Source organism: Motilibacter peucedani (assembly GCF_003634695.1).
GTDB classification, from domain to species: domain Bacteria; phylum Actinomycetota; class Actinomycetes; order Motilibacterales; family Motilibacteraceae; genus Motilibacter; species Motilibacter peucedani.
On the sequence record NZ_RBWV01000009.1, the window covers coordinates 679,172 to 735,354 of the forward strand.

Genomic DNA, 56,183 nt, shown 5'->3' on the forward strand with positions numbered 1-56,183 from the left:
CAGCCTCGGCAGCGTCGAAGCGGTCGCGGTCTCGGGGGCCACCGGCGCCGGCCTCGACGAGCTGCGGGCGGCGCTGGCCCGCACGGTCGCCCGTCTGCCGTCGCCCGACACGACCGCACCCGTACGCCTGTGGCTCGACCGCGCCTTCACCGTCCGCGGCGCCGGCACTGTCGTCACCGGCACCCTGGCCGCCGGGCGCGTCGCCGTGGGCGACGAGCTGGAGCTCGGGGGCCGCACCTACGCCGTGCGCGGGCTCCAGAGCCTGGGCGAGACCCGGACCTCGGTCGAGGCGGTGGCTCGCGTGGCCCTCAACCTGCGCGGGCTCGAGCACGACGACGCGCGGCGCGGCATGGCAGTGCTCACGCCTGGCGCCTGGCGGCTCGCGACCGAGCTGGACGTGCGGCTCACCGTCCCCGCCGCCGAGCTGCCCGGCGAGCTGATGCTCCACGCCGGCACGGCGGCGGTCCCCGTGCACGTGCGGCCGCTCGGGAACGACGTGGCGCGGCTGCGGCTGGCGCACCCGCTGCCCCTGCGCGCCGGTGACCGCGCGCTGCTGCGCGACCCGGGTGAGCACCGCGTCGCTGCCGGCGTCTCCGTCCTGGACGCCGAGCCGCCCGTGCTGCGCCGGCGCGGTGCCGCGGCCTCGCGCGCGACCGCACTGTCGCAGGGGACTCCCCACTTCGTCGCTGAAGTGGCACGCCGTGGTTGGTTGAAGCGGTCCGACGCCGAGGCGCTCGGGATCGTGCCGGTCGAGGACGCGTCGGTGCTCGAGCTCGGTGAGTGGTACGTCATGGGCTCCGCGCTCGCGGCGTGGCGCGACCAGCTCGTCGCCCGGGTCCGCGAGCACCAGCGCAGCCGGCCGCTGGAGCCGGGACTGCCCGAGGGGGAGGCCGCTCGCGGCCTGCCCGACCGCGCCCTCCTCCCGGTGGTCGTGGGAGCGGCCGGACTGGAGCGCGCGGCGGGCCGCGTGCGTACCCCTGGCTACCAGCCGTCGCTGGGGCCCGCCGAGGACGCGGTGCGCCGCCTCGAGGAGCGTCTGCGCGCCCACCCCTTCGACGCGCCGGAGGTGCCGGAGCTCGCCGCGCTGCGGCTCGGGCAGCGCGAGCTGGCGGCCGCCGAGACCGCGGGCCGGCTGCTGCGCGTCGGCGGCGACGTCGTCCTGCTGCCGGACGGCCCGGCGCGCGCGATGCGGGTGCTGGCCGGGCTCGAGCAGCCGTTCACGACCAGCACGGCGCGCCAGGCGCTCGGGGTGTCTCGGCGGGTGGCGGTGCCGCTGCTCGAGTGGCTCGACGCCCGCGGCTGGACGCGCCGCGGCGAGGGCGGCGTGCGGCAGGTCGCCCGCTGAGTGACGGGCCCGCTCACCGGGAACGACCAGCGCGTGAGCCTTCCGCAGGAGCAGCGCCTGGACGACACCATCCGTACGCTGCTCGACGCCCGCGCGCCGGGCGCCACGATCTGCCCGTCTGAGGTCGCCCGTGCGGTCGGCGGCGAGCAGTGGCGCGGGCTGATGGACGCTGCCCGGGCCGCGGTCGGCCGACTGGTCGCGAGCGGCGAGGTCGACGTCACCCAGCACGGCGAGGTGGTCGACCTGGCGTCGGCCAGGGGTCCGGTCCGCATCCGGCGCCGCTGACCGGGCCCGGGCTGCACGGGTAGCGTTCGCGCGGTGCAGGGCTTCCGCCGCGACCGGCTGACGTGGGTCGCCTACGTGCTGCTCGCCTGGTTCGCCTACCTGCAGGCAGCCCCCGGCCTGGTGATCGCCCACCTGCGCGACGAGCTCCACCTCAGCTACTCGACCGGCGGGCTGCACGTCGCGGCGTTCGCCACGGGCACCATCCTCGCCGGCGTCGTGGGTGTGCGGCTCGAGACGGCGGTCGGCCGCGGCCGGCTGCTCTGGTCGGCCACCCTGCTGATGTCCGTCGGCGTCGTAGGACTGACCGCGGGACGCGTCGCCACGGTGACCGTGGGTTCGGTGCTGGTGATGGGCGTCGGCGGGGGCCTGCTGCTGGTCGCGATCCAGGCCGCGCTGTCCGACCATCACGGCGAGCTCCGCACCGTGGCGCTCACCGAGGCGAACGTGGCTGCGAGCGTCGCCTACGTCGTGCTGATCGGCGCGCTGTCCCTGACCGCCGCGCTGCACGCCGGCTGGCGGCTGGCCCTGCTCGTGCCGCTCGCGGTTCCGGCGGTGGCGTGGTGGGGCAACCGGGAGCTCGCGATCGTGGCGCCGCCGCCGTCGCGGCTGGCGGCGGGCTCGCTGCCGCGGGTGTTCTGGCTGGCGGCGACCATGATGTTCTGCACCACCGCGGTCGAGTGGTGCATCGCGGCTTGGGGCGCCAGCTTCGTCGAGGACGCGACCGACGTCAGCGCGGACACGTCCGTCGCGCTGATGGCCGGCTACTTCGGTGGCGTCGTCGTCGGTCGCACCCTCGGCAGCGGCCTGGCGCGGCGCTACGACCCGGCCCGCCTGCTGGCTCTCGCCATGGGCCTGACCGCGCTCGGCTTCGCGGTCCTCTGGCCGGCGGGCTCCCCGGTGCAGGCGCTGCTCGGGCTCACCCTGCTCGGCGTGGGGCTCGGCAACCTGTTCCCCATGGGGCTCTCGGTGACGGTCGCCCTCGCACCCGACCGGTCGGCGCTGGCGAGCAGCCGGGCCGTGACCACGACGGCGGCAGCAGTGCTGCTCGCGCCGCTCACCGTGGGCACGCTGGCCGACGCCACCTCGCTCGAGGCGGCGTTCGGCGTCGTGCCCGTGATGCTGGCGCTGTCGGCGGTGCTGCTCGCCACGCTGGCGAGGGTGCAGGCTCGGCTCAGCTCTGCGCCGGCGCCTTGACCGCAGTGGCGGGGTCGCCGTCGAGTGCGTCGGCGAGCACCGGCACGAAGGTGTCGAGGAAGGCGGGGATGCTGAGGACGCTGGCAAAGCCGGCCTCGGCTCCCACGACGAGGTCCGACATGGGTATGTCGCGACCCTCCTTGCTGACGCGGAGCCCCTTGAACACCTTGCTCGATTGCAGCTTCGAGATGGCGGACGCATCGGTCGAGAGCAGCACGAGTGCGTCGGTGTCGAGGAGGTCGAGCCGCTCGGTGCTCACCTCGGCGTAGAACTTGTCGCCGGCCAGGGTGAGCAGCTGCTGCGGCACCGTCGTCCCGAGCGCCTTGAGGATGCGGCCGCGCGAGTCCTGGTCGGTGTAGGCGTAGACCAGCCCGTTGCCGAGCGCGCCGAAGACGGCTGTGGCGCCGTCGAACTCCGGGTGCGCAGCCTTCGCCGCGGCGAACTGCGCCTCCACGCCGTCCACCAGCGCCTGGGCCTCGTCCTGCTTGAACAGCGCCTTGCCGATGATGAGCTGTGCCTCCTGCCAGGGCGTGCCGTAGTCGACGTACTGCTTCGGCTGGGCCAGCGTCGGCGCGATCTTCGACAGGGTCGCGTAGTCCTTCGCCGTCATGCCGGACGAGAGCCCGACGATGAGGTCGGGCTTGAGAGCCGCGACCGCCTCGGGATCGATCTCGGCCGCCGACAGCACCGTGGGCTTCGCGCCACCGAGCTTGTCGTGCGCCCACGGCCAGGTCGCATCGGGCTGGTCGCCGTACCAGTCGCGGATGCCGACCGGCACGACGCCGAGCGCCAGCACCGGGTCCTGGTCGGTGAAGCCCACGCTGACGACCCGCTTCGGCGGCGCCGGGATGGTGGTGGTGCCGTACTTGTGCTCGATGGTGACCGGTCCCGCGGCGGCCGCCGGAGTCGCGGCTGCCGGTGCGGCGGAGGGGGAGCTGTCGCCGCACGCGGTCAGCGCGGCCAGCGAGGCGATGACCGCGGCGACGGTCAGCAGGCGCCGTGCGGTTGCGCGGCGGGATCGGGGTGAACGGGCCATGGGAGCGCCTTCCAGGGTGCACGAGGGAGGACCACCGGCGGTCCGCCGGTGGTCGAGGGGAATGGGACAGGGGTCAGTCGGAGTCGGGTCGTCTCCGCGGGCAGCCGGAGCAGTCGGCGCCGCCGGGGGTCTTGTAGGCGAAGCAGCACACCGAGCGCGGACGCTCCGCGTGCGACTCCCCGGCGAGCGCGTCGCCCAGTGCGTCCGCCGCGAAGCAGCTCACGGCCCGTGCGCCTCGACGACCTCGCCGGGCCCAGACCGCAGCGAACCACCGGGTGTGCGCGGCCAGCTCGTCGTCGAGCCGCGAGCGCAGTGCTGCGGCGCCGGCGACGACCTCGGCATCAGGGTGACGGGCGTAGGGATCGTCGGGCAAGCACGCGAAACACCCTGACAGCAGGCACAACCCGGTCGGCCATCCACCAGGTGCCCACTGGACCGCGAGGTCCGCAGGACCGAGACGTGGTACGCGGTGGATCGTCGCGAACATCGCGCCGGCCGCCATGGCGACGCCGCGGAGGTACCAGCCGAGCACGTACGACGGTGCAACCGTCGCGTCGACAGCTGCACCGAAGTACGCGTCGAGCCGCTCCTGCGCACCGCGGACGAGCGCGTCCAGCCGCGCGCCGTCGAGCTCGGCGAGCAGCGTCCAGCCGTCTCCGACGGGTTCCCCACAGTGGAGGAAGGCCTGCTGCGCCTGCGGAAGTCGGAACAGGCAGGAGGCCAGGGGAGGGGCGTCGAGCGCGAGCGAGGCTGTCACGGCGCCACCACGCCGGCGGCGGCCCGAGAGGGGAGCGGGACCACGAGTGGCGTTCCTGCCACCGGGTCGGTCATCACGTGCACCGGCAAGCCGAAGACCTCGCGCACCAGGTCTTCGGTGACCACCTCGGACGGTGCGCCGGCCGCCACGATGCGACCGTCCTTCATCGCCACGAGGTGGTCGGCGTAGCGACAGGCCTGGTTGAGGTCGTGCAGCACCATGACGACCGTGCGCCCGTCGCGCCGGTTGAGCGAGCTGACGAGCTCGAGCACGTCGACCTGGTGGGCCATGTCGAGGTAGGTCGTGGGCTCGTCGAGCAGCAGCAGCCGCGTCTCCTGCGCGAGGGTCATCGCGATCCAGGCGCGCTGGCGCTGCCCGCCCGACAGGGCGTCGAGATCCCGGTCGGCCAGCAGCGTGAGGTCGCACAGGGCGAGCGCCTCGTCGACCGCTTCCTCGTCCTGGCGCGACCACTGCTGCCACCAGCGCTGGTGCGGGCTCCGGCCCCGGGCGACGAGGTCGCGCACGGTCATGCCGTCGGACGCGGTCGGCGACTGCGGCAGCAGGCCGAGCACCTGGGCGACCCGGCGCGTCGGGACGGTGGTGATGTCCCGGCCGTCGAGCAGCACCGCGCCGGAGCTCGGGGCCAGCAGCCGGGCGAGAGCACGGAGCAGGGTGGACTTGCCGCAGGCGTTGGCGCCGACGACGACCGTGACGCGCCCTCCAGGGAGGACCAGGTGGAGGTCGTCGACGACCACGCGGTGGTCGTAGGCGAGGGTCAGGCCGCGCGCCTCGAGGGAGGGTGCGCCTGTCGAGCCGTAGGAGTCCACGTCAGAGCCCCTGCACCTGGCGCGAACGGCGCAGCAGCCACACGAGCACCGGCGCTCCCGCGACGGCGGTCACGACGCCCACCGGCGGGTCGCCGACCGGCCCGCGGTGGGCGACGAGGTCACTGAGGGCGACGAGCGCCGCTCCGGTGGCGGCGGACAGGACCAAGGGGACTCCAGGAGTGCGGCCCAGGCGGCGCGCCACGTGCGGTGCGACCAGGGCGACGAAGGCGACAGGGCCGGCGGCGGCGGTGGCGAGGGCCGCCAGGCAGACCGAGACGAGCGTGGCCAGCAACTGGACCGTCGTGGTCCGCTCCCCGAGAGCACGGGCGGTGTCGGGGTCGAGCTCGAGCAGGCGGACGTGGCGGGCGAGCGCCCACGTGACGGGGAGCAGCAGCACGAGGCCCAGCGCGACCGGCCGCACGTCGGCCCAGCTGCGTCCGTTGAGGCTGCCGGTGAGCCAGGCCGTGGCCTGCACGGCGTCGTTGACGCCGGCCCGCACCAGCAGCCACGACGTGACCGCCGACAGCAGGGACGCGAACCCGATGCCGACCAGCACGAGCCGCGCCCCGCCGAGACCTCCGGGGCCGCCCGTCGCGCTGACGACCAGGACGAGCGCTGCGGCACCGAGCCCGCCGGCGAGCGCGGCGCCCGACACGGGGAGCCAGCCGGGTGAGCCGAGCACGATGCTGGCGACCGCCGCGGCGGCGGCGCCGGCGGTGACGCCGAGGACGTCGGGACTCGCGAGCGGGTTGCGCGACACCGCCTGCGAGAGGGCGCCCGAGACACCCAGGGCCGCGCCGACGCAGAGCCCGGCGACCGTGCGGGGGAGCCGGATCTCGTTGACGACGAAGGAGGCGCCCGGGTCGCCGCGGTGCAGCACCGCGTCGGCGACCGTGCCCACGCCGATCGGGTAGTCGCCCGTCGTCAGCGCGAGTCCGCCTGCGGCCAGTGCCACCAGCGTCAGCAGGCCACCGGCGACCAGTGCGCCCGTGTCCAGGCGGACGGAGACCCGCGGATGGGGCCGCGCGACCAGTGCCTTCACAGCGAGGCCAGTCGCGGCCGGCGCACGAGCGCGACGAAGAAGGGCGCGCCCACGAGCGCGGTGACGATGGAGACCTGCACCTCGCCGGGCCGCGCGACGACGCGCCCGAGCACGTCGGCGACCACGAGCAGACCTGCACCTACCACTGCCGACAGCGGCAGCAGGGCACCGGAGTGGAGCCCGGCCAGCCGCCGCGCCACGTGCGGCGCGACCAGCCCGACGAAGACGATCGGGCCGGCGGCCGCGGTCGCCGCACCCGCCAGCAGCGTCGCGGCCAGGAGCGTGACTGCGCGGGTACGGCGTACGTGCACTCCCAGCGAGCGCGCCACGTCCTCACCGAGCGCCAGGCGCGAGAGTCCGCGCTGGACACCGGCGGCCAGCGCCGCGCCGAGCAGGACGAAGGGCAGCACCGTCAGGGTCACCGACCCGTCGCGGCCGGCCACCGAGCCGGTCTGCCACAGGCGCAGCGAGTCGACCGACTGCGAGCTGCGCAGCACCAGCGCGGTGGTCAGCCCCGTGCAGGCCGCCGCCACCGCAGCGCCGGTCAGCGCGAGCGTCACCGGCCCACCGCCGCTCCGCCCGCGCGAGCCGAGCACGTGGACGGCGGTGGTCGCCACGCCCGCACCCAGCAGGGCGAGCCACACGTAGGCGTCGAGGGAGGTCAGACCCGCCGTCACTCCCAGTGCCACAGCGAGCGCTGCGCCGGCGTTGACGCCGAGGAAGCCCGGGTCGGCGAGCGGGTTGCGCGTGAGCGACTGCAGCAGCCCCCCGGCGACGCCGAGGGCGCCGCCGACGAGGAGGGCGAGCAGCGTACGCGGCACCCGCAGCCCGCGGACGACGGCCGAGGCCTCGCTGCCGTCCGGATGGAGCAGCACCCGCGCCACCTCGCCCGGACTGATCGAGCGGGTGCCGACCGCCAGGCTCGCGGCCGTCGCGGCCGCGAGCACCACCACCAGCAGCAGGACCACGGCGCCGGTGCCGAGGGCGCGCACGGACGGCGTGCTCTCGGCGGGCAGCGCGCGGGTGGTGACGGACGGCGGCACGGGTCTCCTCGAGGTGGCGGAGCAAGGTAAGGCTTACCTAACCACACCGACCGGACGTGGAGCCAGTACCCGTCCGTGGCGGGTCAGGGCTGCCAGGCCACCAGGTGCTCGGTCTCCCGCGCGGCCTTGCGCACGCCACCACGCTCGTCGAGCCAGCCGCCGACCACACCGACCACCGGCAGCTTGCCGAGGGCGCGGAAGGCGAAGGCCCCCCGCGGGCGCTCGTCGAACATCCCCTGGACGGCGAGGAAGGTCGACCCGAGCCGCCAGAGCGTGCGGCCGGCGCGCTTGGCGAGCGCGGGCTGGGGAGCCGGGTCGGGCGTCGGCGCGTCGAGCTGCTCGAGCGGGTCGTCGGCACCGGGCTCGGCGGCGGCCCACTCGGTGACCGCCGCGGCGGACTCGCCCCGTTCGAGGGCCCGGGCGAACAGCACCCGGGCCAGCAGCGGCACCCAGTCGTCGGGGTCGGTGACGCCGTGCTCCTTGGCGACCGCGCAGACGGCGAGCCCTTCGGCCGACGCGCCGAGGGCCGCCTGCAGCGGCAGCCGGTCGGCGGCGGCGCCGGCCACCCGCGGCGTCGCCGCCACCAGTCCGGCGACGGCGGCGATCCGGGAGACCCACCAGTCCGAGCGCTTGGTCGGCGGCAGGTCGGCCCAGCCCGGCGAGGCGGGCGAGGTCCGGCCCAGCACGGCGGTGGCGGCCGCCCCGCGCGCCCGGTCGAGCAGCGAGGGGTCCTCGTCCTGCACGCCCCAGCCGAGCCAGCGCTCCGGGTCGTCGAGCACGTGGGCGGTGAGCCCGGCGTAGGTCGAGAGCACCCGGCGCAGCCGGTCGTCGCTCACCTGGGGCATGCGGTCTCCTCGCTGGGCGGGCTGTGTGGACACGGGGCTGGCGCAGGGTCGGGTGCTGTCTACCCGTTTCGCCGGTCCCGGCGCGGGTGCGGCCCTTAGGGTGACGCCTCGTGGAGGACCCGCACCCCGTCGCGCCGGCGCTCGAGCTGGCGGGGGTGCGCAAGACGCACGACCCCGACGGCACGCCCGTGGTCGCCCTGCGCGGGGTCGACCTGCGCGTCGAGCGCGGCGAGTTCGTCGCCCTCATGGGCCCGTCGGGCTGCGGCAAGTCGACGCTCCTGCAGGTCGCCGCCGGCCTCGAGCCCGCCGACGACGGGTCGGTGCGCCTGGCCGGCGAGGAGCTCGTCGGCCTCTCCGAGTCGGCCGGCGCACGGGTGCGCCGGCGGCACGTCGGCTTCGTCTTCCAGTTCTTCAACCTGCTCGAGGGCATGAGCGCGCTCGAGAACGTCGCGCTGGCCGCGCTCGCGGCAGGTGCCGGCCGACGGGCGGCCGACGCGAGGGCCCGCGAGCTCATCGACCTGCTGGGCCTGCTCGACAAGGCCCGCCGCCCGCCCGCGGCTCTCTCGGGCGGCCAGCGCCAGCGGCTGGCCATCGCCCGGGCCCTGGCCAACCGCCCGACGCTGCTGCTCGCCGACGAGCCGACCGGCGCGCTCGACTCCGCGGGCGCCCAGGAGATCCTCGAGCTGTTCGGCCGCCTGCACGAGCTCGGCCAGACGATCCTGCTCGTCACCCACAGCGCCGAGGTCGCCGCCGGCGCCGACCGGCTGGTGCTCATGCGCGACGGGCTCGTCGACGCACCCGTGCGCGAGGCGGCACCGTGACCGCCACGCGGCCGCGTACGTCCCTGGCGCTCGCGGGCGGTGCGCTGGTCGTCGCGACGGCGGCGGCCCTTGCCGCGGTCGACGCAGTCGCCCACGACGGGCGCACGGCGGTCGTCGTCGTCCTGCTCGTCGCGTCGGCGGTGCCGCTGGCCGGCGCCGCGCTGCCCGGGCGCGCGGTGCACCGGTGGTTCCGCCACCTCTACCCCGCGGCGCTGGCGGGGACGGCGACCGCCGTGGCCGTGCTCGCCGGCACCGCCGTGCTCGTGCTCGCCCACGGCCGCCTGCCGCGGGCCGCCGAGCGGCCGCTGGTCTGGAGCGCTGCCGCCGGCCTGCTCGCCGCCGCCCTGGTGGGCGCGGTGGTCGCGACGTACGCGTCGCAGCTGCTCCGCCGCGCCCGCTCGGGCATGCGCCGCACGCCCGACGACGTGCTGCGGGCGCTGGCCGAGGGCGGCGAGGGCACCTCTGGCGACGACCTCCTGCAGCAGCTCGTGGACTCGGTGCGCCGGGCCTTCGAGCTCGACTTCGCCGAGGTGTGGATCGGTGACGGGCGCGTGCTGCAGCGGGCGGCCGCCTCGCCGGCGAGCCTGCCGGGGCCGACGACCCTGACCGACGCCGAGATCGCGGTGCTCTCGCGGGCCGACGTCGCGGGCGAGGGGTGGCTGCGGCTGTGGCTGCCCCGGCTGCTCGAGGGCCGCGAGTCGGCGCAGCTGCGCCTCAGCCCCGCCCGGCACGAGGGCGAGGTGCTCGGCCTGCTGACGGCGGGGCGCTCGGCCGGGTCGCCCGCCTTCGACGAGGGCGACGACCGGTCGTTCGGCGACCTCGGCCGCCGGCTCGGCATCCTGTTGAGCAACCGCGCGCTGGGCAGCCTGCTGCGGGCCACGCTCGAGGACCTGCGCAGCGCCAACGCCGACCTGCGCCGCTCCCGCGCCCGCCTGGCCTCGGCAGGTGATGCCGAGCGCCGCCGCATCGAGCGCAACCTGCACGACGGGGCGCAGCAGCACCTCGTCGCCCTCGCCGTGACGCTCGGGCTGGCCCGCGACCTGGTGACCGAGGACCCCGCCGGGGCGGTCGACCTGCTCGAGGAGGCCGTCACCGAGGTCAAGGCCACGGTGCAGCAGGTGCGCGACCTCGCGCACGGCATCTACCCGCCGCTGCTGGTCGAGGCGGGGCTCGGCCAGGCGCTCTCGGCAGCGGCCGGGCGGGCCGCGCAGCCGGTGGTCGTCTCGGCGCGGGGCGTCGGGCGCCACCCCGGCCCGGTCGAGGAGGCGGTCTACTTCTGCTGCCTCGAGGCGCTGCAGAACGCCGCCAAGCACGCGCCGGGCTCGCGCGTGACGCTCACGCTGTTCGAGGACGCCGACCGGCTCGGCTTCGAGGTCGCCGACGAGGGGCCGGGCTTCGAGCCGGCCTCCGTCGTGCCCGGCCACGGCTTCGCCAACGTCGCCGACCGGCTGGGCGCGATCGGCGGGCGCGTCACCTGGACCTCGGCGCCCGGTGCCGGCACGACCGTGCGCGGCGAGGTGCCGCTGCCCGTGCCGCAGGAAGCCTGACGCCGTGACCGGCCTGCCCTCCCCGGGACTGGCCTGGGGTGCCGTGCTCGCCGTCGCCCGCCGCGAGCTGCGCCTGCGCTGGGTGGCCCTGGTGGCGATCGGCGTGCTCGCCGGGCTCGCCGGAGCGGCCGCCGCCGGCGGGGTGGCGGTCGCCCGGCGGACGACCTCGGCGCACTCGCGGCTGATCGCCGCCTCGGGCCAGGAGGACGCGCGGATCCTGTCGTTCGGCGGGCAGTCGACCGCACAGGTGGCAGCGCTCCCCAGCGTCGCCGCGTCGTGGTCGAGCAGCGCGGTGGTCGCCAAGCTGCTCAGCGGCAACCTGGCCTACGTCGGCATCGTCAGCGGCCCGCCGCGCCCGCCCGGGCTGATCACCCCGGTGGTGCTCGAGGGCCGCATGCCCCACGACGACGACCCGGGCGAGGTGGCGGTCGACCGCGCCTACCTGCGCGCCTTCGGCTTCCACGTCGGCGACACCCTGCGGCTGAAGGCGCTGACGCGTCAGGAGGTCTTCGACTTCGACAAGGGCTTCGGCGAGCCCGACGGGCCGGCACTCTCGCTGCGCGTGGTCGGCTCGCTGCTGCTGCCCTCGTCGGGCAACGGCATCGGGCCGGCCTGGGCGTCGTCGGCGTTCAACGCCCGCTACGCCGACCTCTCGCCGGGCGGCACGCAGTTCCTCCGCCTGCGCCCCGGCGCCGCCGTGTCCGAGCTCGAACGCGAGCTCGCCCAGGTCAGCTCCGACGCGCCCGCGGACGCAGCGGAGTTCGGCCCGCTGCGCGTGGTGACGCCCGAGAGCACCGACGACCCCAGCGTCGCGGCCGCCCAGCGTGCGGCGGCGGTCGGGCTCGGTACGTTCGCGGCCGTGGCGCTGCTCGCCGGCCTGCTCGCGACCTGGCAGGGGCTCGCGCGGCACTGGGCCGCCGGCGGCGAGGACCAGCGCGTCGAGGCGGCGCTCGGTCTGACCGCGGGCGAGCGTGCCCTGGCCCGTACGCTGCCCGCCCTCGCCGGCGCCGCCGCCGCAGGTGCCCTCACCGTCGGCGGCACCCTGGCCGCCGGCCTGCTCGAGCCGGTCGGCCGGCTCGCCGACGTCGAGCCGGCTCCCGGTTGGCGTCCCGACCTCGCCGTCGCGCTGGTCGGCGGCTGCGTCGCGGTGCTCGTGGTCGCCGCGCTGGCCGGCGCGAGCGCCTGGCGGGCGGGGTCGGCGCCGCAGTCGTCGGCGGCCGGCACGTCGACCGTGCGGGGTGGCGTCCTCGCGCTCGTGCGCCCGGCCTGGGCGCTGGCCGGCGGCGCCTTCGCCACCCGGCGGGCGGCGGGTCGCACACGCGTACCCGTCCGGCTCACGTTCGTCTCCGCGGGCCTGGCCGTCGCCGGCATCGTCGCCAGCGCCACCTTCGCCGCGAGCCTGCACCGGCTCGACTCCACGCCGGCGCGCTACGGCGTGTTCGCCGACTTCTACTACGCCGACGCGCAGCCCACCGACCTCGTGCGCCTGGCCGCCGACCGGCACGTCGGGACGCTGGTGCTCGAGCGGGCCACGACGGTCTCGGTCGAGGGCCGGTTCGCCACCGCCTACAGCGACGAGGTGAGGAAGGGCGACCTGCACGTCACCACGCTGGAGGGGCGCGAGCCGCGTACGCGTCGGGAGGTCGCGCTCGGACCCCGCCTCGCGGGCGACCTCGGCGCCCGGGTCGGCAGCACCGTCCGGCTCACGCCTCCGGGCGGGCGGCCGCTGGAGTTCCGGGTCGTCGGGCTGGTGCTCTACCCCGACCAGCAGGCGGCGCCGCTCGGAGAGAACCTGCTGCTCACGACACCCGGGCTCACCGACGCGCAGACCTCCCCGCCGACTCTCGGCGCCTACGTGGAGGCGGCGCGCCCGGCCGACCTGCCGGCGCTGTGGGCCGACTACGGGCGGACCCTGGAGCTGACTTCCGCCGGCCAGCCCGAGCAGGTCAGCAACGTGACGGGTCTGGCCGGGGTGCCGACCGCGCTGGTCGTCTTCCTCGCTGCGCTCGGCGCCGGCGCGCTCACCCACGCGCTCGTGCTGCTGACCCGCCGCCGGGCCCGCGACCTGGCGGTGCTCCGGGCCCTCGGGCTCGCCCCGCGCGAGGTGGCGCTGACGGTGGTCGCGGCCGCGCTGGTCATCGCCACGGCCGCACTGGTGGTGGGCGTGCCGCTGGGCCTGCTCGTCGGCCGGGTCCTCTGGTCGCAGACGGCCGGCACCGTCGGCGTGGCGACCGACACGGCCTGGCCAGGAGTGGCGCTGCTCGTGCTGGTGCCGGCGGCGGTCACCGGCAGCGTGCTGGTCGCGCTGCTCACCGCCCGCCGGGTCACCTCGCAGCGGGCGTCGGTCGCCCTGCGCGAGGAGTGAGGCGTCACTCCGTCGCGGCGCGCAGCTCGGCGAACAGCTCGGCCAGGGCCGGCAGCGTGAAGTGGGCGTTGAGCCCGCTGGGGTTCGGCAGCACCCAGACGGCCGTCGGCCCGATGCCCTCGGGCTGCAGGCCGAGGGCGGCGCGCGGCCGTGCGAACGCGGTGCGGTAGGCGCCGACGCCGAGGACGGCGAGCGTACGCGGTGCCAGGTCCGCCACCCGTGCGCGCAGCGCCTCGCCGCCGGCCGCCAGCTCCTCGCGCGTCAGTTCCGCCGCCGTGGCCGACGCGCGCGGCACGACGTTGGTGATGCCGAGCCCGAGAGGCAGCAGGAGGTGCTGCTCGGCAGGGGAGAACAGCCTCGGTGTGAAGCCCGAGAGGTGCAGTGCGGGCCAGAACCTGTTGCCCGGCCGGCCGAAGTGCGTCTGCGACCACGCGGTCCACAGGCCGGGGTTGATGCCGCAGAAGAGCACGCGCAGCCCTGGTGCCGCCACGTCGGGCAGCGTCGCGCCCTCGAAGGCCAGCAGCTCTGCCCGCGACGGGCTCACGCGACCGGCCGGTGGGCGCTCCAGAGCTCGTTGAGCAGGGGCGCGGCGAGCTCCTCCTTCGACACGTAGGCAGCGGCTCCGCTCGTCGACACCTCCGCCGGCAGGTCGGCGCGGGCGTAGGTCGAGCAGAGGAAAACCACGGCCGAGGGCACCAGCTCGCGCAGCCGCGCGGTCGCCGCCACCCCGCCCATGCCCGGCATGTGGATGTCCATCAGCACCAGGTCGGGTGCCAGCTCGACGGCGAGCTCGACCGCCTGCTCGCCCGACTCGGCCTCGCCCGCGAGCACGAACCCGCTGGCACGGCGCAGCATCCCGGCGGCTGCGAGCCGGAAGGGCCGCTGGTCGTCGACCACCAGGACGCGGACCTCGGAGCCGGTCATGACGCCCGGCCGCTGCCCTCGAGGTAGACCAGCACGGCGCTGACCCGGCGGTTGAGGTCCTTCTCCTCGGTCAGTCCGAGCTTGCTGAAGATCGAGTTGGTGTGCTTCTCGATGGCCCGCTCGGTGAGGAACAGGTCGCCGGCGATCGCGGCGTTGCTCTTGCCCTGCGCCATGTGCCCGAGCACCTCGCGCTCGCGGGCCGTCAGCGCGTGCAGCGGCGACCTCGCGGGTGCGCTGCTCGCAGCGACCAGGCGCTCCACGACGGTGGGGTCGATGACCGATCCGCCCGCGGCGACCGTACGCACCGCGTCCGCCAGCTCGCTCACGCCCGCGACGCGCTCCTTCAGGAGGTACGCGCGTCCGGCCGAGCCGCCCTCGAGCAGCCGCAGCGCGTAGGCCGCCTCCGCGTGGGCGCTGAGCAGCACCACGCCGACCCGCGGGCGCTCGGCGCGCAGCCGCTGCGCGGCCCGGATGCCCTCGTCGGTGCCGGTCGGGGGCATGCGGATGTCGGAGATGACGACGTCGGGGTCGTGCTCGGCCACGAGCGCGAACAGCGAGTCGATGTCGGTGGCCGTGCCGACCAGGTCGAGGTCGTCGGCCGCGGCGACCAAGCGGGTCAGTCCCTGGCGCAGCAGGGCGTTGTCTTCCGCGAGGACGACGCGGATCGGCGAGGAGCTCACCCGCACACCGTAGGGGAGCCGGCGCCCCACGGCAGTGGTGCTAGCGCCACTTCAGCTCGGCCAGTCAGCACCGTGGGCAGGCGGCTCCCGGTCCAGCACCGTTGAGAGCGTCCGCACCGGCCACCCCGGCCGGTGCCGAGCAGGAGGAGCACCACCGATGTCCAGCAGCACCTACGCCGAGTCCCTCGCCAGCGGCAGCACCAGCCGGCTCGTCCCCACCCCGGCCGCGTCTCCCGAGGAGCGGCCCCTCGACCGTCCCCGCCGCGCGCTGTGGGCGTGGTCCGGCATCGCGGCCGGCGTCGCCGGCGCCGCGGCGACCTTCCTCGGCCCGCAGACCTCCAGCGAGGACGTGACCTCCGGCGGCGCCGAGGCCGTGTGGCGCTCGCTGCACGACCAGACGACCGTACGCATCGGTGCCTCCGTCGGCTTCCTGGCCACCGCACTGCTCCTCGTCTTCGCGGTCGGCTTCAGCCGGTGGCTCGAGGAGCACCTGCCCTCGCGCAGCCTGGTCCCCGCCGCCGTGCGCATGGGGCTGACCGGCTCGGTCGGCGCGCTCGTCGTGTCCTACGGCTTCAAGGCGATGCTCGCCGGCGGCATGCCCGGCGGCATCGACCACGCGATGTACACCCACAGCGACGTGTCGGCCCTGCTCATCATCACCGGGCAGATCCAGTGGCTCGGGTGGATGGGTGTGGCCTTCGCGCTCGCCGCGACTGCCGCTGCGGTCCTCCGTGGCCGCGTCCTGCCGCTCTGGATCGGCATCCTCGCTGCCCTGAACTCCCTGGCCGTCGCGGTGATGACGCTCGCGTTCGCGCTGCCCTACTCGGCCGGCGTCCTCTCGCCCATCGTGCTCGCCCTGCTCGGCGTCACGCTCGTCGCCTCCCGCAAGGCGCAGCGATGACCCCGGCCATGGTGGTCAGGTTCGCAGAGGTGCGAGCTTCTCGAGAGCTAGAGCGAGCGTGTCGTCGCGCTTGCAGAATGCCCATCGCACGAGATGACGACCCCGCTCGGAGTCCGCGTAGAACACTGCCGACGGGATGGCTACCACGCCGTACCTCCTCGGCAGCGCACGACAGAACTCGACCCCGTCGTCGAACCCCAGCGGACGAATGTCGGTCGTGACGAAGTACGTCCCGGCCGGTGTGAAGACCTCGAGGCCGAGGTCGCGCAGGCCGGCGCACAGCAGGTCGCGCTTGCCCTGGAGGCTGTCGCGCAGCGCGTCGAGCGGCGGCTGCCCCAGGCGCAGGCCGGCTGCGACGGCCGGCTGGAAGGGCGCACCCGAGGTGTAGGTGAGGAACTGCTTCGCGGTGCGCACGGCGGTCACCAGCTCGGCCGGCCCGGTGACCCACCCGACCTTCCAGCCGGTGACGGAGAAGGTCTTGCCGGCCGACGACACCGACACCGTCCGCTCGCGCATCCCCTCGAGCGTCGCGGGCGGCACGTGGGCCCGGCCGTCGTAGACCATGTGCTCGTAGACCTCGTCGCTCACGACGAGCAGGTCGTGCTCCACCGCGACGGCGGCCACGGCCGCGACCTCCTCCGGCGAGAGCACCGCGCCCGTCGGGTTGTGCGGGCTGTTGAGGAGGATCAACCGCGTACGCGGCGTCACGGCCGCACGGAGCGCGTCGACGTCGAGGGCGTAGGACGGCGGGCGCAGCGTCACCGGAACCAGCACCCCGCCGGCCATCGCGACGCTCGCGCCGTAGCTGTCGTAGAACGGCTCCAGCGCCACCACCTCGTCGCCGGGCTCGACCAGGGCGAGCATCGCCGCGGCGATGGCCTCGGTGGCACCGGTCGTGACGAGCACCTCGGTGTCGGGGTCCCAGCTCAACCCGTAGCAGCGCAGCTGGTGCTCGGCGACCGCATGGCGCAGCTCCGCGGTGCCGGGCCCGGGCGGGTACTGGTTGACCCCGCTGCGGATCGCCTCCACCGCGGCCTCGAGCACCTCGACCGGACCGTCGGTGTCGGGGAAGCCCTGGCCCAGGTTGACCGAGCCGGTCTCGACCGCGAGCGCGGTCATCTCGGCGAAGATCGTCGTTCCGAGCCCGTGCAGCCGGCGCGCGAGAGGTGCCACGGCCGCCACTCTCGCACGGCGAGCCACGGGTGGCAGAGTCGCGGTCATGCCCACAGCCCTGGTCACCGGAGCCTCGTCCGGCATCGGCGCCGCCTTCGTCGAACGCCTCGCGGCGCGCGGCTTCGACCTCGTGCTCGTCGCTCGGGACGCGGCGCGGCTGGAGATCCGCGCTGCGGAGGTGCGCGACGCGTACGCGGTGGCCGCCGAGGTCCTGCCCGCCGACCTCTCCGACCGTGAGCAGCTGCGGCTCGTGGAGGTGCGGCTCTCCGACCCCGAGCGGCCGGTGGACCTGCTCGTCAACAACGCCGGCTTCTCGCTCGGCGCCGACTTCGGCGAGAGCGACGTGCGCGACGAGGAGCGGCTGCTCGACGTGCTCGTGCGCGCGGTGGTGGTGCTGTCGAAGGCGGCGCTGCCCGGCATGGTCGAGCGGGGCGGGGGAGCGGTCATCAACGTCTCGAGCATCGCCGGACTCCTGCCCAACGGCACCTACTCCGCAGCCAAGGCCTACGTCACCTCCTTCACCGAGGGGCTCGCCACCTCGCTCGCCGGCACCGGAGTGCGCGTGCAGGCGCTGTGCCCCGGGCTCACGCACACGGAGTTCCACTCGCGTGCGGGGCTCGACCTGCGGCGCGCGCCCTCGTTCGTGTGGACCACTGCCGAGCAGGTCGTCGACACCAGCCTGCGCGACCTCGACCGGGGCCGGCTGGTCAGCCTGCCGGGCTGGACCACCGCGGTCTTCGCCCGCGTCGCGCCGCTGCTCCCGCGGGCCGTGCTGCGCCAGGTCCGCCGCTCCTGACGACGTCGTGGTCCCCCATCGCCCTATAGCGGCGACCAGGGACCACGACGTCGTGGAGCCCAGTCGCCCTATAGCGGCGACCAGGGACCACGACGTCGTGGGGGGCTACTGCTGCGTACGCGGCGGCCGGAGCATCCCGCGCAGCGGCAGCTCGGTGGTGAGCCAGGCCAGCGCTCCGACGCCGATCGCCACGGCCGGCAGCAGCCACACCGGGCCGGCGGCCCACGGACGGCCGAGGAACGCGATGCCCAGCAGGGCCAGCGGCACGGTGCTCAGCAGCAGCCCGGCGACCAGCGCCCCGAGACCGGCCAGGCCGGCCTCGGCGCGGAGGACGCTGCGTACCTGTGCGGGTGTCGCACCCAGCCGGCGCAGCAGCGCGACCTCCTCGCGCCGCTGGCCGGTCGCGGCGACCATGCGGTTGGCGATGCTCAGGAGCAGGTAGGCCAGCAGCACGACCACGGTCGCCAGGTTGAGCTTGCTCGACGCCGAGGACTCGTCGCGTGTGTCGGCACCACCGGCCGGCCCAGCCGGGGTGACCGTCGCACCGGGCACGCCCGCGACCGCCTGGGCCAGGGCGCCCCGGGTCGCGGGCGACCCGTCCGTCCGCAGCAGCACCCGGTCGGTGAGCGGCGAGGTGCGGTGGCCGCGTACGAGGTCGGCCGACACCGCGACCGGCCCGAAGCCGAGCCCGCGGTCGTAGAGGGCGACCACCCGGGCCGAGACCGGGGTGCCGTCGCCGAGGACGAGGGGCACCTGGTCGCCCACCCCGACGTCCTGGGCGTGGGCGGCGTGCACGTCGAGCGCCGCGGTGTCGCCGCGCAGGTCGTCGAGGCTGCCCTCGGTGACGCCCAGGTCGAGCACCGACGAGGGGTGCTGGCCGAGCACGAGCGCGCTGGCCGCACCGACCGTCGGGTCGCCGAGCTCGTCATAGGTGCGCGCCACGGTCGTCGAGCTCACCGGCACGGCCGCCCGCACCCCGGGCACGGCGGTCAACTCGCGCACCGAGTCGCCGGACAGCCCGCCGACCGACGGTGCCGTGACGACGGCGTCGGCGAGGGTGCCCCGGTCGAGGTCGCGGGAGGCCGCGCTCGACAGGGTGGTCTGCGCCAGCACGTAGGTCAGCACGAACACGACGGCCATGGCCAGGCTGGTCAGGCCGGAGGTCGCGCGCCGCGGGTTGCCGGCCGTGCCGGTCACCGCCAGCCACCAGCTGGCCCGGGTGCTGCTGGGCAGCCGACGCGCCATGGCCCGGGCCACGCGCTGGACGGCCAGCGGCCCGGCGAGCGGCAGCCCGATGACGGCGAGGATGCCGGCGACCGACGTCGCCGCCGCGCCGTCCTCGGTCGGCACGAACACCGGAAGTGCGGCCAGCGCAGTCGCGCTGACGATGAGCACCGCACCGATGACGGCCCGGGTACGCGACAGCTGGCGAGGCTCGGCGCGCGAGGCCGCGACGGCTTCCACGGCGGGCAGGCGCGAATGCTTCCAGCCGGCCGCCACGCCGGCGAGGTGCACGGTCAGCGCCATCAGCGCCGCGGCCCCCAACGCCGGGAGCGGGCTCCACGAGAACGGCAGCGACGAGTCGACCATGCCGATGTCGACGAGAAGGTCGCGCATCCGGCCGGCCAGCAGGTAGCCCAGCGCGACGCCCGGCACGAGCGCCAGCGACGACACGACCAGGGCCTGCCGCGAGACCAGCCCGCGGACCTGGCGCGGTGTCGCTCCGACGGCGCGCAGGAGCGAGAGCTCCGGCCGCATGGCGCTGACGACGACGGCGAGGGCTGCCGCGACGACGAAGCCGACCACCATCAGCACCACGCCCGCCATCGACCCGGCGAGCACCACGAGCAGGGAGCGGCTTCCCACCGCCGCGGGGGCGACGGCGTCACCCCGCGCGTCGCCGGTCAGCACCCGCAGGCCCGAACCGTGCAGCGCCTGCCGCACGTCGTCGCCGTGCTCGAGCCGCAGCCCGACCAGGTCGACCGTCCCGCCGCGCGGGCCGGAGTCGCGGCCGGCGAGGCCGGCCGCCGTCGTGTCGGAGAACCAGACGCCCGGCTCGGCGGTGCGCACCACCGCGGTGACGCGGTAGTCGGCTGCCGCACCCGCGACCACGATGCGTACGCGGCTGCCCGTCCGCGCCCCGGCCGCGGCCGCCGTGGCGGAGTCGAGGGCGACGTCGTCGTCGCTGACCGGCGCGGAGCCGCTCACCTCGCGCGAGGGAAGCAGCAGCGTCGAGGACCAGCCGTGCCCGGCGGTGACCGGGTCGCCGGCGGCGACGGGCTTCCCACCCGCGCCGAGCACGGCAGCCGGGAGGCTGACGTCGCCGACGGCCGCGGCCACACCGGGCACTGCCGCGAGGCGGGAGACGACGTCGGCCGGGACGGTGCGCCGCTCGGGCAGTGGCAGGGGGAGGTCCTCAGGCACCGGGATGTCCTGGCGCGCAGCGACGACTGCGTCGGCACCGGCGAGCCGGCCGGCGTCGAGGTGCGAGCGCAGGCCGGACTCGGCGATGACACCGGTCGCCGTGACGAGGGCCAGGCCGCCGAGCACGGCGACCACGACGGCCAGCAGCGCGGTGACGCGCCGGCGGCTGAGGTCGAGAGCGAGGTGCCACACGGCTAGGCCACCTGCCCTTCGACGATGCGGCCGTCGCGCATGACGACGACGTGCTGCGCCCGGGCCGCGGCCGAGGCGTCGTGGGTCACCATGACGACGGTCTGGTGCAGGTCCTCGACGAGGTTCCGCAGCAGGCGCAGCACGTCCTGCGCGCTGTGCGAGTCGAGGGCCCCGGTCGGCTCGTCCGCGAAGACGACGGCCGGCCGGGTGATGAGCGCACGGGCCACGGCGGCACGCTGCTGCTGGCCGCCGGAGAGCTCGGTCGGGCGGTGGCCGGTGCGGTCGCGCAGGCCCACGCGGTCGATGAGCTCGTCGAGCCAGGACTGGTCTGCGGTGCGCCCGGCCAGCCGCAGCGGCAGCGTGATGTTGTCGAGCAGCGAGAGCGACGGCAGCAGCTGGTAGGACTGGAAGACGAACCCGACCCGCTCGCGCCGCAGCACCGCGCGGGCGGTCTCGTCGAGGCGCTCGACCGGGCGGCCGTCGACCTCGACGGTGCCGCTGGTCGGCACGTCGAGCCCGGCGGCGATGTTCATGAGCGTGCTCTTGCCGGAGCCGGAGGGACCCATGACGGCGAGGAACGTGCCGCGTTCGACGGTGAGCGAGACCGCGTCGAGGGCGCGGACACCGCCGGGGTGGAGCTTGCTCACCTCGGTGAGCACGACCGCGGGCCGCTGCTCGGGCGGGACGCTGGTGGTGGCGGGGGTGGGCTGTCGGAGACGCATCGAAGACCTCTGGAGTGTCGGCTTCCTGGCTCCTTCGACGCTAGGCAGGTCGTTGCGCGCGCACCATGACGCCACCCGGCAGACCCGGGGTAGGGCAGTCCCCCGGGTGGGGGGTGCGGGCAGCGGGTAGGTGGCTCGTCGCAACGGGAGCGGGCACGAGGAGGATCGGGTGGAGATGCAGCACGAGCAGGGCCTCACCAGGACGGCTGTGTCGGCGACCCTGCACTGCCTGACCGGCTGTGCCGCCGGTGAAGTGCTCGGCATGGTGCTGGCGACGTGGTGGGGCTGGGGCAACGTCGCGGCCATCGTGCTGTCAGTGGTGCTGGCCTTCGTGTTCGGCTACTCCCTGAGCATCCGGCCGGTGCTCGCGTCGGGGCTGCCCTTCGGTAGGGCGCTGCGCGTCGCGCTCGCAGCCGACACCGTGTCCATCCTCAGCATGGAGGTCGTCGACAACCTGGTGATCGTCGTCGTGCCCGATGCGCTCGACGCCGGACTGGACGAGGCGCTGTTCTGGTGGTCGCTGGTGGTCTCACTCGCGATCGCGTTCGTCGTCACCGTGCCGGTGAACCGGGCGCTCATCGGGCGGGGCAAGGGGCACGCCGTGATGCACGCCTACCACCACTAGCTCAGCGAGGCAGGACGAGCAGGGCGTCGCCGACCGGCCGCTCACCGGTCGCGTCGGACGGGCTGTTGACCACCTGGCCATCCACCACGGCAGTCGTCGACCCGCCGCCGTCGAGGTTCATCGCCTCGCGCAGGCCCAGCGCCTGGGCCACCTGGGCTGTCTCGTGCAGGCTGAGCCCGAGCGACGACGTGCTGCGGCCGTCGGCGGTGACGAGCACGGTGCGCCCCTGGGCGTCGGTGCCGGCGAACGTGCGCGGGTTGCGCTTGGCCGAGAAGCCATAGAACCAGCTGGGGTCACCCGGGTGGTCGAAGCCGTCGGCGGTGGCGGTGACGTCGAGGGCACCACTGCGTACCAACATCGGTCCACCGTTGACCACTGAGGTGCCGGCGCTGTGGCGGACGACGTCACCGTCCTCGTCGAGGAGCTTCGTGGTGATGCGCAGGCGGTGGCCGACGCGCACGGCCGACCGCAGGGCGGCCACGTCGGAGCCGGTGGCCTGCACCGAGTAGCCGCCGGCCGGCAGCGACCCGCCGCGCGGCGAGCGCAGCGCCACCACCCGCTGGTGCGCGTCGAGCACCGCCTCGAGCCCCGGGCCCGCCGGCGTGGTGGCCGCGTAGCCGGAGGTGAAGGCGACGACCTCGTCGGCGTCGGTGCACGTGGTGTCGTGAAGGGGAGTGGCGGTCGGGACGCCGGCTGGGCTGAGGTCGTCAGGTGTGCCGCCGCAGTTGCGGATGAGGCCGGGTACGCGGTCGATGCCGTCGAGCGCGAGGGTCTGCTCGCCCCTCGCCGTGCCCGACCAGTGCAGCCGCTCGATGCGCGTGCCGCGCGCGTCGTCGCGCAGCACCAGCGCCGGGCGGCCGGTGATGGGCTCGCTCAGCACCTGGCCGTCGTAGACGCCGGCCCCCGCAGGGTCGCCCGGGGCGCCGGAGGCCGGGTCGAGCACGAAGTAGCCGGCGTTGGTCGCCACCGTCGCGCCGGCCGCCCGTGCCAGCGCGCTGGTCGTCTCACGGTCGTGGACGTCGGGCCCGACGGTCGCCTCGAGCCGCCCGGAGAACGTGCGCGGGTCGATCGTGACCACCTGCAGGTGCCAGGGGCCCTCGTCGGGCTGGTCACCGTCCCAGCCGGTGTAGACCGAGCTGGCGCTGGCGCCTGCAGCGAGCACCTGCGGGCGCACGAGCTCGGCGGCCTCCTTCGTGGGGAAGCTGCCGACGCGTACGCGCCAGCCGATCGTCCCGCCCGTGAAGTCGGCGAGCGCGGGGGTCGTCACGCGCTCGGCACGTGCCGGGAGCCCCGCCGCCTGCAGGCGGTCGGCGAGGGCCTGCGCCTCCGGCTGGGGGGCGAGCGCCGTCGCGGGCGCGTCGGGGTCGGTGCTGTCTGAGGGCACGGCGACCTCGAGGGTCCACGAGTCGGTGGCGCCGGGGCGCCCGCGCGTGATTGTCGTGACCGTCACGCCGGCCTGGACCGTGCGCGTGGTGCGGGTCTCCGGCAGCCCGGCGGCTCCGAGCGGCAGCCCCGACGGCGCGGCGCTGCCGGTGGGCAGGCCGGTCAGCGAGCCGACGGCGGCGCTCGACGCGACCAGCGCGACAGGAAGGGCACGGGCGAGGACTCGACGCACGCGGTTCGCCATGAGGGATGTCGTACCAGACCTGGACAAGTCGCACCAGGGTCCTAGGCTGACGGACCTGATGCGCCTGCTGATCGTCACCGCCGGTACGCGTGGCGACGTCGCGCCGTTCACCGGCCTGGGCCGCCGGCTGCAGGAGGCGGGGCACGAGGTCGCCGTCGCCGCGCACGACGTGTTCGCGGCGCTCGTGACGGGTTGCGGTCTCGAGCACCGCTCCCTCCCTGGCGATCCCGGGGAGCTCGCGCGGGCCCGTGCGGCGGCCCCCTCACCCGACGCGGCGCGCGCGGTGTTCGCGGGCTACCTCGAACAGCTGGGCGACGGCCTGGTCGAGGCGGTGTCGGCAGGCACCTCCGCGGTGCTCACCGCCTCCGGGCCTGCGCCGCTGGCGAGGACGGTCGCCGAGGCGTACGGCATCCCGAGCATCGGGACCTTCCTCCTGCCCGCCGTGCCCACGGTGGAGTTCGCACTGCCCGGCTGGCCGGAGACGGGCGACCTCGGCCCGGAGGCGAACCTGGCCGCCGGGCGCCGGCTGCTCGCCGGCGCGGACGCGCTCTTCGCCGACGTCCTGACGGGCTTGCGGAGCCGGCTCGGGCTCGCGCACGCTCCGGACAGGACCAGGGCGGCGCCGCCACCGGGATGGCCGGTGCTGCACGGCGTCAGCCCCTCGGTCGTGCCGCGCCCGCACGACTGGCCTGCGGAGGCACGTGTCACCGGCTACTGGTGGCCGGCGCGGCCGCTGGGCTGGCGACCCTCGCAAGCCCTGCAGGCGTTCGTCGACGCGGAGCCTGCACCGGTGTTCCTCGGCTTCGGCAGCATGGGCTCGGAGGCGCCCGGCCGGCTGTCCTCCCTGGTCTCGGAGGCGGTCGCGGGGGCCGGCGTCCGGGCTGTGGTGCAAGCAGGCTGCGGCGGCGTCGTCCCCAGCGGCGACGACGTGCTGCTGGTCGGCGACGTGCCGCACGACTGGCTCTTCCCGCGGATGGCGGCGGTGGTGCACCACGCCGGGGCCGGCACCACGGCGGCCGGTCTGCGGGCGGGCGTGCCGGCGGTCTGCGTACCGTTCCTGCTCGACCAGCCCTTCTGGGCCGCGCGCCTGCACCAGCTCGGCGTCGCGCCGCCCGCGCTCCCCGCAGGGGCACTGGAGGCAGGTGTGCTCGCAGCCGCGATGCGTACGGTGCTCGACGACCCGGCCTACGGCCAGCGGGCCGCTGACCTGGCGGGCCGCATCGCCGCGGAGGACGGCGCAGCCGCCGTGCTGGCGGCGGTCGAGGGGCTGTGACGAGGCGACAGTCTGCGCAGGCGCGTCCCCTCAGCCTGACGCGGGACCCGTGCCCCACTCCAGGACGCGCAGCGCCCGCAAGGTGTTCCAGCGGCTCGGTAGCCCGTCGCCGTCCTCGAGCGCGAACGGCACCGGACCGGGGTGCGTGCCCTCGAGCAGCCAGCGCCCGTCGGGCTGCTGCTTCGCGCGCACCAGCTCGAGGGCCTCGGAAGTCCGCTCGTCGGGTGGATCGCCGGCGGCGCGGAAGTGCTCCAGCCCGCGCAGGACGTCGTAGTGCCAGCGCGTCGGGAAGGAGAACTGCAGCCAGTCCGGGTCGGCCACCTCCCCGGTGCTGAGGCGTCGGGACAGCCGCCGCTCGAGCAGGTACGCCTCGGCGCGCCGCCGCGCGGCAGTGACCTCCGCGGCGCCACCGGTCGCGCGCTCGTGCTCGAGCAGTCCCTCGACCACGCAGACGGTGGTGGCGAAGGACGACCGCACCGATCCGTACTCGGCCTCGCAGTTCCACCCGCCGTCGGCGAGCTGCTCGCCGAGCAGGCGGTCGACGATGCCACCCACGTCCACCCCGAAGTAGGCGCCGACCGCCACGGTCTGGCCGTTGATGCACGGCTCGACCTCGCCGTCGAAGAAGCGCTGACCGTCGTGCTCCCACCGGCAGTTCTCCTGCACGAGCCGGACGGCCTCGCGGACCGGCTCGGCCGCCGGGTCGATGCCCAGGGTCCGCATCAGCACGAGCACCGGGTAGGTCGACGTCCACGGCTGCCCCTGCGAGAAGTCGCCGCGGAAGTCGCCGGGGAAGCAGGCGCCGCCCGCCCACAGGCCGTCGTCGTCGCGCACCGCCAGCAGCCGCGCGCCCCAGCCCTCGGTCGCCACCCGCGACCGCTCGGCCGCGACGGCGTCCGGCTCCGCGCCGCACAGGTCGCGCAGCACCTGCCAGCGGATCGCCGGGTCGGAGTCGAGCAGCCAGTCGAGCACGTCGTCGCGCACTCCGTCATCGTCGCGCACGGTGCGCGCGGCGGCAGCGTCATGTCGGTGCGAGCGGCGGTAGTACGGCGGTGGCAGCGCTCGACGCGCACGTGCGCGCTGGACGACGCGCTGAGGCTGCACCTGGCGCTGTGACGGGGCCCCGACCGCCGCACTAGGCTCGGCGCCCGTGACCGACCGCGCCGCGCTCCGCCAGCAGATCCTCGACAAGGCCGTGGTGCACGGCAAGGTCGTCCTGAGCAGCGGCAAGGAGGCCGACTACTACGTCGACCTGCGCCGCGTGACGCTCGACGCCGAGGCTGCTCCGCTGGTCGGGCGGGTGATGCTCGAGCTGACGTCCGGGCTCGAGTTCGACGCGGTCGGCGGCCTCACCCTGGGCGCCGACCCGGTCGCCACCGCCATGCTCCACGCCGCGGCTGCGCAGGGCCGTCGGCTCGACGCCTTCGTCGTGCGCAAGGCCGAGAAGCAGCACGGCCTGCAGCGCCGCATCGAGGGCCCCGACGTCGCCGGCCGCCGCGTGCTCGCCGTCGAGGACACGTCGACGACCGGCGGGTCGGTGCTCACCGCCGTCCAGGCGCTGCGCGAGGCCGGGGCCGACGTGGTCGGCGTCGCCGTCATCGTCGAGCGCGGCGCCCGACCGGCGGTCGACGCGGCGGGGCTGCCCTACCTGACCGCCTACGAGCTCCACGACCTCGGTCTCTAGCCTCGCCTCCCCGGCGCGGAAGATCGCCGGGTACGGTTCGGTGCAGGCGGCCGACCTCGTGCCGCCGCAGGCCCTTGGTGGAGGATCCTCGCGATGAGCAACTGGCTGACGACGGCGCGCGGCAACCTGGTGAACCTCGAGCAGTGCGTGAGCATCTACGTCGAGCAGGTGCCCTCCGACGGCGCCTGGGGGCTGCGGGCCGAGGTCGTCGCAGGCCCCGCCAACACGGTGCTCGGGCTGGGTCGCTTCGCTGACGAGGCCTCCGCCCGCCTGGCGCTCGACGCGGTGCGCAAGCGCGTCGCGGGGCTCACCAGCGCCCACCTCGACCTCCGCGACGAGCCCAGCAACTGGTAGCCGGCGCCGGACCGCTCGGACTCAGGCTGCGGCGCGGTCCCGCCGGGCGCGCAGCGCCTCGATGGCGATCGGGACGACCGAGAGCGCGACGATGGCGATGAGGGCCAGCTCGATGTTGTCCTTGATCCAGTCGACGTCGCCGAGCGCCCAGCCGAGGATCGTGATGCCGGCGCCCCACACGATCCCGCCCAGCGCCGAGACGGTCAGGTAGCTGCGGCGGTCCATGCGCCCGACGCCGGCCATGACGGTGATGAAGGTCCGGACGATCGGGACGAAGCGGGCGAGGAAGATGGCGCGGGTGCCGTACTTCTCGAAGAACTGGTGCGTGCGGGCCACGTGCTGCGGCTTGAACACCCGTGACTCGGGCTTGTCGAAGATGGCGGGCCCGGCGCGCCAGCCGATCGCGTAGCCGACGAAGTTCCCGGCCACCGCGGCCGCGGCCACCAGCACGCAGGCGAGCCAGAGCGGGGTCTTGATCGAGCCGCTGGCGATGAACAGCCCGGTCATGAACAGCAGCGAGTCACCGGGCAGGAAGAACCCGATGAGCAGCCCGCACTCGGCGAAGACGATGACCAGCACCGCGACGAGGGCGTAGGCGCCGAAGGACTCGACCAGCTGCTGCGGGTCCATCCAGCTCGGGCCGAGCGCGGCGGTCTGTGCGGCAGCGGTTGCTGTGGCGGCGAGCATGCACCGAGGCTACCGGCGGCGCAGCCTCATCACGGCGCCCACGACGACCGACCCGGTCACACTGGCGGCCGCGACCACGAGCGCGGCGGTCCGGATCCGGGGGTCGCCGGCCGCTGCGTACCCGAGCACGAGGAGCAGCCCGCCCCAGCTCAGGGCGCCCACGACGTTGGCCGCGAGGAACCGCGGGTAGGGCATGCGGGCCGCGCCGGCGAGGATCGGGGTGAAGGTGCGCACCCACGGGATCCATCGCGCGACCACCACCGACCACCAGCCCCACCGGGCGAAGAACGCTTCGGCGCGGGCGAGCCCACGCCCGTCGCCGTGACCGCGGGCGGCCCGGCGCTCGAGCCAGGGTCGTCCGAGCCGCCGGCCGGACGCGTACCCGACCGCGTCGCCCGCGACGGCGGCCGCGAGCACGACGGCGAGCAGCACCGGCAGCGAGAGCCGGCCCTCGTCGCCGGCGAGCAGGCCCGCGCCGAACAGCACCGTGTCGCCGGGCAGGAGGAAGCCGACGAGGAGCCCGGACTCGACGAACACCAGGCCGGCGAGCACCAGGTAGACGGCGAGCGCCCCCATGGAGCCGAGGTCCGGGGTCATCAGCTCCACCCGGCGACCCTAAGTGTCCGAACCCGTCCGCGCGCCACCTGCACGGACGTGCGCGCGCGTTCGGACACACTGGCGGGCGTGGAGGACGCGCAGCAGGTCGAGGACGAGGTCGGCGTCGGGCCGCACCCGCAGCCGTGGCCGGACGACCCACGGCTCGACCCGGAGCTGCTCGCCCACGGCGACCGGCGCAACGTCGTCGACGCCTACCGCTACTGGAGCGTCGAGGCGATCGTCGCCGACCTCGACACCCGGCGCCACGGGTTCCACGTCGCCGTCGAGAACTGGAAGCACGACCTGAACATCGGCACGGTCGTACGCACCGCGAACGCCTTCCTGGCCGCCGAGGTGCACATCGTCGGCAACCGGCGGTGGAACCGGCGCGGCGCGATGGTCACCGACCGCTATCAGCACGTGCGCCACCACCCGACCGTCGACGACCTCGTCGCGTGGGCGGCCGCCGAGGACCTGCCGCTGGTCGGCATCGACAACCTGCCCGGATCGGTGCCGCTCGAGACGGCGGAGCTCCCGCGCCGGTGCGTGCTGGTGCTCGGCCAGGAGGGGCCCGGGCTCTCGCCGGCGATGCACGAGGCGTGCGGCCTGGTCTGCTCGATCGCGATGTTCGGCTCGACGCGCTCGGTCAACGCCAGCGTCGCCGCCGCCGTCGCGATGCACACGTGGGTGCGGCGGCACGCGCTCGGGCTGCCGTCATGATCGACTCACAGGAACCTCCCAGCGAACGCTGAACCTGCTCCAAGGTGCGCTTCCTAGCCTCCCGGCCATGAGCACGACATCCTCCGAGTTCACGAAGGGTCGCGCGGCGTCGCCGTCCACCTGCAAGGGCGGCGCCCGGATGGGCAGGGCGGCCGCGGTGATCGAGGCGCGCCGCGCCGAGGACGGCCGGCACCACTACCGCGCCTACCGCTGCGGCACCTGCCTGCAGCCCAACGGCACGCCGGCCTGGCACGTCCGCCGGCTGAGCCTCTGGCGGCGGCTGCTGACCTCCGAGCGCTGAGCGCCTGCTCCGGGCCGCCCTAGGCTCGGGGTCATGAGCAACCGCGTGGTGGTGGTCGGCGCCGACGCCGCTGGCATGAGTGCCGCGTCGCAGGCCAAGCGGCTCGACCCGAGCCTGGAGGTCGTCGCGCTCGACCGGGGGGCCTACGCCTCCTACAGCGCCTGCGGCATCCCCTACTGGGTGGCGGGCGACGTCGACGACGTCGACACGCTCATCGCGCGCACGCCCGAGGAGCACCGTCGCCGCGGCATCGACCTGCGCCTGCACCACGAGGTCATGGAGCTGGACACCGCTGCGGGCGAGGTACGAGTGCGTGACCTCGAGCGCGGCGAGGACTACTCGCTCGGCTACGACTCGCTCGTGCTGGCGACCGGCGCCACGCCGCGTCGGCCCGACGTCGAGGGCATCGACGCGCCCGGGGTCTTCGGCGTCCAGACGCTCGGGGACGGTGCCGCGATCCTCGAGCACCTGCGTACCCGTGATCCGAAGCGCGCCGTGGTCCTCGGTGGTGGCTACATCGGTGTCGAGATGGCCGAGGCGATGGTGCGCCGTGGTCTGCAGGTGACCGTCGTGGACCGGTCGCCGCAGCCCATGTCGACGCTCGACCCCGACATGGGTGCGCTGGTGCGCACGGCGATGTGCGGCCTGGGCATCGAGGTGCGCACGTCGACGGTCGTACGCAGTGTCGAGACCGGCGCCGACGGCTGGGTCCGCGCCGTGGTGACCGATGACGGCGAGATCCCCGCCGACCTGGTCGTGCTCGGCACCGGCGTGCGCCCGGGGACCGACCTCGCGCGGGACGCGGGGCTGCCGCTCGGCCACTTCGGCGGGCTCTACACCGACCTGCAGATGCGCGTGCCCGGCGCCGACGGGGTCTGGGCGGCCGGTGACTGCGTCGAGTCGCTCGACCTGGTCAGCGGCAAGCGCATGCATGCAGCGCTGGGGACGCACGCCAACAAGCAGGGCCGCACGGCCGGCACCAACATCGGCGGCGGCTACGCGACCTTCCCCGGCGTCGTGGGCACCGCGGTCAGCAAGGTGTGCACGCTGCAGATCGCGCGCACGGGGTTGCGCGAGTTCGAGTGCGACGCGGTCGGCTTCCGGTGGTTCGCCGTGCACGTCGAGTCGACGACGGCCGCGGGCTACCACCCGGAGGCCGAGGACGTCACGGTCAAGCTGCTGGCCGAGCAGCGCACGGGCCGGCTGCTCGGCGCGCAGATCGTCGGCGGCGACGGTGCGGCCAAGCGCATCGACGCCTGCGCGGTCGCGCTGTGGAACCGCATGACCGTCGAGGAGATGACGGCGCTGGACCTCGGCTACGCGCCGCCGTTCTCGCCGGTGTGGGACCCCGTGCTCATCGCCGCCCGCAAGGCCGCCGACCGCCTGCGCACCTCCTAGTGTCCGAACTCGTCGGCGCTCCACCGCAGGTGGGAGCGCGACGAGTTCGGACACAACGGGTGCCCGCAGGCCTAGGGTGGGTGCATGCCGTCGTTCGCCGACGTTGCGGCCCTGGCGCTCGAGCTCCCGGGCACGGAAGAAGGCGTCCGCTACGGGCACCGGACCTGGCAGGTGGGCGGCAAGGTCTACGCGTGGGAGCGGCCGTTCAGCAAGGCCGACATCAAGCGGTTCGGGAGCACGGCCCCGCCGAGCGGACCGGTGCTCGCCGTGTCGGTGGCCGACCTCGGGGAGAAGGAGGCCGTGCTCGCCGCCGGTGACGACGCGTTCTTCACGATCCCGCACTTCGACGGGTACGCGGCGGTGCTGGTCGAGCTCGACCGCGTGGGCACGGACGCGTTGCGCGAGGCGCTCGAGGAGGCCTGGGCCTGCGTGGCGCCCGCGGAGGCCGTGGCCGCCCACCTTCGGACACACCGGGCTAGCGGCGGCGGGGGAGCGTCAGCGTGACGGTCGCCGTGCGCAGGTGCGCCGGAGGGACGGACGCCGCACCCGCGAGCCGCGTCGTGTCGACGACGAGGTACTCGCCATCGTCCTGCACGCCCGCGGTCGTCGTCTTGGGCTGCAGCACGAAGGGCGGGGTGTCGCTGACCAGACCGGAGATGCCGAAGTCGCTGTCGTTGCTGATGACCAGCGTGCGCCCGCCGTCGAGCAGGGTCACGCCCTCGACCTTGTCGTGCGCGAAGAAGCGGTAGGCCGGGTCGAGGCCGCCCAGCACCGCGTCGAGGTCGAGCGTCAGCGAGTCGGTGCCGGCCACGATGCCCGCCGCCGCCAGCTTGTCGGCGGCGGTGGCTGTCACGCCCTTGTCGCCGGCGAGCTCCTCGATCGTCCGGCCTCCCACGAGCAGGCCGCCGTGCGCGCCGTCGTAGGTCGCACCCGGCACCTGCGCGGCCGGGCCGACGTCGGTGGCGTGCGAGACGTCGACCGTGTAGAGGCGCTTGAAGCCACCGGCGGCCGGGAAGCCGCCGTCGCGCTCGTCTACCAGGAACCGGGTCGCTGACAGCGCGGTGATCTCGCTGACGGCGCCGCTGTTCTGCTTCGGGTCGTGGAGCAGGTAGAGGTACTCGTGGGTCGCGCCGGTCACCAGGCTGACCGTCACGATGCGCACGGGCACCACGTTCTTCGCCTTCTGCTCCGGCGTCTGCTGCAGGGCCGACTGCATGATGCCGACGAGCGTGCGCCCGTCCGGCGTCACCGTCAGGCCCTCCATGCCCTTGTTGGGCACCCGGCGCCGGAGCTCGGACGGCAGCGTGCCCGCGAAGGGCGAGAGCCGCTCGAGCGCGCGCCCGTCCGCGTCGAAGTGGGTGATGTAGGGGCCGTACTCGTCCGACACCCAGAAGGTGCCGTCGGCGAGGGCCACCAGGCCCTCGGGGTCGTAGCCGTCGGGGCTCTTCGCCAGCACGGCTCCGGACAGGTCCGTGATGGTCTCGCCGGTGTCGGCCTCGGTGCTCACCCGCCCGTCGTAGCCGACGCCGTCGGCGGTCGTCAGCGGGATCACCCGCTCGAGCCGGGCCTCGCCCTTGGTGAAGCGGAAACGGCCGATGGCGGGCACGAACGAGGGCAGCGGCTCGACCTTGCTGCCGTCCGGCCCGTCGACGTTCGGGCCCCGGTCGGTGAGGCCGTAGAACTCGTCGGTCGTCCCGGGCACGCGCGTGAGGGACGAGCCGTACGCGCCGCCCGAGATCGCGACCCCGTCGACCGCCGCCAGCGGCGGGAGGTCGGTGCTGTAGAGCGACACGGCGTCGCTGACGGTGTAGGTGAAGCTGTCCGTGCCCGTCGCGCCCGGCACCGGCGTGTAGACGAAGGAGCCGTCCCGCTGCAGGTGCAGGGAGCCCTTGGTGGGCCCGGTGTGCGCGGTGATGGTGAGCGGTGCGCCCGTGTCGTTGCGCAGCACGCCCTTCGCGCGGTCGACGTTGATGCGGTGGTCGTGGCGGACGACGTACGCGTCGGCGGAGGCGTGCAGGCCGGCCGCCGGAGCGGCCGAGGCGCCGGGCACCGCGGCGGCCGCGCAGCACAGGCCGGCCACGGGCAGCACGACGAGGCTCTTCTTCATGAGGGCTCTTCTCGCTCGGGTGTGCGGCACGGGTCGCCGCGCGAGCGGATCTTCCGGGACGGCGGTTCACGACCGGAGGACGCGACGTGACCGCACGCTGAACGGCGGGGGTCGGGTGCGTACGTCGCTGTGTCCGGAGCGACCGCGCCGTCGGCGCAGGTCGCGGCGCAGCGGCTTCGGACACAGCGCGGTCAGCCGAGCAGCGTCCAGGAGTCGCGCCGGCGGGCGAGGGCGGGGTCGCGCAGCCAGGCCCGCTGACCGGCCGTCCGGCACCGCTGGCTCGCCACCGTGGCGGCGAGCTCGAGCTGGCGCTCGAGACCGCTGTCGGGCCGCGTCGCCATCGCCCAGGCGAGCGCGCCGTGGAACGCGTCGCCGGCGCCCAGCGTGTCGACCGCGTCGACCGGCTCGACCTCGACCGAGCCGGTGGCGCCGCCGGAGCTCCACGACAGGGGCTCGCCGCCGTGGGTCACCACGACGGTCCGCACGCCGAGGTGGTGCAGCGCGGCGGGCACGTCGGCCGCCGACTTCACGCCCGGCGGGCGGAAGCCGGCCGAGCAGGCGGCCACCGTGACCAGCGGCAGCAGGTCGCGCAGCACCGGCTTCCAGCTGCCCGCGTCGAGCACGACCGGCGTGGCGACCCGCTGGGCAGCGCGCGCCGCGGCGAGCGCGAGCTGCGGGTGGTGGCCGTCCACGACCACGACCGACGCCGCGGCCGCGGCCCGGGTGAGGCCGTCCGGCGGCTCCGCGGACGAGGCTGCGGCGCCGACGGAGACGACGGTGCGGTGGCCGGTGCCCTCCTCCACCGCGGCCGTGGCCACCGGCGGCGGTCCGGCCGCGTCGGGCGTCGCATCAAGGAGGACGACGCGGTGCGCGCTCAGGTCCTCGAGCACCGCGAGGGCCAGCGGGTGCCGGCCGAGCGCGGTCGCCAGGGTCGCGGCGCCGCCGAGCGCCGCGTACGTCACTGCTGCGTTCGCGGCCGGGCCACCGGCCGCGACCTCCTGGCTCAGGGCGCGGACCTTCTCGTCGGGGCGCGGGGCGCGCTCCACCCGGTAGACGAGGTCGAGCGTCGCCAGCCCGACGAACAGCCCCGGTGGGCTGCGGCGTGCCGGCGCGCGCCGGGGAGCGTCCACGGGTCGGGCAGGGTCCACCTGTCTCCTCCTGCCGTGGGACGATGGGCGCGGAGTCCGCCACCCACATCCTGCTCCTCGCCCGGGGAGCAGCACCCCGAGAAGCTGAGGTTCGCATGCCCATCGCGTCCCCCGAGGTCTACGCGCAGATGCTCGACAAGGCGAAGGCCGAGCACTTCGCCTTCCCCGCGATCAACGTCACGTCGTCCTCGACGCTGAACGCCGCGCTGCGCGGCTTCGCCGAGGCCGGCTCCGACGGCATCATCCAGGTCTCGACCGGCGGCGCCGAGTACGCGTCCGGCTCGAACATCAAGGACATGGTGACCGGCGCCGTGGCGCTGGCCGAGTACGCGCACGTCGTGGCCGAGAAGTACGACATCAACGTCGCGCTGCACACCGACCACTGCCAGAAGGAGAAGCTGGACTCCTACGTCCGGCCGCTGCTCGCCATCTCGCAGCAGCGCGTCGACGCCGGCGGCAACCCGCTGTTCCAGTCGCACATGTGGGACGGCTCCGCGGTCGAGCTGCACGAGAACGTCGACATCGCCGAGGACCTCCTGGCCGCCTGCGCCAAGGCCAAGGTCGTGCTCGAGATGGAGATCGGCGTCGTCGGCGGCGAGGAGGACGGTGTCGTCGGCGAGATCAACGAGAAGCTCTACTCGACCCCCGAGGACGCGCTGCTCGTCGCCGAGCGCCTCGGCACCGGCGAGAAGGGCAAGTACCTGCTCGCCGCGACCTTCGGCAACGTGCACGGCGTCTACAAGCCGGGCCACGTCAAGCTGCGCCCGTCGGTCCTCAAGGACCTGCAGGACGCCGTCGGCGCCAAGATCGGCAAGGATTCACCCTTCGAGTTCGTCTTCCACGGCGGCTCGGGCTCGCTGCTCGAGGAGATCCGCGAGACCCTCGACTACGGCTGCGTCAAGATGAACATCGACACCGACACGCAGTACGCCTACACCCGGCCGATCGCCGACCACTTCTTCAAGAACTACGACGGCGTCCTCAAGGTCGACGGCGACGTGGGCAACAAGAAGGCCTACGACCCGCGCACCTACCTCAAGGCGGGCGAGACCGGTCTCGCCAACCGCGTCGTCGAGGCGTGCGAGGCCCTGCGCTCCACGGGCACCTCGCTCTCCAAGTAGCTGCCCGCCGCCCGGCCGCCCCGGGGCATTGCCCTGGGGCGCCGGGCGCGGCAGGCTGGGGAGGGTCGCAGCCGGCGCCGCCGCCGGCCGTCCCCAGGAGGCCTGCCCCATGACCGACCCGCAGCCGGCGCCCGGCGACTTCGAGTACGACCAGGCGCACGACTCCGCAGCGCCCGGCACCGACCGGGCCGGCGCGCGACCCGCGGTGCAGGTCGCGACCGCGGCCGAGGACCCGGGCGGCGCCGACTACGGCTACGACCTCTCGCACGACGTCCCGCGGACCCGCTGATGACGGCGGTCGACCGGCCCGAGGTCTCGGCACTGCTCGAGGACGCGTCCTCGCACCGCCGCGAGCTCACCGCCTACTGCTACCGGCTGCTCGGATCGGGCGCCGAGGCCGAGGACGCGGTGCAGGAGACGATGCTGCGCGCGTGGCGCAGCGCCGACGGGTTCGAGGGCCGCTCTTCGCTGCGCTCGTGGCTCTACCGGATCGCGACCAACGTGTGCATCGACATGCAGCGAGCGCCGCAGCGCCGGGCGCTGCCCATGGACCTGGGCGGCCCCTCGCACGCGGGTGACGATCTCGGCGCGCCGCTGCCCGAGTCGGCGTGGGTGCGCCCGGTCGCCGACTCCGCGGTCCTCCCCGAGTCGGCCGACCCCGCCGAGCTGGTGGCGCTGCGCGACTCGGTGCGCCTGGCGTTCGTCGCGGCGCTGCAGCACCTGCCGCCGCGCCAGCGGGCCGTGCTGGTGCTGCGCGAGGTGCTCGACTGGCCGGCGGCGCAGGTCGCCGAGCTGCTCGACTCGACCGTGGCGTCGGTCAACAGCGCGCTCGCCCGCGCCCGGGCCACGCTGTCGGCGCTCGACCTCCAGCCGGGCACCGCCGCCCTCGAGCCCGAGGCCCGCCCGCTGCTCGAGCGCTACGTCGCGGCCTTCGAGGCCTACGACGTCGACGCGCTCGTCTCCCTGCTCCACGACGACGTGACCTTCAGCATGCCGCCGCTGGCGTTCTGGCTCCGGGGGACCGTCGACGTGCGCGGCTTCTACGACGGCGTCGGGCAGGTCTGCCGCGGGTCGCGCATCGTCCTGACCCGGGCCAACGGCTCCCCGGCCGTCGCGGTCTACCACCCGGCGGCGGCGTCGGGCACGTGGGAGCCCTACGCGCTGCACGTCATCGAGGTCCGTGACGGGCGGATCGCCTCGATCTGCCACTACCTCGACACCTCGCTGTTCCCGGCGTTCGAGCTGCCTCCGGCGCTGACGGCGGCCTGACCGACGTCCTGGGCTGGTCCGCCGGCGTCGAGGAAGGCGGTGAAGCCCGCCGCCTCGAGCAGCCGGCCGATCCCGGGCGGCGCGCCGGCGACCACGACCCGCTGCCCGTCGCGGTGGGCGGCGGCGGCCTCCTCTGCCAGCGCGCCGAGCAGCTCGGCGGGCGTCGGGGCACGGTCCCAGCGCAGGGTCGCGACGCGTACGCTGCCGCCCGTCGCATCGACGACCTGCAGCACCAGCTCCCAGCCGTCGCCGCTGCCCACGGCTCCAAGACGTACGCAGCGGCGCCGACTGGTCGGCGGCTCGCTCAGACGGTGGCTTCGCGCGCCGCGCGCTCGAGCACGCGGAGCAGCGTCGGCGCCTCCTGGGCGCCCTGCACGGCGTAGCGGCGGTCGATGACGAAGGTCGGCACGGCGGTGATCCCGATGTCGCGAGCGGTCGCCAGCTCCTCGTCGACCTCGGCCGCGCCGGAGTCGGAGGCGAGCCACGAGCGCACCTCGTCGCCGTCGAGCCCGGCCTCGACCCCGATCTCGGCGAGCGTGAACAGGTCGCCGACGTTGCGGCCTTCGGTGAAGTAGGCGCGGAGCAGGCGCTCCTTCGCCTCGGCCTGCAGGCCGCGCTCGCGGGCCAGCACCAGCAGGCGGTGCGCGTCGCGGGTGTTGACGGCCAGGGCCTTGTCCATGTTGAACTCGAGGCCCTCGCCGGCGGCCAGGCCGGTCACGTGGGCCTGCATCGCCTCGACGTCACCACCGAACTTGTCGGCGAGGTGGTCGTTGAGCGGGCGCGCCTCCGCCGGTGCGGTGGGGTCGAGCACGAACGCGTGGAACTCGACCTCGACCGGCTCGCCGAACGCCGCGATGGCCTTCTCCAGCCGCCGCTTGCCGATGTAGCACCACGGGCACGCGACGTCGGACCACACATCGATCTTCATGCCCGTGCAACGACCGCCGCCGGCGCCCCGATTCCCGCTGCCCCGCCCCCCTGCGTTGGCACGATGTGACTCCTTGCCGATGGGATTGGCAAGGAGTCACATCGTGCCAACGGCAGGAGCGGGGTACGGGGTGTGCCCAAAGGACGCGACGAGGCCCCGGCTCGTGCCCGAGCCGGGGCCTCGTCTCACGCGTGCTTCACGCCCTGGGGGACGTCAAGGTGTGAAGTCGCTGCACTTGGCCGCGTCGGCGTCCTTCGCACCGCCCGGCACCCAGCGGACGTTGGCGAACGCCGCCTGGAACGGGCCCTCGGAGTAGACGAGGAACGCGGTGTTGATGCTGCTGAAGTCCAGGTTCCCGTTGTTCAGGCAGGCCAGCGGCAGCTTGACCGTGACCTTCTGGTTCAGCGGCAGCTTGTTGAAGAACGCCTTCGCCGGGACGTCGGCGAAGCAGGGGTAGACGCAGTGCACGCTCAGCGTCGTGGTGGCGGTCGGCGCCTGCTTGATGATCGTGTCGAACTCGATCGCACCGTCTGCGTTGAGGTAGCCGCGCAGGTCTGAGGTCTGCGGGCTCTGCAGGTAGTACTGCCCCGTGCCGGTCCAGGTGATGAGCCGGGCGTCCTGCTGGACGTTGACGTCGGTCGTCCGCGCGCTGATCGTGCTCTGCGAGGTGACGGCGTTGACGTCGTTGGGGACCTCGTTGCCGCCCCAGTTGTCGGGGCCGCCGATGTAGGCCTTGTAGGGGTCGACGGAGCCGCGGTCGAAGAGCTCCAGGTCGTCGGTGGCCGTGCCGCCGCCGCCCGTGGTGGCGCAGCTGACCGGAGCGGTCTCGTCGAGCTGGCCGACGGTGTGCTTCTGGCCGTACTTCAGACCGTAGCCCAGCGCGAACAGCGGGTCGTAGCCCTCGTCGCTCGGGTTGAGCGGCTGCTGGCACGCGGTCTTGGGCCAGCTGTAGGACAGCGTGCCCGTGAACGAGTAGCCCGGGTTGCCCTTCTTGACCAGCAGGTCGGCGATGCCGCCGCCCTCGGTGCCGGGCAGGAAGCCCGCGACGAACGCGTCGGAGCGGTTCATCTCGTCGTTCACCCACAGCGGCCGGCCGCTGAGGAACACCGAGACGACCGGCGTACCCTTCCCGCTCACCTTGTCGAGGACCGCGAGGTCCTCGGGGTACATCCGCGACGCCTGCAGCGACTTCTTGCCGATGTCGCCCACGCCCTCGGCGTAGGGCGTCTCGCCGATGACCGCGATGACCGCGTCGTACTTCGACGGGTCGACGCCGTCAGCCGTCTCGCTGAAGGTCACGCGCGAGGTGCCGAGCACCTGCTGCAGACCACCGAGGATCGAGGTGGCGTTGGGGAAGTCGGCGTTGGTGTTGCCCGTGCCCTGCCACGAGAGGGACCAGCCGCCGCTCTGGTTGCCGATGTTGTCGGCGCTCTTGCCGACGACGAGCACCTTGGCGGTGGGCTTGAGCGGCAGGACGTTGCCGTTGTTCTTGAGCAGCACGGCGGACTCGCGCACGGCCTTGCGGGCCAGCTTGCGGTCCTGCAGCGCCGAGGACTGGCCGGCGTAGCGGCGGGCCGACGGCTTGGGCTCGGTCATCACGCCGGAGCGGATCTTGACGCGCAGGATGCGCGAGACCGCGTCGTCGATGCGCGACATCGGGATCTCGCCGCTCTGCACCTGCGCGGTGGTGTTCTCGATGAACGCCTTCCAGTCGGAGGGCACCATGACGACGTCGATGCCGGCGTTGATGGCCTGCGGGCAGCTGGCGTTGGTGCAGCCGGCGACCTGGCCGATGCCGTTCCAGTCGGAGACGACGAGGCCGTCGAAGCCCATCTTCTGCTTGAGGATGTCGGTGAGGGCCTTCTTGCTGCCGTGCAGCTTGCCCTCGTCGATGCCGGCGTCGGCGTTGGTCCAGCTGTTGAACGACGCCATCACGGTCTGGGCGCCGGCGGCGAGCGCGCCGTAGTAGCCCTGGCCGTGGACGTTGATCATCGTGTCCTCGGTCGAGGCGTTGACGCCCTGGTCCTTGCCGCCCTCGGTGCCGCCGTCGCCGATGTAGTGCTTGGCGGTGCCGATGACGTCGTCGGTGCCGGGGCCCTTCTTCGACTTCCCCTGCAGGCCTTCCATCGCCGCGTAGCCGTAGGCGCGGGTGATGCGCGGGTCTTCGGAGAAGCCCTCGTAGGTGCGGCCCCAGCGGTCGTCCTGCGGCACGGCGAGGGTCGGCGCGAACGCCCAGTCCTGGCCGGTGGAGCGCACCTGCCGGGCGGTGGCCGCCTCGACGTCGCGCACCAGGCACGGGTCGTGGGCCGCGCCGAGGCCGATGTTCTGCGGGAAGAGGGTCGCGCCGTAGACGTTGTTGTTGCCGTGCACGGCGTCGATGCCCCAGATGACCGGCACCTTCGCGCCGCTGGTGACCGAGGCCTGCCAGTAGGCGTCGGCGAGCGCGAGCCAGTCGGCCTGCGTGGCGTGCTTGTTGCCGCCCGGCCAGGCGCCGCCGCCGTTGAGGATTGAGCCGAAGTGGTACTGCGCGACGTCGGCGGCCGTGATCGAGGTGATCTCGGGCTGCGTCATCTGGCCGATCTTCTCGGCCAGGGTCATGCCCGACAGGATCTTTGCCACCTGTCGCTCGACCCGCTTGGGGTCCTGCACCTTGCTCTGCACGGACGGCCAGTCGTCGAGGTGCGGCAGGGTGGTCGGGATCTTCGGGCAGCCGTGCGCGTCCATGGCGGGTGCGCCGATGGTCGTGGCAGCGGCCTTCGCCGTGCTCTTCTTCGTGGCTCCCTGCGCGGGGGCCACGACACCGATCGAGAGCAGGGTGATGCCGGCGAGCGCCGCCACCCCCCGCGCGGTCGACCGGCGTCTGGTGCGTCGTGTCATGTGCGGTCCGTCCTTGGGCCGTAGGGGTGCGCGGCGCCCTCGGCGACTCCCGCCGCGCGCTCCGCATCCTCGCGGCCCGAGGTCGTCGGGTCAAGGGTTGGTGCAAGCGCTTGCTGGTGCACCGTCTGCCCTCTCCGAGCCGCTTCGAGCGCACCTGCGCAAGCGCTTTCAGATCACGTACGGATGCGGCAGCATGGTGGCGACGAGAGGAGGCCCCGCCGGTGCCCAGGCACGTGCGCAACCCCGACCCCGCCGTACCCACGCTGGCGACGGTCGCAGCGCTGGCCGGCGTCTCGTCCGCGACCGTCTCGCGCGTGGTCAACGGCTCCTCGAAGGTCTCCGACTCCCACCGCGCCGCGGTGGAGAGCGCGGTCGCGACGCTCGGCTACGTGCCCAACCGCGCCGCGCGCACGCTGGTCACGCGGCGTACGGGTGCGGTGGCCCTCGTCGTGCGCGAGGCCGTCGAGTTCGGGGTGAGCGACCCCTACCTCGGCAACTTCATGGTCGCGGCGAGCCAGAGCCTGACCGGCTCCGGGATCCACCTGGTCGTCATGGTCGCGCAGGACGACGCGGAGCACGAGGCGGTGGCCGACTACGTGCGCGCCGGCCACGTCGACGGCGTCGTCGCCATCTCGCTCCACGACGGCGACCCGCTGCCCGAGCAGCTCTCGCGCGCCCGCATCCCCTTCGTCGTCGGCGGCCGCCCGCCGCGCGAGCTGCCCGGCTGCTGCTTCGTCGACGTCGACAACCGCGGCGGCGGCGCGCTCGCCGCCCAACGGCTGCTCGACGACGGCCGGCGCGTCATCGCCGCGGTCTCGGGGCCGGTCGACATGACGGCGGCGGTCGATCGGCTGTCAGGCTTCCGCGGCGTCCTCAGGCAGGCGGGTCGCGACACGGGGCTGGTCGCCTACGGCAGCTTCACGCGGGCGTCGGGGGAGCGGGCGATGGCTGAGCTGCTCGAGCGCGAGCCGGGCATCGACGCGGTGTTCGCCGCCAGCGACGTGATGGCCCTCGGGGTGCAGCGCGCCCTGCTCTCCACGGGGCGCTCGGTGCCGGGCGACGTCGCGGTCATCGGCTTCGACGACATCGACCTCGCGCAGTACGGCACCCCTCCGCTCACCACGGTCCGCCAGCCGGCCTCGGCGCAGGCCCGGCTCGCGGTCGAGTCGCTGCTCGTGCAGCTGCACGGCGGTGACGTGCCCGAGCCCGTCACCCTGCCGACGGAGCTGGTGGTGCGCGAGTCCGGCTGACATCGTGGGTCGATGCTGACCGCGCTCATCCCCCAGGTGTTCTACGAGGACATGACGGTGGGCCTCGACCTGTTCGTCGACGGCATCGGCATGGAGGTGCTGCACCGCGACGGGACGCTCGCCGTGCTCGCCCGCGACGGAGCCAAGGTCTACGTGGTGCAGGACGCCGAGTTCGCTGCCAAGGACCGCCCCGAGCTGGCCATCGAGACAGACGACATCGACGCGGTGTGGGCGGACGTCAACGCCCGGCGGCCCGACCTGCTGCACCCGAACCTGCGTACGGTCACCCGCCAGCCGTGGGGGCCGCGGGAGTTCGCCATGCTCGACGCGACGACGGTGTGCGTGGTGTTCCGCGACTGGTCGTAGAGCAGTGGCGTCGGGGAGATGCGGCTCGCTAGCGTGCGACGCATGCCGATCAAGCTCGAGAACGTGGCGATCGCCGTCCGCGACCTGGAGGCGACCATCGCGTTCTTCACCGACCTCGGGCTCACCGTGCTGGGACGCGACACGGTCAGCGGGGAGTGGGCCGACACGGCCGTGGGTCTCGAAGGCAACACCGCGAAGATCGCGATGCTGCAGACCCCGGACGGCGGCGGGCGCGTGGAGCTCTTCGAGTACGTCCATCCCGACGCGATCGAGACAGAGCCCACGCTGCCCAACGAGATCGGCATGCACCGGATTGCCTTCTCCGTCGACGACCTCGACGAGGCCCTCGAGGTCGCGGCGCGGCACGGCTGCCACCCGCTGCGGGGCGTCGGCACCTACGGGGACATCTACAGGCTGACCTATGTCCGCGGGCCCAGCGGAATCATCGTGATGCTGGCGGAAGACCTGCGCAAGCGCTGAGAGCGGGGCCGGGGCGGGTCACCTCGAGGAGCACGCGTGCGGCAGTGCCGTGCCTGGTGAGGGCAGACTGGGGAAGTACTGGATGCCCCTGCGACGTCGGACTGGGACCATCGTCTGGAGCGGGTCGCGCACGCGCTCGACCGCATCGTCACGCGCGGCGTGTCGCCCACGGAGGACGCCGTACACGCCCAACTCTCGCGAGGCTACTTCGGTGTCCGGCGCCAGGGCGACGGCCTCCTGGCGGTCTACGACCCCGAGCTCGCCGACGTCGAGGGGTGGCGGCGTTCGCTCGGCGCGGCGGTGGGCGAGGCTGACGCTGATCTCGTCCAGTTCTCCGCACCTGAGCGCTCCGCCCGGCGCGTCGCGCAGGTCCTCTCGGTCGTCGAGCGTCGGGACTGGCACCCGGCTGCGCGGACGACGAGCATGACCTTCGGGGTCGACAGCTACGAGCAGGTCGTACGCGTGAACCTCGACGCGCAGTCGCCTCCAGAGCTGCTGCGCCAGTTGGTCGCCATCGACCCCGACTACATCAGGGCGACGGCCCAGGGGTCGTTCCGCCGCCGGCGCCGGTGAGCTGCGCAGCTGGCCTGCGGGGTCGCTGCTGGTTGCGCCGTCCCTCTTGGCTCTGATGCTCGGTCCGCCAGCACTGGGCTCGCCGCAGTGCGTCGCGTCATCGTCGTCAACGGCGACGCGCCTTCACCTTGAATGTCGTGCGAGCGGGTTCGGCCGTGCACTGTCATGCCGATGAGCGCGCCCGGGAGGGACGTGCGGTTGGCCTCCGACGCCGGGGAAGTGATCTTGTGTGCGTACCTACTGGATCACGGGCGCCCTCGCAGTCCTCGCCCTCATAGGTCTCTACCTGATGTTGCGCTTGACTGGAGCCGATGGAGCCGCTCGGTTCGTCCCCGTGCTTGCGGCTGCCGTCCCTGTGACCCTCGCTCTCCTCGCCGCACGACGGAGCGGCCCCCAGCGGTAGGCCCGTGTGTCGCCCGACCATGCCAATGTGCGTGCCTGCGGAACCGCTGCGCTGACCCTCTGTACTCATGAGTGAGGATTGTCGGCCGAGCGACGAAAGCTCGAAGTTGGAGCCTGGGGGAGCGGCTCGAGCGGTAGCGGCACAGAACCAGAATCCTCGATGCCCAGGCTCGGCAGCAGCGGAGCGACAGCCCGTCGGCCGGCGCGTCAGGTAGTTCTCGAACGCGCCGGCGCTCAGCTCAAGAAGTCAGCCATGTCAGTCGCAGGCATGTCGCCGAGGTAGTGCGGGACGGTCACTTGGCGCCGCTTAGCAGGTAGGTCGACGACGGCGTCGCGTGTGGCGACCGCGTCGGGCCGCAGTTCGTCGGGCAGGCGATTCGGGCCGTGTCTGGTCAGGGCGCGGGGGCTACGCGCGAACCCGAAGCTGCGCCGGATGCTGAGGTTGTCCATGGCGCGAATCAGGGCGTTGCCAAGGAAGTTTAGTAGTTGAGGGCCAACCTGGCGCGTGGGCATGGCAAGGGGCGCACAAGGCGGGTAGTTTCGGCGCGGACGAAGATTCGTCCGGACGATGCTGATGTCTCTGGCACTTGTGGACGGAGCAAAGAATGAGTGCAACAGGAGTTGCTGTTTGGGCAGCAAAGAGCGTGTCCGCGCCCGCCGCCAACTCGGCGGTGTCATTCTTCAAAAAGAAGACCATTTCCTGGCAGGTGTCTCGTCGGGCTGTAAAAGCTTGCGCTAGTGACGGCATCGTTTTGAATAGACGACAACTTCAGAAGTGGCTGCGCGGGGCTAAGATGGAAAAGTTGGTCAGAGATCGGAACGTTGCAGAATATGACGAGGCTGTGGCGGCCGTCGGCGGGATGGCAACTATGGGCGGTCACCGACTGGCGGACGCGCGACAGGCAGCATTCCTTAATGTCCTCTATCAGTGGCTTTCATACATCGACGAGCCACAAGCTAGACGCGTACGCCAGCAGTGGGAAGATATCCGGCACGAGGCTCTCATGCAAAAGATCGATGAGATTCAAGCGGAGGTGGGTGCGCCGTCTCGAGACGGTGAGTACGAGCATGCGCTTGAACGCCTTCCTGTCTACGTCCAGGAGATTGCCAGTAGGGCTGCGCGAACTAGGAGCATGCAGCGTCTGGTGCAAGAGCTAAGTGGACGTCCCGCATACGACCGAGGCCCTGCTGCAACTGCTTGGATTGCCGCCCCCCCGGATTGGTTGCGTGAAGGCACTAGCGACGTTTGGCTGACACTCGCCGCCGCGTCTGCAGCTTACGGGCAGAACGTCGCGAGCGCGCGAGCACTACTAGCCGCAGTCGACGCGGGTGCGGCGCCCGTGGGCGAGGTAAAGGCGAAAGCTGGCTTGCGTCTTATCGAGCATGAGGAGCAGGAGGCCCGGCAGATACTTGTTTCGCTTCCTGACGAGCCGTTGGCTCGGTTCGTACTTGCGGTTCATGATGGGCGTTCGTCAGATGCGGAGTTGCTTGCTTTTCAGCAATGGGCACCTCGGACATTCGAGGATGCAGCCCTCAAAGTAGTGCTTCTGGTGCGCTGGTATGTTCAGACAGACCGCAATGACGCGGCGATCTCTCTAGCCTTGGAGAGCGCCGAGATGCAGCGGAGCACCGGGCTTCAGATCATGATCTCGCAACTTCTCGTGCATCGCGCAGTTACTCGGCCGACAGCAAGGCCCTTCGATGACCCTCTTCGAGCGCTTGACTTGGCGATCTCGGCGCGTGATTCACGTCGGGAATGGGGCGGTAACAGCGTCGAAGCGACCCGCATCGCGGTCACAGCCGCCATATATGCGGGGGATGCAGAAAGGGCATTGAAGTTGGCGTTGCCTGGCCCAGAAGGGGAGGCGACGAGCGAGGAGGCGGATGCCACTGAGGTTCGCGGCGCCGCCGGGCTGGCAGCTGCAGTCGTCCAGGACTTGCCCCGAGCGAAGGCCATAGCTTTCTCTCTACCGGAGGAGCAGTATGAACGAGCTCACATTGAAGCCGTGGTGGCAGATGTAGAGAGGGGCGTAGGAACTGGAGACGCTACGTTTGTAGCTGCTTGGGAGAAGGCTAGGGCTCTGGCTCGCACTGATGATCAAGAGTTGAACTGTATTCTCGCCCTCGCCATGTCGGGAATTGAGTCAGACGTAAGCAACGGTTTCAGGGAGAAGTACCCTGAGGCGTTCGTCACAATAGATCATTTCATCAAAGCGAATGGTTCAAGCACGACACTCGATGAGTTGCGTGCGAACGTATTGGTAGACAAGGCATACGCGGTGAGCCTTGCAACTCGCCTCTCCCAAGAAGAGGGCGGGTTCCTGGAAGCCGGCAACGTGCTGTCAGAAGCCTTCCAGCACTACAAGGACCCTCGGTTGGCCTTCATGTCGGCTCAGCGCTTCTTGGCGGCGGGCCACCCGGAGCGAGCTCTTTCGGAAGCGGAGAGTGGGCTGCATGGGACCGCGCCTCAGTCGGCGAGCAGAAGGGAGGCTCTTGAGTTCATCCTCGATGTTACAGCCACCAGTGGCAATTGGGCACGAGCGGAGGAGGCCGCGGAAGAGCTGATCCGCGACGGCGCTAAAGATGCGGACATCGGCTGGGCGCTAGTGGCGGTGCGACTTCGGCGCGCCAACTCAGAGGGGGCTTGGCGCGCTCTGAGGAGTTACGGCGAGGCGCTCGTCCCGCGCACTCCACTCGAGGCGAACATGTGGTCTCGGCTGCACCTACAGTTCGCCCCCGAGACCAAGGACCTTGTAACGAAGATACTCGCCTGGGTCAAGAAGTGGCAAAAGGAAGACGAGGAATTCGCGGGGAGGACACTCGCACTCTTAGTGCTAGAACGACCCCGCGTCGGCAAGCAGCCGGAGCTCACGGACGAGGAGTCGGCCAACCTCAAGGCAAGTTTTGCTGAGTTCTTCGCCGAGTACCCCGATAGCAGCGTGCTTTGGACTGGAACGGTTAACCCAGAGGATCCGCTTGCAACCTTCGACGATATCAACAAGGCGCTGTATGAACGTATGAGAGACGTGGCACAGCACGTCGATACTGGCGCCATGCCGCTGGGGTTACTCGCGGCTGCGCGAGGTTGCTCTTACACCGAGATTGTGGTGACCCACGGTACGCGCCATCTGCGTATTCGGAACATTGCGAACCAAGTTGACAGGCAACTGATTCGTCCGGAATCGGGTGCTAGATACGTTCTTGATGCGACGACGCTGTATGCACTTTCGCTTCTACCCCAGAAGGTCAGAGACGCGATCCTAGCGCTCACTGGGTTGCCCGTCGTGATCGATCGGCTATACGCGGATCTGGTACAAGGCCGAGACCTATTGTCCGTGCAGGCCCGCTTGGGGACCCAATGGGATCCCGAGTCCGAGAAGACACTGTTTCACGAGATACCAGAAAAGGAGGTGTCGAGGAGGACGGAGGCAGCCCAATCCATGGTCACTCTCGCTGAGCGCTGCATCCGTATGTCTTGGAGCAAGGTGAAGACTCTCGCGCATTTGACTGAACCGGAGCTTGGCCCCTGGGCCCTTTCTGCGGATGTCTCATTGTCGGAGCGCTGGACCTTTTGGTGTGACGACGGTGCATTGAGGGCCATGACTCACCTCGAGGGAGGTGACACGGTCAGCACGTACGATCTGTTGCAGCTTGTTCGAGGAACTGGTCGCATCGACGAGCAGTCGTACAACCAGGCTCTCGCTCTTCTGGTTGGGGCTTACTACATCGACCTGCCGGCCTCGCTCACCTCGCTTGTACTGGCGGCCGAAGCAGACGCGTGGCGTCCGGAGGGAGCTGCGTACGCACTGTCTCGCCCCGAGGCATGGCAGGGCGAAACGGTTGGACGCGATTTGCTCGCCCTCGCTGGGCGTCGGGCCGCCCTTGGCGAGGTGCAACTCCTACGGTACTGGGTCCAGTTCGCGTCTTCAGGGCTGGTCAGAGCAAGTGGTACGCCGCACGAAGCCAATTCGAGGGTGCAACGGCTGCTTGCAGCATTAATCACTGAGAACTGGATGCACGCCAAGGCGTTCAAGTACACGCTCGAGGGCTTGCGCGCCTCCTCGCGCGAGTTCGGGCTGCCAGACCCGTACCTACCGGTCCTGCGCGCGACCCACGCCGTTTGGCTGCGATCGACGAAAGAGGAGCAAGCCGTTCTGAAGATTCTTGGACTCGTGGGTGAACTAGACCAGGCAGATCGCGTGGTGGCCACAGAAATGCTCCTCATGCGCTGACAGTTCAACTGGTGAAGCCTCTCAATTACACATATCGCAGGTGACCGGGCCCGCCGATGGCATGACGGGAGATCACAGAATGACACTGGGCCGGTTTCGACAGGGCAGACTCGTGAGTCCAACCGCCTTGCCCGTCAGCAAGCCCGCACGGCCTGCGCCGCAGCGCTTCTATGCTAGCTGCACGCAGTCATCACCCGTGGCATGGCCTGGGACCCGACCATCGCCAGCAGAGGCCTCATCGACGCACCAGTCGCCGCCTGACAGCCGCCAACACCGCTGACGCGACTGCACCAAGCTCAATTCACGCTGCCGGGAACAACCGGATTTGACTAGGCAGAGCACGAGGAGACGGACGAACACCCGCCCAGACTTGACGCGAACCGCGTTGCGTTGCTCATGCCGCTGCACGAGCAAGTTGTCGCGGAGCCCGTCCACCGTCGCGGGCAATGGTGGGACGCTACACAGATGCCAGAAGCTAACCGGCCAAGAAGCTGGTGGTTCCGCGCTAGCCCTGCACGACGCATGGCCGGCGTGGTCGTGGCGCTCGTCGGCGTCGTCGCGGGCGTCGTTTCGTTGATCTTCAGATCGGCGGGCGCCGCCGGCATTGCTTGGAGCATCACCGCACTGACGCTGGTGGTCCTTCAGTTATCAACGCCACCCGCAACGCACTGACATGCCGCCGTCAGGGCGCGAAAGACCGCTCCTGCCGAAGCGCGAAAGATCAAGAAGTGCTACAGGCCACCAGGGACCGTACGGTGATGGTGAGGCGCAACAGTGCACCCTTTACAGCGGAGGCCCTGCGGGTCAGGTGTCTTCGCTGGCATGCTCTCCGGTTCACAGCGAGCGGTCCGGCGCACCTCATCGTCGGAGACCACGCTGAGCGACGCCGGATGCAGCTGGGGCAGCGGCCGGCTCAGCGGTAGCGGCTGTCGAGTACGGCTTGCTCCTCAGCGGTGACTGCGCCGAACGCCTCGGGCCAGTTCCACTGAACCCGCCCTTCCACAACCGACGCGATCATTCCTTCCGGTCCCTTGAGCCCGTCGGTGATCCCGAGGACGCTGACCCGCACAAGCTCCTCGTAACTGCTTACCAGTGGCTCCTCGGACATGCCGTCGCCGTCGCTCGTCCAGTACAGGACGCACCCGTGAAGCGGGCCGGGACGCAGGTCCAGCAGGTAGAACGCGCCCTCCATCTGAGCTACCGGTAGCCACCCGCTCGAGAAGGGATGACTGGGCACCTCGCCAGCCAAGCCGGCGTGCGGGTCTTCCGTTCCGCCCCACGGGAACGCAGTGAACTCGAACCACATCTCGGCGATCTCTGCAGCACCCATCGGTGTGAACGCGAGCAGCACGTCCCCTGACCACACCTCGGCCCCGTCATGCTCGCGCAAGGACGCGACAAGGCTCTGCGGCCACATGAGGCCCGTCCTCAGCTGAGCCGCCTCTAGCTCCGCATCCGATGCGGGCGGGTGCAGCGCGGCGAGCGTGGCAGGGGCGTTTATGCGGCACCAGTCGCGCAAGGTGGCCCACAACGCGGAGACCTCAACCATGAGCGCCATCGTGCCAGCCCGCCACGCTCGGTCGCCGCGCCGCGGCTCTTATGCAGCTGTCCCGGCTCGCTGACGTCCGCACATGCCGCCGAGCGCGCGGGTGCGCGCTCTTGCCGCCGAGCGCGCGGGTGCGCGACCATGCCGCGAGCAGGGCGTGGCGGAGCGGCCGGCCCGAGGGGCACTCTCGATCATGACTCTTCTCCCCGAGCTCCTGCCCACCACCGGCGCGATCGTCCCCGTCGTCGACCCCCTCCGCCTGGCCGTCGCCGCCTACCTCGCTCGCTACAAGGGCCACTCCCGCATCCACGCCGAGTCCGACCTCCGCGCCTACCTCGACTGGTGCCACGCCCGGAACCTCGACCCCCTCTCCGCGCAGCGTCCCCACATCGAGCTCTACGTCCGCTGGATGCAGGAAGCGCAGCACTACCGGCCCTCCACCGTCTCCCGCCGGCTGTCCACCCTCACGGGGTTCTACCGCACCTGCGTCATCGACGGGACCCTGCCGCACTCACCCGCGGACTACGTCCGCCGCCCCCACGTCCCACCCGAGTCCCCCACCCTTGGCCTGTCCCACCTCCAACTCGAAGCCCTCCTCGGCGCGTCCCGCGACTCCGGCAACCTCAACGACTTCGCCCTGGTCTGCCTCCTCGGGCTGCTCGGCCTCCGTATCTTCGAGGCGTGCGGGCTGTCCCTGTCCGACATCGGGGAGGAACACGGCCACCGCGTCCTGCGCGTCGTCGGCAAAGGCGACAAGACCGTCCTCGTCCCCATGCCACCCGCGGTGTCCCGCGCGGTGGACCGCGCCGCCGGCGACCGGCAGACCGGGCCACTGCTGCTCAACGTGCGCGGGACACGGATGGACCGGCACGCCGCCACCCGAAGGCTGCGCCACCTCGCCGCGAGCGCCGGCGTTCGGCTTCCGCGCATGCACCCCCACATGCTGCGCCACACCTACGTCACCACCATGCTCGACGCCGGCGTCGACCTCCGCGACGTCCAGATCGCCGCCCGCCACGCCGACCCCAGAACCACAATGCGCTACGACCGGGCCCGCACCAACCTCGACCGCCACCCCAACTACATCCTCGCCGCCTACATGGCCTCCGGCACCTGACACAGCGCCCCGATGTTCACGCAGAGAGGCCCGGCGCCTGGCCGCGCTGGTGCTGAGCAGCTGACCCTCGCCCTGTCCCACCTTTCCGTATACGATAAGACGCATGGCTGACGAACGAGTACGCGGCGAGCTCGTCGACGGTGCGCAACTCCAGGCGTGGGCCGACGAGGCCGAAGCCGGGTATGACGTAGCGGCCCTGCGCCGGCGTGGCCGTCCCGCTGCTGGCGACGGACCAGGGGTCGTCGTAACGGTGCGGCTCGACGAGGCAACGCTGGCCGCACTCCTGGAACGTGCGGAGGCCGAGGGGCTCCCAAACCGTACTGAAGCTATCCGGGCCGCCGTCCGCGCCTGGGCTCACGTGGCGTGAGGCTGCACAACTCTGCTCACAAGCACTTCGAGCGCGACCGCCTGACGTCGGCCGGCGTTGTCCACGCCGCTCAGAACGCGTCCTACCGCGCGGCGATCGACGACGAGGACGACCCTCGCCGCTGGCTCGTCCTCGGGTTTGATGACGCGGGACGGCTACTCGAACTGGTCGTGCTCGTCTTCGACTCGGGGCAAGAACTCGTGATCCACGCGATGAAGGCTCGGCCGCAGTACCGCGAGCTCCTCGACTAAGAGTCCACGAGTGGCCGACTCGAGGCCACGAGGTATGCACGGCACCATCGGGGCGGCCTGGCACCTCACGCTCAACTCGAGGGAGTCCACCGAACCGCGAAAATCACCGCTCTGTGACGCGCGACCTTGCCGATGACAGCGTGTGGGGCAGTCGCCGGTGCGAGGGCTCGTGTCGGCATGTCCTGGCCAAGCCGGCGCCGCGGGCGCCGTCGACGGAGTGGACCACGGGTCACTTACCTTCCGAGCGTGCGCGGCTCCCACTGGCCATAATGCCTCATGCGATTGAGGCGCCAGGCGACGATGTTCAAGGACACAGCAGTGGAGTCCTTGACTTTGAGTATCGAACTATTCAACCGGCCAAGCGCCTTGGCCCGTGATCACGCAGTCGTTATGATGCTTGCTCACAGTTTCGAGATGCTACTGAAGGCCAGCATCTACCAGCACCGCGGTAGCGTAAGGGACAAAGGGGACCAACTGTCTCACAGCCTCGCGCGTTGTCTGGAGATCTCCTTGGCGGACCTTGGCACCATCACGAGCGAGGAAAAAGCGCTACTCACTGCCATCAAGCAGGATCGAGACGCCGCTACGCACGACACCATCATGATGAGCGACGACCTGCTGTGGCTGCATATGCGCGCTGGGATCACCGTCTTTCGTCGACTCTTGCAGGATGAGTTCGATGTGGATCTCGCCAACGTACTACCCAACCGAGTCATTCCAGTGAGCGCAGCACCGCCCGCGGATCTCCACGAACTCGTTGAGCAAGAACTCGAAACAGTTAGGTCCCTTCTGGCGAAGGGAAAGCGCCGAACCGCGGAGGCTGCGGCGCGGCTCCGGCCTCTTCTAAGCCTCGACGGTAGCGCTACCGGCCGCAGCGACCGACCTACAGACGCTGAGGTACAACGGGCCGAGCGGGCTCTCCGCGGCAACGCACCCTGGCAAGCAATCCTTCCGGGGCTTGCCACCCTTCAGATAGGAACGGCAGCGCCTGGGGGAGATGCACAGGAGGTCGTCCTCAAGATCGGGAAGGACAAGGGTGCGATCCCGGTGCGCAGAGCGGCAAGCGGAGAGGAAGCGGAGGCCCTTGCACACCGCGGAGTCAGCCCTTTCGAGGAGTACTCCGTCAAGCTCTCAAGTTTCGGCGAGAAGTTGGGTCTTTCGCGACACGAGGGCTACGCACTTATCGAGACGCTGGCGCTGAAGGGCGATGACAGGGCGTACTTCGTCAAGCGCACCGCGAATGGCGGCGTGATATACCAGGGCCTCAGCGCAAGAGCGCTGGAGCTAGGTAGAAAAGCACTACAAGACCCGAGCATGGACTTGCAGACGATTGTGCAGCAATATCAGCAAGCACGCTCAAGGAAGAAGGGGTCCAGAAAGCGATAGCTACCGGCTAGCGGAGCGCGCGCCGGTGCCGCCCTGTCCGCAAACGCGCACCTATGCCCCCTGCGCGCAGAATGCACGCCCATGCCGCTGGCAGGGCAGGCAGCATCGACCTTTCCTGCCGCCCAGCGCGTCACTGAGCCCCGAGCTCGCGATTGCGCTGCTCGACCCTCCTGAGCCGTGCGGCCTGTTCCCGCTGCTGCTCGCCATCCCACTCATCGGGAGCTGGAATCCGCCACACGTGCCCGCAGTTGCCGCAGTGCAGCTCGCGTGGTCCTTGAGCGGCGGTGATCCCGAGCAGGGTGGACGTTCTTTGCAAGCTACGGCGATGCAGGTGTGTCTGATCCGTATGACCGCAGTTGGGGCAGCGCCCAGTCGCTCTCTTCCGCCATCCAGCGACCATCGCTCTCGTCTGGTCTCGTGTTTGCTCATGCCGCTCTGCGAGCGGGGCGCATCGCCCGCTCTCGCGGCTCTTAGGGGCTGGTGGACCAGGAAACCTTGTACGTGGAGCGGCTGCGTGACGAAGTGAAGCGGGTGAATTGGCTGTTGTCTCCACCAGAAGACTTCGAGAAACCGGCTCGACTTCCGACTGCACTACCCGAGCGCGATGACCGGGTGGGGTCAACGCTGCATCGTGTACCGGGTGATCTTGTTGCTCGACGAGTGAGCGGGTGCGCCTGCACCGTCGGCACAGGCCTTGAGCGCCGGCAACAAGTAGGCACGCGCATTGGCCGGTCTGTCAGTCGGCAAGTCGCCGCCCCCCCCGTACCACCCGAGTCGCCCACGCTCGGGCTAGGGTTGAGCGGCATGGCGGTCGCTACAAGCGAATGCGGCGCTCTTTCAAGCGCGTCGCCTGAGCCCATGGAAGATCGGCTTGGGACTCAGGGCGGTCTTTTCCTCATCGCTAAGCCCGAGCAATTCTTCCTTCACGATTGAGCTCGGAACCGACGAACGACCGGCGAGCAATAGCGGGATCAGAGTTAGGGGAGCCAACAGCAGCGGAAGAATGAAGATCCACAACTGATGACGCCTTTCACTTCCGTCGCTCCGCACCTTCGCTGCAAATTTCGCTTGACCTTGAAGCGAAGACAAGTCATAGGCCGCGGGATTGATCAATCGAGGGGACGAATGTAGGGTCTTGAAGATCACCACGCCTAAGGTGACGACTACTAGTGCAGTAAGCGCCAGAGGGAAAAGAATCGAACGACTGTAACGAAGTGTGCGACGAATGCTCCCTGGAACTGCGAGCGCGAACAGGGCTCGATTGGAGAGGCTCGGTTCCTTCGCCGCCCTATGCAGGCGTGCACCCCGCACCGTGCCCTCGAGGCTGGGAGCCTCGGTTCCCTGGTGCAAAACCTCGACAATGCCGCCGTCGCCGGCATCAAGAAAGTCAAAGGTCAACAAGACACTCGAGGGCTTGATCGGGTCAACTACAGCATTGAAGCCAATCTGGTCGCGGCTGGATGTCAAGATGCGGACATTGAGCGGGGCATCTCCGTCCGGCAACTCGAGGCGAAGGCGGTCCAGCTCGACTATGTCGCCTCCGCGTACAGTGTCGCCCCGTTCGTTGAATACCGCCGCCCTAGTTCGACTGAGTCGCTCGATAGGGCGGCCCGTCGTCGCCATGTGTAGTCCCTGCTGCGGCAAACCGTCGGACGCGGCCAGCATAACGTCAAAGTCCAGGCAATAGCGTAAGTCTGGGAGCTGTCTACCTCGTCGGGCAAAGAGGTAGGAGGCTGGGATGCCGACAGCAGCAATCACCAAACCTAGAATGCCAATCCATCGGTCTACAGACATGCCTGGTCCCCCTCGCTGCGCCGTTGCTCCGACGAGCAGTATGCGGGCGCGTTGGCAAGGGCGGCGAGGAGGCCATCTGCCGCGGCGAGGCAAGACGCTGCTGCGCCGACCGGCCAGTCACCGCACTGACGGCCAAGTAGACCAGGTTGCGAAAAACGTCCACGTCGTCCGCTTCAACCCGGCATGCGGTAGCCGCCACCTCGCACGCCTCGCGTGCCTCACAGCACCCGGACACACTGACATGCCGCTCTGCGCGCGGGTAGCATCGCGCGCTCTTGCCGCTCTGCGCGCGGGTAGCATCGCGCGCTCTTGCCGCTCTGCGCGCGGGTAGCATCGCGCGCTCTTGCCGCTCTGCGCGCGGGTAGCATCGCGCGCTCTTGCCGCTCTGCGCGCGGGTAGCATCGCGCGCTCTTGCCGCTCTGCGCGCGAGTAGCATCGCGCGCTCTTGCCGCTCTGCGCGCGGGTAGCATCGCGCGCTCTTGCCGCTCTGCGCGCGGGTAGCATCGCGCGCTCTTGCCGCTCTGCGCGCGGGTAGCATCGCGCGCTCTTGCCGCTCTGCGCGCGGGTAGCATCGCGCGCTCTTGCCGCTCTGCGCGCGGGTAGCATCGCGCGCTCTTGCCGCTCTGCGCGCGGGTAGCATCGCGCGCTCTTGCCGCTCTGCGCGCGAGTAGCATCGCGCGCTCTTGCCGCTCTGCGCGCGAGTAGCATCGCGCGCTCTTGCCGCTCTGCGCGCGGGTAGCATCGCGCGCTCTTGCCGCTCTGCGCGCGGGTAGCATCGCGCGCTCTTGCCGCTCTGCGCGCGGGTAGCATCGCGCGCTCTTGCCGCGGATCGCGTGACGTCGGCCAGCGTCTGGTGGACGCTCGGGCATGACGATCACACCCGAGCTGCTTCCCGTCGCCCACGACCCACTGCGCATGTCCGTCGCGGCTGACCTCGCCCGCTACAAGGGCCTCACCCCGGCTGCACGCCGAGTCGGACCTGCGCAGCTACGTCCTCTGGTGCCGGCAGCGCGGGCTCGACCCGCTCGCTGCCCAACGCACCGGAGCACTCGACTCCGGGTCCCAGCCGCCGATAGGCGCCGAGTGCGAGCACTCCAGCAACATCTCCCAGCACTCCAGGACCGTCTCAGCCGTCGGGGACTTTAAGCTCGGTTGGAACGACGCAAGGCCCGCCGCTCGTCGTGGCTCGACAAGCGGCTGCGGGCACACCGATGGGACCTGCTCGGCACCGCCCCGTCATGGGCCCCGCACGTCGGCGGCCTGTGGCTCGTCGTCGCCGCCTCCACGCTGCTGGCCCCACCCCTCGCCCGATCGTTCCTGCTCGGGTCCTGGACCACCATCGGCGTTGCCGGGGGCTGGCTGATGCTCGCCCTCGCCGACGGGTCTCTTCTCGCCCGCCTCGCCCGCACGCTCGAGGAACAGGTCGGCGACGAGCTGCGCCGGGCGCCCGGCGTCTACGCCGTCATCAGCGGTCTCCCGTTCGAGGGGCTCGACGTCGACCACGTCGTACTCGCCCGCGGCGGTATCGCCGCCCTCGAGGTCAAGTACCTACACACCCCAGGCCGCACCGCCCAGCTACGCGACGTCTACGGGCTCGCCGCCAAACTCGGCCAGACCACCACCGCCGCCAGAAAGATCAGCCTGTTCCTGCGCCCGGCCGGCGTCGAAACGGTGCGGCCTGTGCTGTACTCGCCGGCCCCGGCACACCCGACCTGCCCGCCGCCGGCCTCCAGCACGGGGGCGTCAACATCGTCGCCTGGCACGACAGCCACACCTGGCTGCCCCTCCTGATCGGTCCAAGCGACTCGACCGTCATCTCGGCCGACGAAGCAGCAGCCGCCGAAGCCAGCCTCCGCCACTTTCAAGAGCGCCGCTGGGAACACGAAGCGCATCTGCCCGCCTGACACAGGCATCCGCCTCTGCCGATGACCGCATGATCGTTTGCGCTTCATCGAACCGGAGACGACACAAGAGTCAAGGGCAGCTGAGCCAAGGAGCGACGTCGGTGGGACAAATCATCATCGGGGTCGTGGGCGTTGCGGCGATCCTCGCCGTCGTCTTCGGCGGGTTCTTCGCCCCCGATAGCAAGCCACGGCGTGACGGAGGCAACGGCAACGTCAACTGGCTCCCATCAAACTGGGCCCGGAAGACCAACGACGAGTACCGGGCTCGCGGCTGGCCCGAGCCCTACGACGATGAGAGTGACCCTCGCGTCTGACCTGTCGAGTGCACGCCCTTGCCGCTGGCCGGTCCGCTAGGCGAGGCCGAGGGAGACTGGAGTGTGGATGAGCCCCCCTGGCGGCCCGAGTCGCTGACCTTGATGAGCGACTACGAGGTGCCAGTTCCTCTGTGGATCGGTCCAGGCGTATGCCTCGACCGTAAGCACCTTGATCGTCTGCGACTGTCTGAGTCGCTGTCGCAGCGACTGCTGGAGTGGCAGCAGCACTTCGATGACCACTTCGGGTACCGCTTCGCTTGGGACGGACCCTCGTCAAGCACTGCTTATGCAGAGGAGGGCTTTCGGCTGCTGCGCGACCTCGGGGAAGAGCTGCCTGACGCTCGGGTGACTCTGGACCTGTGGCCGGTCACGGGCCAGGCGCCTGCCACTTGAGCGAGCACGTACCCGAGACCCGGAGGTACGCGCTCATGCCGCCGTCAGCGCGCGGCCATGCCGCTGACACGACCATCAGATCTGTGCCGACGCTCGGACCTTCCGGTGTGCGCCCCAGGCTGACGCGCCTGTTGTCACATACCTGGCGGCGGCATGTTCCGGTGCGCCGCGGC

The 56,183-nt window shown here is 72.1% G+C and carries 55 protein-coding genes (1 of these 55 cut by a window edge); 31 read left to right on the forward strand and 24 right to left on the reverse strand.

All coding sequences use genetic code 11. From position 1 onward, the window contains the following. The 3 genes in view from selB to CLV35_RS04675 are tightly spaced (at most 33 nt apart) and all read left to right on the forward strand, a layout consistent with a single transcriptional unit that may run on beyond the window. Positions 1-1,345: the 3' portion of a selenocysteine-specific translation elongation factor gene (gene selB / locus CLV35_RS04665; protein ID WP_121192195.1), read on the forward strand. The gene continues 401 nt to the left of window position 1, outside the view; the window shows 1,345 of its 1,746 coding nt (coding positions 402-1,746); its start codon lies off the left edge, out of view; it ends in the stop codon at positions 1,343-1,345. A gap of 33 nt (positions 1,346-1,378) precedes the next feature. After that, positions 1,379-1,630, forward strand: a complete 252-nt coding sequence (locus CLV35_RS04670; protein ID WP_183061684.1) for a DUF3253 domain-containing protein — start codon at positions 1,379-1,381, stop codon at positions 1,628-1,630. A 33-nt stretch (positions 1,631-1,663) separates the two neighbouring features. Beyond that, positions 1,664-2,824, forward strand: coding sequence for an MFS transporter (locus CLV35_RS04675; RefSeq protein ID WP_121192197.1), 1,161 nt, complete (start codon positions 1,664-1,666; stop codon positions 2,822-2,824). Here CLV35_RS04675 and CLV35_RS04680 read toward each other — a convergent pair. The 6 genes from CLV35_RS04680 to CLV35_RS04705 form a co-directional block, all read right to left on the reverse strand. Next, positions 2,802-3,860, reverse strand: a complete 1,059-nt coding sequence (locus CLV35_RS04680) for an iron-siderophore ABC transporter substrate-binding protein (RefSeq protein ID WP_121192198.1) — start codon at positions 3,858-3,860, stop codon at positions 2,802-2,804. The genes CLV35_RS04675 and CLV35_RS04680 overlap by 23 nt on opposite strands. A 73-nt stretch (positions 3,861-3,933) precedes the next feature. Continuing rightward, positions 3,934-4,617, reverse strand: a complete 684-nt coding sequence (locus CLV35_RS04685; RefSeq protein WP_121192199.1) for a (2Fe-2S)-binding protein — start codon at positions 4,615-4,617, stop codon at positions 3,934-3,936. Further along, positions 4,614-5,444 carry an ABC transporter ATP-binding protein gene (locus CLV35_RS04690; RefSeq protein WP_121192200.1) on the reverse strand — a complete coding sequence of 277 codons (831 nt, stop codon included), beginning with the start codon at positions 5,442-5,444 and terminating at the stop codon, positions 4,614-4,616. Before CLV35_RS04690 ends, CLV35_RS04685 begins: the two co-directional genes overlap by 4 nt. A gap of 1 nt (position 5,445) precedes the next feature. Further along, positions 5,446-6,486, reverse strand: coding sequence for a FecCD family ABC transporter permease (locus CLV35_RS04695; protein WP_121192201.1), 1,041 nt, complete (start codon positions 6,484-6,486; stop codon positions 5,446-5,448). After that, positions 6,483-7,529, reverse strand: coding sequence for a FecCD family ABC transporter permease (locus CLV35_RS04700; RefSeq protein WP_231121486.1), 1,047 nt, complete (start codon positions 7,527-7,529; stop codon positions 6,483-6,485). Before CLV35_RS04700 ends, CLV35_RS04695 begins: the two co-directional genes overlap by 4 nt. 83 nt (positions 7,530-7,612) lie before the next feature. Next, positions 7,613-8,374 (reverse strand): hypothetical protein, encoded by a 762-nt coding sequence (locus CLV35_RS04705; protein ID WP_121192202.1) that lies wholly within the window; start codon positions 8,372-8,374, stop codon positions 7,613-7,615. A 110-nt stretch (positions 8,375-8,484) separates the two neighbouring features. Here CLV35_RS04705 and CLV35_RS04710 point away from each other — a divergent pair, with 110 nt between their 5' ends. From CLV35_RS04710 to CLV35_RS04720, 3 genes are read left to right on the forward strand one after another with little or no spacing between them, the layout of a single operon-like run. After that, complete coding sequence (locus CLV35_RS04710) at positions 8,485-9,195, forward strand: ABC transporter ATP-binding protein (protein ID WP_121192203.1); 711 nt, start codon at positions 8,485-8,487, stop codon at positions 9,193-9,195. Continuing rightward, the gene (locus tag CLV35_RS04715) at positions 9,192-10,742 is read left to right on the forward strand and encodes a GAF domain-containing sensor histidine kinase (RefSeq protein ID WP_121192204.1); all 1,551 of its coding nucleotides are present in this window, start codon (positions 9,192-9,194) and stop codon (positions 10,740-10,742) included. Before CLV35_RS04710 ends, CLV35_RS04715 begins: the two co-directional genes overlap by 4 nt. Before the next feature lie 4 nt (positions 10,743-10,746). Further along, positions 10,747-13,107, forward strand: coding sequence for an ABC transporter permease (locus tag CLV35_RS04720; RefSeq protein WP_121192205.1), 2,361 nt, complete (start codon positions 10,747-10,749; stop codon positions 13,105-13,107). A gap of 4 nt (positions 13,108-13,111) precedes the next feature. Here CLV35_RS04720 and mug read toward each other — a convergent pair whose 3' ends face one another. Genes mug through CLV35_RS04735 form a run of 3 tightly spaced genes read right to left on the reverse strand, consistent with a single transcriptional unit; the run spans position 13,112 to position 14,711 of the window. Further along, positions 13,112-13,651 carry a G/U mismatch-specific DNA glycosylase gene (mug, locus tag CLV35_RS04725; protein WP_121192206.1) on the reverse strand — a complete coding sequence of 180 codons (540 nt, stop codon included), beginning with the start codon at positions 13,649-13,651 and terminating at the stop codon, positions 13,112-13,114. Further along, on the reverse strand, positions 13,648-14,031 hold the full coding sequence (locus CLV35_RS04730; RefSeq protein ID WP_121192207.1) for a response regulator transcription factor: 384 nt from the start codon (positions 14,029-14,031) through the stop codon (positions 13,648-13,650). The genes mug and CLV35_RS04730 overlap by 4 nt, the downstream gene beginning before the upstream one ends. Next, positions 14,028-14,711 (reverse strand): response regulator transcription factor, encoded by a 684-nt coding sequence (locus CLV35_RS04735; protein ID WP_231121487.1) that lies wholly within the window; start codon positions 14,709-14,711, stop codon positions 14,028-14,030. Before CLV35_RS04735 ends, CLV35_RS04730 begins: the two co-directional genes overlap by 4 nt. A gap of 157 nt (positions 14,712-14,868) precedes the next feature. On the opposite strand from CLV35_RS04735, the gene CLV35_RS04745 reads away from it, so the two are divergent. After that, positions 14,869-15,612: a hypothetical protein gene (locus CLV35_RS04745; protein ID WP_147431873.1), complete on the forward strand. Its 744-nt coding sequence runs from the start codon at positions 14,869-14,871 to the stop codon at positions 15,610-15,612. Positions 15,613-15,627: 15 nt separating this feature from the next. Here the strand turns inward: CLV35_RS04745 and CLV35_RS04750 are convergent, their stop codons facing one another. Then, positions 15,628-16,785, reverse strand: coding sequence for a pyridoxal phosphate-dependent aminotransferase (locus CLV35_RS04750; protein WP_231121488.1), 1,158 nt, complete (start codon positions 16,783-16,785; stop codon positions 15,628-15,630). Positions 16,786-16,831: 46 nt separating this feature from the next. Between CLV35_RS04750 and CLV35_RS04755 the strand changes: the two genes are divergently transcribed. Then, positions 16,832-17,581 carry an SDR family NAD(P)-dependent oxidoreductase gene (locus tag CLV35_RS04755; RefSeq protein WP_121192210.1) on the forward strand — a complete coding sequence of 250 codons (750 nt, stop codon included), beginning with the start codon at positions 16,832-16,834 and terminating at the stop codon, positions 17,579-17,581. A 105-nt stretch (positions 17,582-17,686) separates the two neighbouring features. Here the strand turns inward: CLV35_RS04755 and CLV35_RS04760 are convergent, their stop codons facing one another. Both CLV35_RS04760 and CLV35_RS04765 read right to left on the reverse strand, forming a co-directional pair. After that, a complete protein-coding gene (locus CLV35_RS04760; protein WP_121192211.1) occupies positions 17,687-20,197 on the reverse strand; it encodes an ABC transporter permease in 2,511 nt (836 codons plus the stop codon). Positions 20,198-20,199: 2 nt separating this feature from the next. Beyond that, positions 20,200-20,919: an ABC transporter ATP-binding protein gene (locus CLV35_RS04765; protein ID WP_121192212.1), complete on the reverse strand. Its 720-nt coding sequence runs from the start codon at positions 20,917-20,919 to the stop codon at positions 20,200-20,202. 175 nt (positions 20,920-21,094) lie between these two features. Here CLV35_RS04765 and CLV35_RS04770 point away from each other — a divergent pair, with 175 nt between their 5' ends. Next, positions 21,095-21,544, forward strand: a complete 450-nt coding sequence (locus tag CLV35_RS04770; RefSeq protein WP_121192386.1) for a DUF4396 domain-containing protein — start codon at positions 21,095-21,097, stop codon at positions 21,542-21,544. Position 21,545: 1 nt separating this feature from the next. Here the strand turns inward: CLV35_RS04770 and CLV35_RS04775 are convergent, their stop codons facing one another. Continuing rightward, the gene (locus CLV35_RS04775) at positions 21,546-23,171 is read right to left on the reverse strand and encodes a phosphodiester glycosidase family protein (protein WP_121192213.1); all 1,626 of its coding nucleotides are present in this window, start codon (positions 23,169-23,171) and stop codon (positions 21,546-21,548) included. Positions 23,172-23,229: 58 nt separating this feature from the next. Here CLV35_RS04775 and CLV35_RS04780 point away from each other — a divergent pair, with 58 nt between their 5' ends. Then, positions 23,230-24,444: a glycosyltransferase gene (locus CLV35_RS04780; protein WP_121192214.1), complete on the forward strand. Its 1,215-nt coding sequence runs from the start codon at positions 23,230-23,232 to the stop codon at positions 24,442-24,444. 30 nt (positions 24,445-24,474) lie between these two features. Here CLV35_RS04780 and CLV35_RS04785 read toward each other — a convergent pair whose 3' ends face one another. Next, a complete protein-coding gene (locus tag CLV35_RS04785; RefSeq protein ID WP_183061686.1) occupies positions 24,475-25,428 on the reverse strand; it encodes a hypothetical protein in 954 nt (317 codons plus the stop codon). A 166-nt stretch (positions 25,429-25,594) separates the two neighbouring features. Between CLV35_RS04785 and pyrE the strand changes: the two genes are divergently transcribed. After that, the gene (gene pyrE / locus CLV35_RS04790; protein WP_121192215.1) at positions 25,595-26,128 is read left to right on the forward strand and encodes an orotate phosphoribosyltransferase; all 534 of its coding nucleotides are present in this window, start codon (positions 25,595-25,597) and stop codon (positions 26,126-26,128) included. A gap of 93 nt (positions 26,129-26,221) precedes the next feature. Continuing rightward, positions 26,222-26,482 (forward strand): hypothetical protein, encoded by a 261-nt coding sequence (locus CLV35_RS04795; protein ID WP_121192216.1) that lies wholly within the window; start codon positions 26,222-26,224, stop codon positions 26,480-26,482. A 21-nt stretch (positions 26,483-26,503) separates the two neighbouring features. Here CLV35_RS04795 and CLV35_RS04800 read toward each other — a convergent pair whose 3' ends face one another. Together CLV35_RS04800 and CLV35_RS04805 are read right to left on the reverse strand one after the other, a co-directional pair. Next, positions 26,504-27,169, reverse strand: a complete 666-nt coding sequence (locus CLV35_RS04800) for a DedA family protein (protein ID WP_121192217.1) — start codon at positions 27,167-27,169, stop codon at positions 26,504-26,506. 9 nt (positions 27,170-27,178) lie between these two features. After that, a complete protein-coding gene (locus tag CLV35_RS04805) occupies positions 27,179-27,766 on the reverse strand; it encodes a DedA family protein (protein ID WP_231121503.1) in 588 nt (195 codons plus the stop codon). A 78-nt stretch (positions 27,767-27,844) separates the two neighbouring features. On the opposite strand from CLV35_RS04805, the gene CLV35_RS04810 reads away from it, so the two are divergent. The 4 genes from CLV35_RS04810 to CLV35_RS04825 all read left to right on the forward strand — a co-directional run bounded on the left by CLV35_RS04810 (position 27,845) and on the right by CLV35_RS04825 (position 30,689). Then, entirely contained in the window at positions 27,845-28,486 is a 642-nt protein-coding gene (locus CLV35_RS04810) for a TrmH family RNA methyltransferase (RefSeq protein WP_407938185.1), read from the forward strand. Between the two features lie 67 nt (positions 28,487-28,553). Continuing rightward, entirely contained in the window at positions 28,554-28,787 is a 234-nt protein-coding gene (locus CLV35_RS04815; protein ID WP_121192220.1) for a hypothetical protein, read from the forward strand. A gap of 33 nt (positions 28,788-28,820) precedes the next feature. Then, complete coding sequence (locus CLV35_RS04820; protein WP_121192221.1) at positions 28,821-30,185, forward strand: FAD-dependent oxidoreductase; 1,365 nt, start codon at positions 28,821-28,823, stop codon at positions 30,183-30,185. A gap of 84 nt (positions 30,186-30,269) precedes the next feature. Beyond that, on the forward strand, positions 30,270-30,689 hold the full coding sequence (locus CLV35_RS04825; RefSeq protein ID WP_121192222.1) for an MmcQ/YjbR family DNA-binding protein: 420 nt from the start codon (positions 30,270-30,272) through the stop codon (positions 30,687-30,689). On the opposite strand, the gene CLV35_RS04830 is transcribed toward CLV35_RS04825, so the two are convergent. Together CLV35_RS04830 and CLV35_RS04835 are read right to left on the reverse strand one after the other, a co-directional pair. Further along, complete coding sequence (locus CLV35_RS04830; RefSeq protein ID WP_121192223.1) at positions 30,661-32,292, reverse strand: esterase-like activity of phytase family protein; 1,632 nt, start codon at positions 32,290-32,292, stop codon at positions 30,661-30,663. The two genes, CLV35_RS04825 and CLV35_RS04830, sit on opposite strands and share 29 nt — an antisense overlap. A gap of 191 nt (positions 32,293-32,483) precedes the next feature. Then, positions 32,484-33,440: a PfkB family carbohydrate kinase gene (locus CLV35_RS04835; RefSeq protein WP_231121490.1), complete on the reverse strand. Its 957-nt coding sequence runs from the start codon at positions 33,438-33,440 to the stop codon at positions 32,484-32,486. Between the two features lie 95 nt (positions 33,441-33,535). Here CLV35_RS04835 and fbaA point away from each other — a divergent pair, with 95 nt between their 5' ends. From fbaA to CLV35_RS04850, 3 genes are all read left to right on the forward strand, one after another. Beyond that, positions 33,536-34,561: a class II fructose-bisphosphate aldolase gene (gene fbaA, locus CLV35_RS04840; protein ID WP_121192225.1), complete on the forward strand. Its 1,026-nt coding sequence runs from the start codon at positions 33,536-33,538 to the stop codon at positions 34,559-34,561. A gap of 109 nt (positions 34,562-34,670) precedes the next feature. Beyond that, positions 34,671-34,850 (forward strand): hypothetical protein, encoded by a 180-nt coding sequence (locus CLV35_RS04845; RefSeq protein ID WP_121192227.1) that lies wholly within the window; start codon positions 34,671-34,673, stop codon positions 34,848-34,850. Then, complete coding sequence (locus CLV35_RS04850; RefSeq protein WP_121192228.1) at positions 34,850-35,830, forward strand: sigma-70 family RNA polymerase sigma factor; 981 nt, start codon at positions 34,850-34,852, stop codon at positions 35,828-35,830. The genes CLV35_RS04845 and CLV35_RS04850 overlap by 1 nt, the downstream gene beginning before the upstream one ends. On the opposite strand, the gene CLV35_RS04855 is transcribed toward CLV35_RS04850, so the two are convergent. From CLV35_RS04855 to CLV35_RS04865, 3 genes are all read right to left on the reverse strand, one after another. Further along, positions 35,770-36,090 carry a hypothetical protein gene (locus tag CLV35_RS04855; protein WP_121192230.1) on the reverse strand — a complete coding sequence of 107 codons (321 nt, stop codon included), beginning with the start codon at positions 36,088-36,090 and terminating at the stop codon, positions 35,770-35,772. The genes CLV35_RS04850 and CLV35_RS04855 overlap by 61 nt on opposite strands. A gap of 44 nt (positions 36,091-36,134) precedes the next feature. After that, positions 36,135-36,758, reverse strand: coding sequence for a DsbA family oxidoreductase (locus tag CLV35_RS04860; protein WP_121192232.1), 624 nt, complete (start codon positions 36,756-36,758; stop codon positions 36,135-36,137). A gap of 213 nt (positions 36,759-36,971) precedes the next feature. Then, entirely contained in the window at positions 36,972-39,635 is a 2,664-nt protein-coding gene (locus CLV35_RS04865) for a glycoside hydrolase family 3 protein (protein ID WP_121192234.1), read from the reverse strand. 221 nt (positions 39,636-39,856) lie between these two features. On the opposite strand from CLV35_RS04865, the gene CLV35_RS04870 reads away from it, so the two are divergent. From CLV35_RS04870 to CLV35_RS04885, 4 genes are all read left to right on the forward strand, one after another. Beyond that, entirely contained in the window at positions 39,857-40,885 is a 1,029-nt protein-coding gene (locus CLV35_RS04870) for a LacI family DNA-binding transcriptional regulator (RefSeq protein WP_231121491.1), read from the forward strand. A 12-nt stretch (positions 40,886-40,897) separates the two neighbouring features. Continuing rightward, complete coding sequence (locus tag CLV35_RS04875; RefSeq protein WP_121192237.1) at positions 40,898-41,251, forward strand: VOC family protein; 354 nt, start codon at positions 40,898-40,900, stop codon at positions 41,249-41,251. 42 nt (positions 41,252-41,293) lie between these two features. Next, positions 41,294-41,731: a VOC family protein gene (locus CLV35_RS04880; RefSeq protein ID WP_121192238.1), complete on the forward strand. Its 438-nt coding sequence runs from the start codon at positions 41,294-41,296 to the stop codon at positions 41,729-41,731. A 159-nt stretch (positions 41,732-41,890) separates the two neighbouring features. Continuing rightward, on the forward strand, positions 41,891-42,304 hold the full coding sequence (locus CLV35_RS04885; RefSeq protein ID WP_121192240.1) for a hypothetical protein: 414 nt from the start codon (positions 41,891-41,893) through the stop codon (positions 42,302-42,304). A 636-nt stretch (positions 42,305-42,940) separates the two neighbouring features. Here CLV35_RS04885 and CLV35_RS04890 read toward each other — a convergent pair. Then, on the reverse strand, positions 42,941-43,156 hold the full coding sequence (locus CLV35_RS04890) for a hypothetical protein (protein ID WP_147431874.1): 216 nt from the start codon (positions 43,154-43,156) through the stop codon (positions 42,941-42,943). Between the two features lie 155 nt (positions 43,157-43,311). On the opposite strand from CLV35_RS04890, the gene CLV35_RS19655 reads away from it, so the two are divergent. After that, entirely contained in the window at positions 43,312-46,938 is a 3,627-nt protein-coding gene (locus CLV35_RS19655) for a PIN domain-containing protein (protein WP_183061688.1), read from the forward strand. Positions 46,939-47,460: 522 nt separating this feature from the next. After that, positions 47,461-47,610 carry a hypothetical protein gene (locus CLV35_RS19915; RefSeq protein WP_183061690.1) on the forward strand — a complete coding sequence of 50 codons (150 nt, stop codon included), beginning with the start codon at positions 47,461-47,463 and terminating at the stop codon, positions 47,608-47,610. A 241-nt stretch (positions 47,611-47,851) separates the two neighbouring features. On the opposite strand, the gene CLV35_RS04900 is transcribed toward CLV35_RS19915, so the two are convergent. After that, positions 47,852-48,487: an SMI1/KNR4 family protein gene (locus tag CLV35_RS04900; protein ID WP_183061692.1), complete on the reverse strand. Its 636-nt coding sequence runs from the start codon at positions 48,485-48,487 to the stop codon at positions 47,852-47,854. 190 nt (positions 48,488-48,677) lie between these two features. On the opposite strand from CLV35_RS04900, the gene CLV35_RS04905 reads away from it, so the two are divergent. From CLV35_RS04905 to CLV35_RS04920, 4 genes are all read left to right on the forward strand, one after another. Continuing rightward, positions 48,678-49,601, forward strand: coding sequence for a tyrosine-type recombinase/integrase (locus CLV35_RS04905; protein WP_121192388.1), 924 nt, complete (start codon positions 48,678-48,680; stop codon positions 49,599-49,601). A gap of 103 nt (positions 49,602-49,704) precedes the next feature. Next, on the forward strand, positions 49,705-49,968 hold the full coding sequence (locus tag CLV35_RS04910) for a ribbon-helix-helix domain-containing protein (RefSeq protein ID WP_121192246.1): 264 nt from the start codon (positions 49,705-49,707) through the stop codon (positions 49,966-49,968). Continuing rightward, positions 49,965-50,219, forward strand: a complete 255-nt coding sequence (locus CLV35_RS04915) for a hypothetical protein (RefSeq protein WP_231121492.1) — start codon at positions 49,965-49,967, stop codon at positions 50,217-50,219. The genes CLV35_RS04910 and CLV35_RS04915 overlap by 4 nt, the downstream gene beginning before the upstream one ends. 300 nt (positions 50,220-50,519) lie before the next feature. After that, positions 50,520-51,605, forward strand: coding sequence for a DUF3644 domain-containing protein (locus CLV35_RS04920; RefSeq protein WP_121192390.1), 1,086 nt, complete (start codon positions 50,520-50,522; stop codon positions 51,603-51,605). A gap of 837 nt (positions 51,606-52,442) precedes the next feature. Here CLV35_RS04920 and CLV35_RS19660 read toward each other — a convergent pair. Continuing rightward, on the reverse strand, positions 52,443-53,228 hold the full coding sequence (locus CLV35_RS19660) for a hypothetical protein (protein ID WP_147431876.1): 786 nt from the start codon (positions 53,226-53,228) through the stop codon (positions 52,443-52,445). A gap of 1,323 nt (positions 53,229-54,551) precedes the next feature. Here CLV35_RS19660 and CLV35_RS04925 point away from each other — a divergent pair. Continuing rightward, positions 54,552-55,190, forward strand: coding sequence for a nuclease-related domain-containing protein (locus CLV35_RS04925; protein WP_121192248.1), 639 nt, complete (start codon positions 54,552-54,554; stop codon positions 55,188-55,190). A 214-nt stretch (positions 55,191-55,404) separates the two neighbouring features. After that, positions 55,405-55,617, forward strand: a complete 213-nt coding sequence (locus CLV35_RS04930; protein WP_121192250.1) for a hypothetical protein — start codon at positions 55,405-55,407, stop codon at positions 55,615-55,617. The last annotated feature ends 566 nt before the right edge of the window (positions 55,618-56,183 follow it).

Coding starts and splice junctions, on each gene's coding strand:
- CLV35_RS04680 (WP_121192198.1), bottom strand. CDS start 3,860: ATGGCCCGTTCACCCCGATCCCGCCGCGCAACCGCACGGCGCCTGCTG.
- CLV35_RS04705 (WP_121192202.1), bottom strand. CDS start 8,374: ATGCCCCAGGTGAGCGACGACCGGCTGCGCCGGGTGCTCTCGACCTAC.
- CLV35_RS04730 (WP_121192207.1), bottom strand. CDS start 14,031: ATGACCGGCTCCGAGGTCCGCGTCCTGGTGGTCGACGACCAGCGGCCC.
- CLV35_RS04745 (WP_147431873.1), top strand. CDS start 14,869: ATGTCCAGCAGCACCTACGCCGAGTCCCTCGCCAGCGGCAGCACCAGC.
- CLV35_RS04755 (WP_121192210.1), top strand. CDS start 16,832: ATGCCCACAGCCCTGGTCACCGGAGCCTCGTCCGGCATCGGCGCCGCC.
- CLV35_RS04765 (WP_121192212.1), bottom strand. CDS start 20,919: ATGCGTCTCCGACAGCCCACCCCCGCCACCACCAGCGTCCCGCCCGAG.
- CLV35_RS04770 (WP_121192386.1), top strand. CDS start 21,095: ATGCAGCACGAGCAGGGCCTCACCAGGACGGCTGTGTCGGCGACCCTG.
- CLV35_RS04775 (WP_121192213.1), bottom strand. CDS start 23,171: ATGGCGAACCGCGTGCGTCGAGTCCTCGCCCGTGCCCTTCCTGTCGCG.
- CLV35_RS04780 (WP_121192214.1), top strand. CDS start 23,230: ATGCGCCTGCTGATCGTCACCGCCGGTACGCGTGGCGACGTCGCGCCG.
- CLV35_RS04795 (WP_121192216.1), top strand. CDS start 26,222: ATGAGCAACTGGCTGACGACGGCGCGCGGCAACCTGGTGAACCTCGAG.
- CLV35_RS04800 (WP_121192217.1), bottom strand. CDS start 27,169: ATGCTCGCCGCCACAGCAACCGCTGCCGCACAGACCGCCGCGCTCGGC.
- CLV35_RS04805 (WP_231121503.1), bottom strand. CDS start 27,766: ATGACCCCGGACCTCGGCTCCATGGGGGCGCTCGCCGTCTACCTGGTG.
- CLV35_RS04815 (WP_121192220.1), top strand. CDS start 28,554: ATGAGCACGACATCCTCCGAGTTCACGAAGGGTCGCGCGGCGTCGCCG.
- CLV35_RS04820 (WP_121192221.1), top strand. CDS start 28,821: ATGAGCAACCGCGTGGTGGTGGTCGGCGCCGACGCCGCTGGCATGAGT.
- CLV35_RS04825 (WP_121192222.1), top strand. CDS start 30,270: ATGCCGTCGTTCGCCGACGTTGCGGCCCTGGCGCTCGAGCTCCCGGGC.
- CLV35_RS04830 (WP_121192223.1), bottom strand. CDS start 32,292: ATGAAGAAGAGCCTCGTCGTGCTGCCCGTGGCCGGCCTGTGCTGCGCG.
- fbaA (WP_121192225.1), top strand. CDS start 33,536: ATGCCCATCGCGTCCCCCGAGGTCTACGCGCAGATGCTCGACAAGGCG.
- CLV35_RS04845 (WP_121192227.1), top strand. CDS start 34,671: ATGACCGACCCGCAGCCGGCGCCCGGCGACTTCGAGTACGACCAGGCG.
- CLV35_RS04850 (WP_121192228.1), top strand. CDS start 34,850: ATGACGGCGGTCGACCGGCCCGAGGTCTCGGCACTGCTCGAGGACGCG.
- CLV35_RS04860 (WP_121192232.1), bottom strand. CDS start 36,758: ATGAAGATCGATGTGTGGTCCGACGTCGCGTGCCCGTGGTGCTACATC.
- CLV35_RS04865 (WP_121192234.1), bottom strand. CDS start 39,635: ATGACACGACGCACCAGACGCCGGTCGACCGCGCGGGGGGTGGCGGCG.
- CLV35_RS04875 (WP_121192237.1), top strand. CDS start 40,898: ATGCTGACCGCGCTCATCCCCCAGGTGTTCTACGAGGACATGACGGTG.
- CLV35_RS04880 (WP_121192238.1), top strand. CDS start 41,294: ATGCCGATCAAGCTCGAGAACGTGGCGATCGCCGTCCGCGACCTGGAG.
- CLV35_RS04890 (WP_147431874.1), bottom strand. CDS start 43,156: ATGGACAACCTCAGCATCCGGCGCAGCTTCGGGTTCGCGCGTAGCCCC.
- CLV35_RS19655 (WP_183061688.1), top strand. CDS start 43,312: ATGAGTGCAACAGGAGTTGCTGTTTGGGCAGCAAAGAGCGTGTCCGCG.
- CLV35_RS19915 (WP_183061690.1), top strand. CDS start 47,461: ATGGCCGGCGTGGTCGTGGCGCTCGTCGGCGTCGTCGCGGGCGTCGTT.
- CLV35_RS04900 (WP_183061692.1), bottom strand. CDS start 48,487: ATGGTTGAGGTCTCCGCGTTGTGGGCCACCTTGCGCGACTGGTGCCGC.
- CLV35_RS04905 (WP_121192388.1), top strand. CDS start 48,678: ATGACTCTTCTCCCCGAGCTCCTGCCCACCACCGGCGCGATCGTCCCC.
- CLV35_RS04910 (WP_121192246.1), top strand. CDS start 49,705: ATGGCTGACGAACGAGTACGCGGCGAGCTCGTCGACGGTGCGCAACTC.
- CLV35_RS04920 (WP_121192390.1), top strand. CDS start 50,520: ATGTTCAAGGACACAGCAGTGGAGTCCTTGACTTTGAGTATCGAACTA.
- CLV35_RS19660 (WP_147431876.1), bottom strand. CDS start 53,228: ATGGCGACGACGGGCCGCCCTATCGAGCGACTCAGTCGAACTAGGGCG.